Raw genomic sequence first — 57,671 nt, forward strand, 5'->3', positions numbered from 1 at the left:
GGCCTGTCGATCTTCGGTGATCACCAGGACGTGATGGCCTGTCGCCAGACCGGTTGGGCGATGCTGTGCTCCACCGGCGTGCAGCAGTGCCATGACAATGCCCTGATCTCCCAGGTCGCCACGCTGCGTTCGCGCGTGCCGTTCATGCACTTCTTCGACGGCTTCCGCACCAGCCATGAGCTCAACACCTGCATCCAGCTCACCGACGACCAGCTGCGTTCGATGGTGCCCGATGCGCTCGTGCGCGAGCACCGCGAGCGGGCCCTGTCGCCCGACAACCCGTTCATCCGTGGCACCGCCCAGAACGCCGACGTGTACTTCCAGGGCCGCGAGGCCGGCAACAAGTACTACGACTCGGTTCCGGGCATCGTGCAGGACGCGATGGACGAGTTCGCCGCCATGACCGGCCGCCAGTACCACCTGGCCGACTACTACGGCGCGCCCGACGCCGATCGCGTCATCGTGATCATGGGCTCGGGTGCCGAGACCGTGCAGCAGACCGTCAGCAAGCTCAATGAGCAGGGCGAGAAGGTCGGCCTGGTGGTCATCCGCCTGTACCGTCCGTTCCCGACGCAGGCCGTGCTGGACTGCATTCCCGCATCGGTCAAGAAGATCGCCGTGCTCGACCGCACCAAGGAGCCGGGCTCCAACGGTGAGCCCCTGTTCCTCGACGTGGTCTCGGCAGTCTCCGAGGCCTATTCGAACGGCGAGCGCGACAACCTGCCCGCCATCATCGGTGGCCGCTACGGCCTGTCGAGCAAGGAGTTCACGCCGGGCATGTGCGCCGCCGTGTACGACGAGCTCGCCAAGGACAAGCCGAAGCGTCGCTTCACCGTCGGCATCACCGACGATGTGACGCACCTGTCGATCCCGTGGGACGCCTCGCTCGACCTGGAGGACCCCGAGACCTCGCGCGCAGTGTTCTACGGCATCGGTGCTGACGGCACCGTCGGCGCCAACAAGAACACCATCAAGATCCTCGGCTCCGAGCCGGGCACCTACGCGCAGGGCTACTTCGTCTACGACTCGAAGAAGTCCGGCGGCCGCACCACCTCGCACCTTCGCTTCGGACCCGATCCGATCAAGGCCCCCTACCTGGTGAACCAGGCCGGCTTCATCGGCGTGCACCACTGGGCCGACCTTGAGCGCATCGACGTGCTGGCGTTCGCCCGCAAGGGCACCACGGTGCTGATCAACAGCCCGTACCCCGCCGAGGACGTCTGGGGCCATCTGCCGGCCCCGATGCAGAAGAAGATCATCGACCTCGACCTGCAGGTGTATGCGATCGACGCCGGTGAGGTGGCCCGTTCGGTGGGCCTGGGCAACCGCACCAACACGGTGCTGCAGACCTGCTACTTCAAGATCAGTGGCGTGCTTCCCGAGGACCACGCGATCGAGGCCATCAAGAACTCGATCACCAAGACCTACGCGAAGAAGTCGATGGAGATCGTGGAGAAGAACCACGCCGCCGTCGACGCCGCCCTGGAGCACCTGCACAAGATCGACGTGCCGGCCAAGGTCACCTCCACCGAGGACTACCTGCCGCCCGTGCCGTCGTTCGCGCCTGACTTCGTCAAGGACGTCACCGCGGCCATGATGACCGAGCAGGGCGAGTCGCTGCCGGTGAGCAAGCTGCCGGCCGATGGTTCGTTCCCCTCGGGCACCACGCAGTACGAGAAGCGCAATGTGTCCGAGATCATCGCGGTCTGGGACCAGGACAACTGCATCCAGTGCGGCAACTGCGCCTTCGTCTGCCCGCACGGCGTGCTGAGGGCCAAGTACTACAAGCCCGATGTGCTCGACGATGCGCCGAAGTCGTTCCAGGCGGTTCCGCTGAATGCGGCCGGCCTGCCCGACGAGATGTACACCCTGCAGGTGTTCGCCGAGGACTGCACCGGTTGTGGCCTGTGCGTCGAGGCCTGCCCCGTGCATCCCATCGGTGGCGACCCCGAATGCAAGGCGATCAACCTGGATTCCGTGCTCGACCGCACCAACGAGCGGGCGAACGTGGAGTTCTTCCAGAAGATCCCCGAGCCCCCGCGCACCCGCGTGAACTACGGTGCCGTGCGTGGCGCCCAGTTCCTGCAGCCGCTGTTCGAGTTCAGCGGTGCCTGCCCGGGTTGTGGCGAGACGCCGTACCTCAAGCTGCTCACCCAGCTGTTCGGCGACCGCGCCACCGTGGCGAATGCCACCGGCTGCTCGTCCATCTACGGCGGCAACCTGCCGACCACCCCGTGGGCGAAGAACAAGGAGGGACGCGGCCCGGCCTGGAGCAACTCATTGTTCGAGGACAACGCCGAGTTCGGCCTTGGCATGCGCCTGGCGGCCGACCTGCACAACGAACTGGCCCGTCAGCGCGTTGACGAGCTGTCCGATGCGATCAACGACCCCGAGCTGGTCGATCAGCTGCTGAACGCCCCGCAGGCGCAGGAGTCCGATCTGCACGCCCAGGCCGAGCGCGTCGACGCCCTGCAGGATCGCCTGACCGACCTGGTCAACGATCCGAACGTGGACGCCGACACCAAGGCCAAGGTCGAGGACCTGCGGTCGGTGGCCGACAACCTGCTGCGTCGTTCCGTGTGGATCGTCGGCGGCGACGGTTGGGCCTACGACATCGGTTCGGGCGGCCTTGACCATGTGCTGTCCACCGGACGCAATGTCAATGTGCTGGTGCTCGACACCGAGGTCTACTCCAATACCGGTGGCCAGGCCTCGAAGTCGTCGCCCATGGGTGCGATCGCGAAGTTCGCGACCGCCGGCAAGCGCACGAACAAGAAGGACATCGCCATGCAGGCCGTGTCCTACGGCGACGTCTATGTCGCCCGCGTGGCGTTCGGTGCCGACCCGGAGCAGACGCTGAAGGCATTCCGTGAGGCCGAGGCCTACCCCGGCCCCAGCCTGATCATCGCCTACAGCCACTGCATCAGCCATGGCTACAACCTGCGCAAGGGCCTGGACCAGCAGTACAAGGCAGTGGCCTCCGGTCACTGGCCGCTGATCCGGTACAACCCGGAGGTTCGCGACTCGGGTGGCAACCCGTTCCTGCTCGACTCGGCCCGTCCGCGCATCTCGCTGATGGACTACCGCAAGACCGAGCTGCGCTTCAAGATGCTGATGGTCAAGGATCCGGAAGAGGCCAAGCACCTCAATGACCTCAGCCAGGAGCAGGTGACCAGGCGTTTCGCCGACTACGAGGAAATGGCCTCACGTCCGGCCGAGATGTTCGCCACCGACGCACGGAGGGATGTCTGAGATGTCGATCAACTACGGAAGTGACGCACTGGCCGCTGCTGCGGCCTCGGCCGCGGCGAAGTCGGTGGCGGGCAATGCCACCACCGACCAGCTGATGGCCCCGCGCGAGGTGAACGCCCAGGTGACGGTGCCCAACACCACCGACCTGAGCTCGAACTACATGGGCTTGCCGCTGCGCAACCCGGTGGTGGCCTCGGCCGGTCCGCTCGCCCAGACCGTCGACTCGATCAAGACGCTCGAGGACGCCGGCGTGGGTGCGGTGGTGATGCACTCGTTGTTCGAGGAGCAGCTGCGCTACGAGAGCGAGCAGATCGTCCAGCAGACCGAGGAGCAGTCGGAGAGCTTCGCTGAAGCGCTCAGCTATTTCCCGGTCACCGCGATCGCCTCGGTGGGTGCGACGCTGTCGAGCCAGTACCTGCAGGTGCTGGAGGACGGCGCCAAGGCGCTCGAGATTCCGCTGATCGGCAGCCTCAACGGTGCCAGTGGCGGCACGTGGACCGCAGAGGCCCGTCGCATGCAGGACGCGGGTGCGTCAGCCATCGAGCTGAACATCTACCTGGTTCCCGGCGATACGTCGATCACCGGCCGTGAGGTCGAGGACCGCCACGTCGAGATCCTGCGTGCGGTGAAGGACGTCGTGAACATCCCGGTGGCCGTGAAGCTGTCGCCGTACTTCAGCAGCTTCGGTGAGGTGGCCACGTCCCTGTGCGACGCCGGCGCCGATGGCCTGGTGATGTTCAACCGCTTCCTGCAGCCCGACATCGACGTGAACAAGCGCGAGGTCGTGTCCGGCTTCGAGCTGTCGTCGCCCGAGATCGGACGCCTGCCGCGCACCTGGGCAGCCGTGCTGAGTGGCAAGGTCAAGTCGTCGTTGGCGGTGTCGGGTGGCGTGGAGACGCGCGACGACATCGTCAAGGGCCTGCTGGCCGGTGCCGACGTCGTGATGACCACCTCGGCGCTGGTGCGCCACGGTGCCGCCTATGCGGGTCGCCTCATCGACGGCCTGCGCGACTACCTGCGGCGCAGCGACCTGACGCTCGACCAGCTGCGTGGCATGCTGGCCGTTCCCTCCGACGCCTCGGCCTCGGAGTATGAGCGTTCGGGTTATGTGTCGGCCATTGAGAAGGCCAAGCGCCGGTACGGCGTGTAAGAACAACAGGGCGCCGGTACGGCGTGTGAGATGTTCTGGCCGTGTCCGGCGCCGGACAGCCGGTGACATGGCCGGATGAACGATGAAGGAGGCCGTCCCCATCAGGGGGCGGCCTCCTTCGTGTCGTGGCGGGCGTTGTGGGCACATGGTGGGTACCTGGCGGGCACCTGCCAAGGGTGCGTGGGTGGTGACGCAGCTCGGCCCCACCCCGCATGAGCAGGATGGGGCCGAGTGGTGCGTCCAGCGGTTACTCCATCGAGCTCATCACGTGCTTGACGCGGGTGTACTCCTCCACGGAGTACTTCGACAGGTCCTTGCCGTAGCCCGACGACTTGAAGCCGCCGTGGGGCATCTCGGCGACCAGCGGGATGTGGCAGTTGATCCACACGCACCCGAAGTCGAGCGCGGCCGACATCCGCAGCGCCCGCGCATGGTCGCGCGTCCAGACCGACGAGGCGAGTCCGTAGGGCACCCCATTACCCATGGCGACGGCCTGATCCTCGGTGTCGAAGGTCTGCACCGTGAGCACCGGGCCGAAGATCTCGTTCTGCACCAGGGCGTCGTCCTGGTTGAGGCCGTCGAGCACGGTCGGCTCGAAGTAGAAGCCCGGACGGTCGGCCTGCTTGCCGCCGGTGACCACCTCGGCATGGGCCGGCAGCGAATCGACGGCCTCCTGCACCCGGGCCAGCTGGTTGGCGTTGTTCAGCGGGCCGTAGAGCGCATCGGCGTCGTCGGGGCTGCCGAAGCGGGTGGAGCGGGCGTACTTGGCCAGCGCCGCGACGAACTCGTCGTGGACGCCGGCCTGCACCAGTAGGCGGGTGGATGAGGTGCAGTCCTGGCCGGCATTGAAGAAGCCGGCGGTGGTGAGCGCCTCGGCGGCCGCATCCACGTCGGCGTCGTCGAAGACGATGCACGGTGCCTTGCCGCCCAGCTCCAGGTGACAGCGGGTGAGGTTCTCGGCGGCGGCCTTCGCCACCTCGATGCCGGCGCGCACCGAGCCGGTGATCGATACCAGGCCCGGCACCTTCGAGCCCACCACCATTGCACCGGTGGCGGCACGGCCGAGCACCACGTTGAAGGTGCCCTCGGGCAGGAACTCAGCAGCCAACTGGGCCAGCAGCAGGGTGGACTCGGGGGTGGTGTCGGAGGGCTTCAGCACGATCGTGTTGCCGGCGGCCAGGGCCGGGCCGATCTTCCAGATGGCCATCATGAGCGGATAGTTCCAGGGGGTCACCTGGCCCACGACGCCGATCGGTTCGCGGCGGATCACCGAGTTCATGTTCTCCATGTACTCACCCGATGCCAGGCCCTCCATGATGCGGGCGGCGCCGGCGAAGAAGCGGATCTGGTCGGCGCCCACCGTGACCTCCTCGGAGGCGATCAGGTGCTTGGGCTGGCCGGTGTTGCGGCTCTGGGCGGCCACCAGCTCGTCGCTGTGCGCCTCGATGGCGTCGGCCAGTTTCAGCATGGCTCGTTGGCGTTCGCCGGGGATCATCTTTCCCCAGGTGCGCGTGGCGTCCTTCGCGGCGGCGTAGGCGGCGTCGACGTCGGCCTGGTTCGACGCGGGCGATTGCCCGGTGACTTCGGCGGTGGCCGGATCAACCAGGTTGAATGATTCGCTGCTGGTTGAGGCGACGAAGCGGTTGTTGATGAAGTTCTGCAAGAGCGCCACGGAGTTCTCCTCTGCTGATGGGCCCGGCGGACAGTGGTGGCCGGCGGGTTCGTATGGCCTTGTCAGCCGGCACACCTGTTGTGCGAAACGATAGGCGCGCACGGGGTGGGGTGGGTGCGATATCCACACGGTGACGCACGCGGATGGTGGGCATCGCCCCTGCCGGCGCGCCCGGAGTGCCCCGGGCGACGGTCGGGAGGATGGCCGGGACACACCGACGCCGCGCTCGTCGGGGCGGTCGGGCCCTGCCGGGGGGATTGCCGGTGAGGATTGTCGGGGTGAGATTGCCGGGGTGGATTGACCGGCGCGAACCATGGACATCGGGCGTCGGCTCGCCTAGCCTTCCAGAACACCCATGGCCCGTCGGAGCGGCCAATCGGTCAGGACGGCGCGTCGCAACGGCCCGGCCGCGTGGCCCGTCGGAGCGGCCGGCACGGTGACTGGCGGGCAGGGGTGGGCGAACGATTCCAGGAAGACCCCTCGACTTCTGGAGGAACCATGAAGGGCTCAACGAAGTTGCTCGTCATCGGCGTCGTGCTGTTGGTGCTGGGCTGCGGCGTCACATTCCTGCAATACCTGAACTTCACCAGCGCTGATCGTCAGGGACCTGACGGCCCGGAGCTGCTGCCGCTTGCCGTGCTGGACTTCGCGATGTCGATCTGCGGCTACCTGGGCGCGGCACTCACCGCGGTGGCGATCGGCCTCAAGGTGGCGGCCGGCGGAGATGCCCGGGCCGTGCTGCCCGACCTGGACGACGAGCTCGACGACGAGATCGCCCTGGGCCGGGGGCCCGCATGAGCGCGCGGCTGCCGGCGCCGGCCGGGAGCACGCCATGAGGGGCTCCACGAAGATGATCATCGTCGGAGCGGTGCTCGTGGTGGCCATCATGGTTGCCGGGGAGGTCTGGGGTGCCGGAAGCTCTTCCGGCGGCACGACGCTGTGGGCCGCGCTCAACCCGGTGACCCGATTCGGCCTGCTGCTGGGGACGATGCTCACGGCGGTGGGCGTCGGCATCCGCGTGTGGATGCGCCGCACCAAATAGGGTGGTGCCCGGTGGGTCCGGCAGGGGTCCGGGGCAATGGGCGTCGAGGCAACGAGGAGGTCTTCCCGCGCATGAAGAGCCGCACCGTGGCCCGTGTCGTCCGCGTGGCGCTCGTGGCGCTGTGCGCGATCATCGGGGTCGTGCTGCTGGTGATGGGGCGCCATGTGCTCGGCGCCGTCGTGCTGGTGGGTGGTGCCGGCCTGCTCGGCATGGGCACCCAGGTGATCGGTGACCCGCACGACATCCATGGCTTGCCCGCCGGGGTGAGCGCTGCCGACATCAAGGCCTATCGTCGGGCCCATCGCGGAGCCACCATCTCCGACGCGATCCGCGCGCTGGGCGGGGACGCTCCCGGCGGCCCCGACCGAGACGGCGGCCCCGACCGACACGACGAGGGCGGCGGCAACGGCGACGACGGCCGGCCGCCGGGTGCCGGGCAATGATCGCCTCGCCGAATCACCGGCCGACCGCTAACGTTCAGGATGACCACGCCGTTCGCACCCTGCCCGGCGTCGAGAAGGGGCCCCCATGAAGCTGAAGAACATCATCCAGGCCCTGATCGCCCTGATCCTGATCGTGGCCGCCGTCGGGCTCTACAAGGTGGGGCAGGTCTGGCCCGCGTGGATCTGCGTGGTCGTCGGCATCGTGGTGGCCGTCTGGGGCGGCACCGCCAGTGGACGCACCCGCAGCGGGCGTCCCCGCAACCCGGAACGCACCCGCTCGGCCTGAGCCATCGGGACCCGCAAAGTCGAAGATAGGGGCGGATGAGGCACCGAAGACGGTGCTTTATCCGCCCCTATCCTGCGCAATGGTCCACTCAGGGAGGACTTTTGCAGGGTGGACGACGTAAAGGTCCTCCCCATCCCGCGTTGCCGGAGCCACGCCCGTCGCCACCCAATGTGACGGCCCGCGTGCAGGACCCGTCAATCAGGCAACCTGGTTTGCGTCAGGCAGGTCGACCGCGGCTCCCTTCGAGGAAGAGTATGGCCATATGCGGCTATAATCGCGACATGAGTAGTGTCTCAGACCTCGTCACACTCGGGCGGATCGCCGCCAACCAGCAAGGCCTCGTCACCGCCACCCAGGCCCGCGCTGCCGGTGTCGACACCCGCCAGATCTGGCGCCTGAGCAGGGCCGGGGCACTCGAGCGGGTGATTCGCGGCGTCTACCGGGTTTGTGGTGCTCCGGCAACGGACTTCCAGGAGATCACCGCTACGTGGCTGGCCCTGTCCAATCCCGGACGGCGCCTCACAGCGGCCGGTACCACCGCTGCCACCCTGTACGGCATCGGGGATTTCCTGCGCACCGTCCCCGAATTCATCGTGGCCGGCGATCCGTCCACGACGGTGGAAAACGTGCGACTGCGCACCGGGCACGTCGACCAGCCGCGGGTGCGGACGCTCCACGGCGTGCCCACCCTGTCGCCGGAACAGACCATCGCAGACCTCCTGGCGCAACACAATGACGTGTCTCTGGTCGGCGACGCCACAGTTGACGCCCTCGACAAGCACCTGACCACGCCCCAACGCGTCGCCCGGGCCCTCGCCCCGATGGCTGCTGACCATGGGCTCCCCGACGGTGACGGGTCAGAGCTCCTCGCCAGCATCCTCCCGGCAGCCACGGCCGCATGAAGGGCCAAGGGCCCTACGTCGACTGGTTCGGCGTCGAGAGTGCCATCCAGCAAGCGGCCCGTCGGCAGGCCGCGGACCACCCCGGTGCCAGCGTCGGTCAGTATCTTGACCACATTCGCAGGGACCGCTTCCTCTCCCGCGTATTCGCCGATCCTGAATCAGGCTGGCTCCTCAAAGGCGGCACCGCGATGCTGGCCCGCGTACCCACGGGGCGCCATACCCGTGACGTTGACCTGTCAACCACACGAGCAACCCTCGATGAAGCCGTGGAAGACCTCGCGCACCGGGTCGCGGTCGACATGGGGGACCATCTGCGGTTCCAGTTGGAGTCGGAGCGTCCCGGTCTGGCCGTCACCCAGCCCGGCGTCCTCGTCGCCAGGTTGTCATTCGCCTGCATCACGGACACGGGGAAGCGATTCGACAATGTCGCGGTCGACCTTGCCGTGGGGCCGCCCCCGGTCGGACATATTGAACACACCCGGCCGGCGGACAGTCCGGACCGTCCCCGACTGATCTCCCCGCCCTACGCCATGTTTCCGCTGACCGACCAGCTTGCCGAGAAGGTCAGCACCATGATGACGCCCCGGCCCGACGGGCGGCCCAACAGCCGCGCCAAGGACCTCGTCGACGTCGATATCATCGCCGCCACCCAATACGTCGACCTGCGCGAGTTGCGTCTTGCCCTGGCCGTGCAGCAGCAACGCGCCAACACGGACCTGGGACGCCACCTCCGGGTGCCTCCCCATTGGGAGCCCCGCTACCAGTCATTGGCCACGGGAACCTCCGCTGCCGCGGTCGCGCCGACCTTTGCGGATGCCGTCGACCTTGCTGCAAGGTTCATCAACCCCGCCCTGGACGCCGTCCGCACTGTCAGGACGACGTGGGAACCAGAGGCCATGGAATGGACGGTCGGGACGGGAAGCCCCGCAGCAGGCCCGCATCGTGGGGTGTGAATTGAGGATAGGGGTGGATAAAGCACTGAAGACGGTGCTCCATCCGCCCCTATCCTGCGCAACGGTCCACTCAGGGATGACTTTTGCAGGGTGGACGACGTAAAGGTTCTCCCCATCCCGCGTGACCCGGGCCACGCCCGTCGCCACGCAATGTGGAACGGCCCGGGCAGGCCCCCGAGGGGAGCCATCCGGGCCGTCACATCTGCCGCATCAACCAGTCAGCGGCTGCTGACTCAACTGCTGGCGCGCTTGGCGCCCGACGTTGCGCTGCCGGCCAACTCCTCGGGCTGCTCGGCCGCAGAGAACTGCGACTCGTAGAGACGGTAGTAGGCGCCCTGGGCCGCGATGAGGCCCTCGTGGGTGCCCTGCTCGACGATCGCGCCGTGCTCCATCACCAGGATGAGGTCGGCGTCGCGGATCGTCGACAGGCGGTGGGCGATCACGAAGCTCGTGCGACCACTGCGCAGGCGGTTCATCGCCTTCTGCACCAGCACCTCGGTGCGGGTGTCCACCGAGCTGGTGGCCTCATCGAGGATCAGGATCGACGGATCGGAGATGAATGCCCGGGCAATGGTGAGCAACTGCTTCTCACCGGCCGACACATTCGAGCCCTCCTCGTCGATCTTCGTCTCATAGCCGTCGGGCAGGGTGCGCACGAAGCGATCCACATAGGCGGCCTTCGCAGCCTGGATCACCTCATCGTCGGTGGCGTCGATCTTGCCGTAGGCGATGTTGTCGTGGATGGTGCCGCCGAACAGCCAGGTGTCCTGCAACACCATGCCGAGCTGGTCGCGCAGCTGGTGACGGGGCACCGAGGCGATGTCCACGCCGTCGATCGCGATCTTGCCGCCCTGCACGTCGTAGAAGCGCTCGAGCAGGTTCACCAGCGTGGTCTTGCCGGCGCCGGTGGGCCCGACGATGGCGATCTGCTGACCCGGCTTGGCCTCGATCGACAGGTTGTTGATCAGCGGCTGGTCGGCCGAGTAGCTGAAGTCCACATGGTCGAACTGCACATGGCCCTTCACGGGGAGGTTCAGCGAACCGTGCTCGTCAGGCGTCTGCTCGCCGGCGTCCAGCACCTCGAACACGCGCTCGGCGCTGGCTACACCCGACTGCAGCAGGTTGGTCATCGAGGTGATCTGGGTGAGCGGCTGGGTGAACATCCGGGAGTACTGGATGAACGCCGTCACATCGCCCAGCTGCATGGTGCCGCTGGCAACGCGCAGGCCGCCGAGCACGGCGATCGCCACGAAGTTCAGGTTTCCGATGAAGAAGTTGGCCGGCATGATCAGGGCGCTGATGAACTGTGCCCCGAAGCTCGCCTTGTACATCTCCTCGTTGGTGTCGTGGAACGAGGCCTCCACCTCGCGACGACGCCCGAACACCTTCACCAGCGCATGGCCGGTGTAGGACTCCTCGACCTTCGCGTTGAGCTCGCCGGTGGACTTCCACATGCCGACGAAGCGCTTCTGCGCCGCCTTGCCGATCGGGATCGACACGGCCAACGACAACGGCACGATGCACAAGGTGACCAGCGTCAACTGCCAGCTGACGGTGAGCATCATGGCGATCACGCCGATCAGCGTCAGCAACGAGTTGATCACCTGCGACATGGTCTGCTGCAGCGATTGCTGCACATTGTCCATGTCATTGGTCACGCGGCTGAGCAGCTCACCGGCGGGCTGACCGTCGAAGTAGGCCAACGGCAGCCGGTCGATCTTGGCGCTGATCTGGTCGCGCATGCGGTACACGGCACGCTGCACCACGCGGTTCACGATGAACGCCTGGATGAAGGTGAGCACGGCCGCGGTGACATACAGCGCCAGGCACAACAGCAGGATGTGGCCCAGGTGGGTGAAGTCGATGCCCTGGCCCGGAATCACGTCGAGCTTGGCGATCATCGACGCCTGGTCGGTCTTACCCTGCTGGGTGAGCGCGGCCACGATCTGGTCCTTGGTCACCCCGGCGGGCAGGCCCTTGCCGATCACGCCGGCGAACACGGCATTCGCCGCCTTGCCCAGCAACTTGGGGCCATAGACGTTGGCGGCCACGCCGATGGCGCCGAGCACCATCACCACGACGATGAGCACCCGGTCGGGCTTCATCTCGCCGAACAGGCGCTTCAGCGACGGGCCGAAGTTCACCGCCTTCTCCACGGCGGCAGCGCGTCCACCACCGGGGCCGGGGCCCCGGCTCTGGGAGGCGCTCTGTGCATAGTCAGGCCTCTTGTTGGCGGCCGGCTTGTTGGTGTTCTTCTTGCCACTCACTGTCGAGTCCTCGTCCTTGGTGACGCTCATGCTGCCTCCAATGCGCTCATCTGGGATTCGACGATCTCGCGATAGGTGTCGCTGGATTCCAGAAGTTCGGCATGGGTGCCGCGTCCGACGATGTGGCCGGAGTCGAGCACGATGATCTGATCCGCATGGCGGATGGTTGACACGCGCTGCGCCACGATGAGCACGGCGGCGTCCTTGGTGGTGGGTGCCAGCGCTGCCCGCACGCGGGCATCGGTGGACACGTCGAGGGCGCTGAAGGCGTCGTCGAACACGTAGAAGTCGGGCTTCTTCACCAGCGCGCGGGCGATCGACAGGCGCTGGCGCTGACCGCCGGACACGTTGGTGCCGCCCTGGGCGATCGGTGCGTCGAGCTGGCCGTCCATCTGGCGGACGAAGTCGTCGGCCTGCGCCACGCGCAGCGCCTCCCACATCTCGTCGTCGGTGGCGTCCGGCTTGCCGTAGCGCAGGTTCGACGCGACGGTGCCGCGGAACAGATAGGCCTTCTGGGGGATCAGGCCGATCTTGGACCACAGCAGGTCCATGTCGAGGTCGCGGGTGTCCACGCCGTTGATCGTGATCTTGCCCTTGGTGGCGTCGTACAGGCGCGGGATGAGCTGCACCAGGGTGGTCTTGCCCGATCCGGTCGAGCCGATCACCGCGGTGGTGGTGCCCGGACGCAGTTCCAGGGAGATGTCGTGCAGCACGGGCGCCTCGGCGCCGGGATAGCTGAACTCGACGTGGTCGAAGTCCATCTCGGCCGGGCCGGTGAGCTCGGTGACGGGATGCTCGGCCTGCACCACGCTCGACTTGGTGAGGAAGACGTCCATGATGCGCTTGGCGCTGATCGAGGCGCGCGGCACGATCATGCTCATCACCGTGGCCATCATCACGCTCATCAGCACCTGCATCAGGTAGGTCATGAAGGCGGTCAGCTGGCCCACCTGCACCTGGCCGTTGTCGGCGCGCATGCCGCCGAACCACCACACGGCGGCCGACGACAGGTTCATCACCAGCCCCACGACGGGGAACAGGAAGGCGAACAGCGTGCCGATGCGGTAACCGAGCTGGCGGATGTCGGTGTTGGCGGCGTTGAAGCGCTTGCGCTCGGAGGGTTCGCGGATGAATGCGCGGATCACGCGGATGCCCGACAGCTGTTCGCGCAGCACGCGGTTGATGGCGTCCAGGCGCAGCTGGTTCTGGCCGAACAGCGGGCTCATGCGGCTCACGATGATGCCGACGCACACGCCGAGGGCAACGATGGCGGCCAGGATGATCCACGACAGGCCCATGTCCTCGCGCAGTGCCATGAACACCGCACCCACCATGGTGATCGGGGCGCCGATGAGCATGATGGCGGTCATCAACAGCAACTGCTGCACCTGCTGCACGTCATTGGTGTTGCGCGTGATCAGGCTGGGGGCGCCGAAGCGGTTCACCTCCTGCTGCGAGAAGGTCAGGGTGCGGTCGAAGAACGCGGCGCGGATGTCGCGTCCCACGCCCATGGCCAGGCGCGCACCGAAGAACGCTGCCACCATCTGGCCGCCGATCTGGCCCACCGAGATGGCCAGCATCAGCAGGCCGGTGCGCCAGATGTAGCCGGTGTCGCCGGTGGAGACGCCCTGGTCGATGATCTTGGCGTTCAGGTTCGGCAGCAGCAGCGACGAGACGGTCGCCACCAGCTGGGCCGCGATGACGATCGCGGCCGCCGCCTTGTAATGGCGCAGATAGCGCCAGATGAGTCTTACGAGCATCAGGATTCCTTCTTCAGACCGTGCAGGAGCAGGGCGCTCAGCTGGTCGGGGGTCATGGGTGGTGCGCCGTTCATGAGGAACGGATGGATGGTCGCGAAGGTCACCGAGCGCAGGAAGCCCGCGGCGGTGGCCAGGTCGACCGAGAGCTGGTCGGCGAAGGGGGACAGGGCGCGTTCGACGGCAGCCTGCGACGCGAGGTCGGTCTGTTGCTGCTTCGCGCGCATCTGCTCGTCGGGGGCGACCGGCGGATGGGCAGGTGATGCGCTGCCCGCGTCGTCGCACGCGTCGGGATGGTGGGGGTCGGGGTTCTTCGGGTTGGACAGCGTACTGCCCCGGAACAGCTTGCCATGGGCGGGGATGGCGTGGATGGCGGCGAAGAAGGCGCGCACATCGCTCATGCTGCGATGGAGCAGCTCGATGATGTGGTGCACCCGCTCGTCGAGGTCAGCATCGGGGGTCATCTCGTCGAGGGCCTTGATCAGGGGGGTGGGGTCGAGCACATCGGCCACCACCGCGTTGAGCAGGTCCTGCTTTGACGAGAAGACCCGGAAGATGGTGCCTTCGGCCACGCCGGCCGCCCGGGCCACTTGCTTGGTGGTGAAGGCATCACCGTGCGCCAGGAGGAGGGGCCTGGCCGCGGCGATGATGGATTCCCGCCGTTGTTCGGCGGGGAGTGGAGCGGCACGAGTCACGAGGAACCACGGTAATGAGTGAGGACTCACTCATTCAAGTCGTGGGGGTACGAATCCGAGATTTTTTCTGGCAGCGATCAGACGCCGCGCTCGGCCCGGGCGGGCGGACGGTCCCCACGGATCGACGCCACCATGTCGACCACCCGCCGGGTGGCCTGCACATCGTGGGCGCGGAACAGGATAGCCCCTTGCCAGGCGGCCACGGCGGTGGCGGCGAGGCTTCCCTCCAGGCGCTGGTCCACCGGCAGGTCGAGCGTCTCGCCGACGAAGTCCTTGCGGCTGATCGCCATCATCAGCGGATGGCCCAGGCCGGCGAGCTCGTCGGTATGGCGCACCAGTGCCAGCGAGTGGGCGGTGGTCTTGCCGAAGTCGAGGGTGGCGTCCAGCACGATCTGGTCGGGCGACAGTCCGGCCGCCAGCGCGCGGGCGGCCCCATCGAGCAGCCCGGTGCGCACTGCCTGCACCACGGCCGCGTCGGAGTCGTCGCCGTAGTGCACGCCCACGGGGTCGGTGCGCGGGGCGAGTCCACCGGTGTGTGAGACCACATAGCCGACGTGCTGCTCGGCGGCCACGCGCAGCAGTTGCGGATCGGCGCCCGCCCAGGTGTCGTTCACCAGGTCGATCAGGCCGGCGCAGGCGCGGGCAACGCCGGCGCGCCAGGTGTCGAGGCTGAACAGGGTGCCGGGATGGCGTTGCCGGGCTGCCGCCAGGAAGGGGCGCACCCGGGTGATCTCCTCGGCCTCGCCCACCCAGGGGCCGTCCTGGCCGGCGCGCACGCCACCGACGTCGACGATGTCGGCACCCTGGTCGATGCACCGGTCGAGCGCCGCCAGGGCGTCGTCGAGCTCGGTGAAGCGTCCCGGGGCGTAGAAGCTGTCGGGGGTGCGATTGATGATGGCCATCACCGCGGGGGCCGCTGTGCTGAACACGCGCGTGCCCAGTCGCAGGGGCGAGGGCCGTTGTTGCATGCGATCACGCTCCTGGGCGAAATACTGCCATGGCACCCAAGCCCCGCCGTGCGAGGTGGGGCTTTCGGATGCCGGTGGCGTCCGAAAGTGGTTACATGTCAGGGTTGGTCGCTTCGGCGCCGGTGCCGGCGACGAGCAGACGCCACGGCGGGCACAGGGGCCACGACAGACACAGATGCCGACGCGGACACAGGTGCCACCACGGACAATCGTCCGCGAGGGGCGACGACGAGGCGTGGGGGAGGAATTGCGGTGAGCAACCAGCCTGATCGGCCGCGCGGAGCACGCCCGACCACCGGCGGCGGGGCGACGGGGCAGCGGGTGCCGTCCGGCGCGCCGAGCGGGTTGGACGACGATCCCACCACCCAGCCCGGGCTGCGCCGCGGGCTGAAGAACCGCCACATCCAGCTGATCGCGCTGGGTGGGGCCATCGGCACCGGGCTGTTCTACGGCTCGGGGCAGTCGATCGGCCAGGCCGGCCCGGCGATCCTGCTGTGCTACCTGGTGGGTGGTGCGGCGATCTTCATGGTGATGCGCGCGCTGGGCGAGATGAGCGTCGATACGCCGGTGACCGGCGCCTTCAGCTACTACGCCTGGCGCAACTGGGGTGAGCGCGCCGGCTTCGTCTCGGGCTGGAACTACTGGTTCAACTTCGTGGCGGTCTCCATGGCCGAGCTCACCGTGGTGGGCAAGTACGTGCAGTTCTGGGCGCCGGGAGTGCCTGCCTGGGTGTCGGCGGCGGCCTTCCTGGTGGTGGTGACGCTGGTGAACCTGGTGAGCGTCAAGGCCTTCGGTGAGTTCGAGTTCTGGTTCGCCATCATCAAGGTGGTCGCCATCATCGCGATGATCGTGCTGGGCGCCCTGATCATCACCACCGGGCTGGGCAATGGTGGCCATCCGATCGGCGTGGAGAACCTGTGGGTGAACGACGGCTTCTTCCCCAAGGGCCTGTGGGGAGTGCTGTTGGGGCTGGTGATCGTGATGTTCAGCTTCGGTGGCGTCGAGCTGATCGGCATCACCGCCGGGGAGGCCGAGAATCCCCGCACGACGATCCCGCGGGCCATCAACCAGGTGGTATGGCGCATCCTGGTGTTCTACGTGGGTGCCGTGTTCGTGATGCTGTGCCTGTTCCCGTGGAACCAGCTGGGCACCTCCGAGAGTCCCTTCGTGACGATCTTCGACAAGATCGGCATCACCGGTGCGGCCAATATCCTCAACCTGGTGGTGCTCACCGCCGCCGCGTCGGCCTACAACTCCGGGCTGTATTCCAATGGCCGCATGCTCTACAGCCTGGCGCGCCAGCACAATGCGCCCCGCGCGCTCATGAAGGTGAACCGCTTCGGCTCGCCGTGGGTGGGCGTGCTGGTGTCATCGGCGGTCACTGCCGTGGCCGTGGTGCTGACCTTCCTGTTCCCTGACACCGTCTTCCTCTATGTGATGTCGATCGCCCTGATGGCCGCCATGACCAACTGGGTGATGGTGGTCTACACCGACGTGAAGTTCCGCCAGCGCATCGGTCCCGAGGGTGCCGCCAAGCTGGCCTACCGGATGCCGGGCAACCCCTGGACCAACTACGCCACCCTGGCCTTCCTCGGTTTCGTGATGGTGCTGATGGCGTTCACGCCCGATTACCGCATCGCCCTGCCGATCGGCGCGGTGTGGATCGCCGGGCTGCTCTGCGCCTATTCGCTGGTGAAGCGGTGGCGCGACAAGCACGGCATCGAGGCCGTGTCGGAGGACCGCTGGCGCATGTGAGCGGGCCGGCGGGATGGGCCCGTCGCGTCGCCGCGCGGACGACTACGTGGCAGCGCGTGGTCACATAGCGGGACGGTGGGGGCGTAGCACTGCCCCGACGTTGTGAGTTAGGTTAGGCTTACCTTGGTAACGCACCATGAGGCGTCGCCAGGAAGGCTCAATCATGGCTCAGCAGACCCCCGTGACGCAGGCAGGCGTCTTCACGAACCTCGCCAGCGAATTGCCGGTGGTGCCGAAGAGCACCACCTCGCGCGTGGTGCTCGACAACGACCTGATCCGGGTGGTCGAGTTCACCTTCGACGCCGGCGAGCTGCTCACCGAGCACGCATCCCCCAGGGCCGTGGTGGTGCAGCTGCTCGAGGGCACCATGTCGTTCACCGTGGACGGTGCGGAGAGCACCCTGCACGTCGGCGATGTGGTCTACCTGGCGCCCGGCACCCCGCACGCGCTGGTGGCCACCACCGCCTGCCGCATGAGCCTGGTGATGGTTGAGGCCGGCGCCCACCTGGCGGGTGAGAACTGATGGCCAGCACCGGAATCGCGACCAACGGGCCCGCGGCCGGGCGGCGGGGTCGCCGACGCGGCTGGCTGCGTCAGGCCCCCGAGGCCTTGACCGCTGGGGCCTTGGCCCCTGAGACTTTGACTTCTGCGCCGCCCGCCGACGAGGTGCCCGATGCGCGCCTGCAGGGCCACTGGCTGCTGGCGTCGATGGGCAAGCGCGTGCTGCGTCCCGGTGGGTTGCACCTGACCCACGAGATGCTCGAGGCCGCCGCCCCCCATGCGGGCGACCGCATCGTGGAGTTCGGGCCCGGCGTGGGACTCACCGCCGCCGAGTTGCTGGCAGCGCGTCCCGCGTTCTATGTGGGCATCGAGCCCAACACCGAGGGTCGCGCGAAGCTTGACGCCGTGCTTTCCGGGCGTCCGGCACGCGTGGTCACCGCGGAGGCCTCCGCGAGCGGCCTGGACGCGGGCTCGGCCGACCTGGTGGTGGGCGAGGCGATGCTCACCATGTCGTCGCCGCAGCAGCGCCGCGCAATCGTCGCCGAGGCTGCCCGCGTGCTGGCTGCTGGGGGACGCTATGCCATCCACGAACTCGCACTGGCCGATACGGCCCCCGACCCCGACCGGCGCACCGGCCGCGGCGAGGTGTCGCGCGAGATCTCGGCCACGATCAAGGTGGGGGCCACGCCGGTGAAGTTGGCCGTGTGGCGGGCACTGCTCACCGACGCCGGCTTCGACGTCGTCTGGCAGGGCACCGCCCCGATGCGCCTACTGGAGCCGAGCCGCCTGATCGCCGACGAGGGGCCGATCGGCTTCGCCCGGTTTGCCACGAACATGATCCGGCGCCCCGAGGCGCGCCGGCGCGTGCTGGCCATGCGCAACAGCTTCCGGGCGCACAAGGCCGACCTGAGCGCGGTCGCCATGGTGGCGGTGAAGAGGCCAACCCAGCACTGAGCCCCATGGCCGACCAGGGGATTCCTCGCGGTCCGGTGCGTGTACACACATCCACGCGATCGGCTGTCAGTGCGGGTTGCCCTGCAGTAGTGATGCCCTGCAGGGCCTGATCACCCCCGGGTTCCTCCTTCCCGGGGGTGATCGTCACCCCGTCGCCATTTGGCCGCGGGCGTCCGTGCGCTTACAGTGGACGGCACCCCAACACAGGAGTTTTCTTGAAGCTGTGAGATCCGGCACCCGGGAGTTTCCGGTGCCATCCGGCCCACCGACGTCGACCCCAGGATCTCGCATGTCCCATACTTCTGTTTCCCCTTCTGCTTTCACGCGCGCTGCTCCCACGGTGGTGGTTGATCACGCCAGCTTCGAGCTGCCCGACGGCCAACCCGTGCTCAGCGATGTCTCCGCCGCGTTCCCTGCCGGCCGCACCGGCCTGATCGGCGACAACGGCACCGGCAAGACCACCCTGATGCGCCTCATTGCCGGAGAACTGACGCCCACCGAGGGCTCGGTGCACGTCGCCGGCAGCTGCTCCTATCTGCCCCAGGACGTCACGAGCGCAGCGGACATCAGCGTGGCCGACCAGCTCGGCATCACCGCCATCCGGCAGGCCCTGACCCGCATCGAGGCCGGCTCGGTGGACGTGCACGACTACGACCTCGTCGGCGACGACTGGGACGTGGACGCCCGCGCGGTCGCCGAGCTCGCCGGACTCGGCCTGAGGGCTGACGTCGGCTGGCTCGACCGGCCCATGTCCGAGCTGTCGGGCGGCGAGGCGATGGGCGTCGCCCTGGCGGCCACCCGGCTGGTCCGGGCCGATGTCACCCTGCTCGACGAGCCCACCAACAACCTTGATGCGCACGCCCGTGCGGCGCTGATCGGGCAGCTGGCGCACTGGCCCGGTGCCGTGATCGTGGTGTCCCACGACCGGGGGCTGTTGGAGGCCGTTGACGCCATCTGTGAGCTGTCGTGGGTGGGTGCGGGTGCGTCGCGTACTCAGCAGGTGACCATGTTCGGCGGCAACTTCAGCCAGTTCGAGGCCCAGCGCGAGGTGCAGCGGGCTGCGGCGGAACGCGAGCTGCGTTCGGCCGACGCCGAGGTGCACCGCGCCCGGGCGCAGATGCGTGCCGAGCAGCAACGCCAGCAGCAACGTGACCGCTCGGCCCGTCGCGAGAACGCTCGCGGCAATGTGTCGAAGGGCGAGCGCGACTTCCTCGCCAACCGTGCCGAGAAGAACACCGGAGGAAAGAAACTCATGCACAATGCCCGACTCCATGACGCCGAAGCGGCCCGCGCGGCGGCCGATGCGGCCGCCCGCCAGCCCGATGTGATCCGCATTCCGCTGCCCGACACCGCCGTCGCGCCCGGCAAGCAGATCGTGCAGGTGAAGGTGGGCGCCGGCCAGCAGTTGCGCATCGACGGACCCGAGCGCATCCGGGTGTCCGGCGACAACGGCACCGGCAAGTCGATGCTGCTCAAGCTGATCACCGGCCAGGTCGACGCGGTTCCCGCAGGCCTGTTCGCGGCGCCGGTGGGCCTGCAGCTGGCGCCGACCGTGTCCACCGGCGTGCTCAGCCAGCGCACCGACGAACTCGACCGCTTCGACACCTGCATCGACGCCCTGCTCGACGTTGCCGCGCAGCGCACGTCCGGGGAGGCCCGGGAACTGTTGGCACGGTTCCTCATCACCGGTGACAAGGCCTTTCAGCTGCCCGCCACATTGTCGGGTGGCGAGCGCTTCCGGGTGGCGATGGCCCGGGTGCTGTTCACCGACCCGGCACCGCAGCTGCTGGTGCTCGACGAGCCCACCAACAACCTCGACATGGCCTCGGTCGACCACCTGCTGGAGGCCCTCGACGGCTACCAGGGAGCGTTGCTCGTGGTGACCCACGATGCCCACCTGGCCGGCGGCCTGCACTTCAACCGCAGCTGGCAGTTGCGACGCACCGACGAGGGCACGGTGATCGAGGAGCAGCTCGGCGGCTGAGCCCGTGGGCAGGTTGTCGCGGGCCGCTTGTGTGGGGCAGCTGTTCCCGGGGCGGCTGTCGCGGGTCGCTTGTTACGGGCCGCTTGTTACGGGCCGCTTGTTATGGGCAGAGCACCATGGGCGGCTCACGCTAGGCTGAAATGGTGAGTGAGCAGCGTCCCGAAAAGGCCCCCCAGTCCCGCGGAAACCAGTCAGCTGGAAAGCAATCTGGCGGAAACCAGTCCCGCAAGAACGAGCCCCGCAAGAACGGGGCTGCCGACGTCGAGCAGGACCTTCCCGAGCAGATGCGCATCCGCGCCGAGAAGCGCCAGCGCTTCCTCGACGAGGGCAAGCAGGCCTACCCGGTTGACCTGCGTCGCGACCACACGCTGGCCGAGGTGCGCGCCACCTGGGGCCACCTGGCCGCCGGCGAGGAGACCCAGGACGAGGTGACCATCGGCGGGCGGGTGATCTTCATCCGCAATTCCGGCAAGCTGTGCTTCGCCACGCTCCAGGACGGCTTCACTCCCGACCAGGACGCCGAGCGCTTGCAGATCATGCTGTCGAAGGCCGAGGTCGGCGACGAATCGCTGGCCGCCTGGAAGGCCGACGTCGACCTGGGCGATTTCGTGTGGGTGCGCGGACGCGTCATTGCGTCCAAGCGCGGCGAACTGTCGGTGATGGCCAGCGAATGGAAGCTCGCCAGCAAGGCGCTGCGCCCGCTGCCCACCCTGCACAACGACCTGTCGGAGGAGGCGCGCGTCCGGCAGCGCTACAACGACCTGATCGTGCGTCCGGCGGCGCGCACGATGGTGCGCCAGCGGGCGTTGATCACCCGCAAGATCCGCGAGACGCTCGAGGAGCAGGGCTATCTCGAGGTGGAGACGCCGGTGCTGCAGTCGGTGCACGGCGGCGCGGCGGCGCGTCCGTTTACCACGCACCTGAACGCCTTCGACATCGACATGTACCTGCGCATCGCCCTCGAGCTGCACCTCAAGCGCGTCATGGTGGGCGGGGCCGACCGCGTCTATGAGATGGGTCGCGTGTTCCGCAACGAGGGCGTCGACTCGTCGCACAGCCCCGAGTTCACGATGCTGGAGGCCTACCAGAGCTGGGGCGACCAGTTCACGATCGCCGAGACGCTCAAGTCGATCATCATGAAGGTGGCCGAGGCACTCGACATCTTCGAGATCCCCACCGATCAGGGCGTCATCGACCTGAAGGGCGAATGGATCTGGCTGCCGGTCTATGAGGGGCTGTCGGGCGAGGTTGGTGAGGAGATCACCACCAAGACCCCGGTGGAACACCTGCGACACATCGCCGACGCCCACAAGGTGGACTATGACGCGTCATGGATTGACCAGAAGATGGTGCTGCACCTGTTCGAGGAGCTGGTAGAGAAGGGCCTGACCCAGCCGACCTTCGTGTGTGACTTCCCCGAGATCGCCCAGCCGCTGGCGCGTCGCCATCGCTCCAAGCCGGGCTGCATCGAAGCCTGGGACCTGATCATCGGCGGCATGGAACGCGGCACCGGTTTCTCGGAGCTGATCGATCCGGTGATCCAGCGCGAGATCCTCACCCGGCAGTCGCTGGCGGCGGCTGCCGGTGATCCCGAGGCCATGCAGCTCGACGAGGACTTCCTCAACGCGCTGGAGCAGGGCTGCCCGCCCATGGGTGGGCTCGGCCTGGGCGTCGACCGGCTGGTGATGCTGTTCACCGGCGCCGGCATCCGCGAGACCATCCTGTTCCCGTTGCTGCGCCCGTTGAACTGACGCCTGGTCCCTGTCGCGGTGGCGCGCTTGGAGTGGCTGCTATCGCTGAGTGGGCAGTTGTGCGGCAATGACGCCGCACAGGTATCCACCTAACGGCCCGGGCCGATGGCGGCAGCGGAATAGGTGCGGATGAAGCACCGTGGACGGTGCTTTTGTCGACCTTGTCTTCGGAGCAGAGCCTCGTCCTAGCGAATCCGCTGGATCAGGATCACCGCATCATTCATCGTGGCCGGCTTCCCGGTGGGATCGGTGGCGGGACGACGCCGCGTCTCGGCAAGCTTCACCTCGAAGAAGCGCGGATCGGGATCCAGCGCCTTGAGGTCCTCCTCGGGCTTGGGGAAGTCACCCTGGCTGGCCATCTCCGGGGGAGCCCACGACGGGGGAGCCGCATGGGTGACCATCAGCAGGTGTCCACCGCGCACCAGCAGGCGGGCGGCGCGCTGCAGGATGCGAATGCGGTCGAGGGCCACCGGTGACTGCAGGAAGCTGGCAGTGATCAGGTTGTACTGGCCGCGGCCCTGGTCATCAGGCAGGGGCGCCTGCGACCATTCGTCGAGGTTGACGGCCTCGAAGTGCGTCGTGTCGGCCACGTTCTTCTCGGCGGCGGCCTGCTGTGCCCGTCCGATCGCGGTCTGTGAGATGTCATAGCCGGTGGCCTGCCAGCCCTGGGTGGCCAGCCAGATGGCGTCGGCGCCCTCGCCGCAGCCCAGGTCGAGGGAGCGTCCTGGCGTCAGGCTCGCCACAACCTGCACGAAGGTGTGGTTCGGCAGCGCTGACCAGACGTGCTCGGGCCCCGCGTAGCGCTCTTCCCAGAACTCCGTGACGGATTCCGGAGAACTGGTTGTGGGCTCGTCGGGGCCTCCGGGAAACTGGTCTGACGGATGTTCCTGGTGGGGGAACTCGCTCATCGTGGCTCGCTTTCATCGACTCGCGGATAACGGCAGTCACCCGCTGTGCACATCCATTCTGCCTTGTCGGCCGATTGCAGCCCCAACCTACGGTGCAGTAACCTACTGTCGCGTAGGTTCCTGTTGTCTCCTCGAAGGACGGTCATGGATTCCGATGACCCGACGCAGCCCCTGCAGCTGCTGACACCTGACGGCACGCTCGTCGACAATCCACGGTTCCCCTGGGAGGGCAGCGACGAGGATCTCGTCGACATGCTGCGCCAGATGACCACCGCCCGCCGTTTCGACGTCGAGGGCGCGGCCCTGCAGCGTCACGGCGAACTCGGCCTGTGGGCGCCCCTGTCGGGCCAGGAGGCCTACCAGGCCGCCGTCACCCAGGTGATGAAGCCCCAGGACATGGTGTTCGGCACCTACCGCGAGCAGTCGATCGCCCTGCAGAAGGGCGTGCCGCTGGGTGACATCCTGGCCGTGTGGCGCGGGTCGAGCCTGTCTCGCTGGATCGCCAGCGACGCCCAGGTGGCGCCCTATTACATGATCATCGGCGCCCAGCCGCTGCATGCGGTGGGCTATGCGATGGGAGTGGCCCGCGACAAGGCCAAGCACCCCACCGACCCGGCGAACGATGCCGTGACGCTGACCATCTACGGCGATGGCGCGTCCAGCCAGGGCGATGTGAACGAGGCGCTGGTCTATGCCGCCTCGCAGCAGGCGCCGGTCGTCTTCCTCAACGTGAACAACCAGTGGGCCATCAGCGAGCCGTCCAGCGTGCAGACGCGCATCCCGCTCTACCAGCGGGCGATGGGCTTCGGCATCCCCGGCATCCGGGTGGACGGAAACGACCCGCTGGCCTGCCACGCGGTGCTCAACTGGGCCTTCGACGAGGTGCGCTCGGGTTCCGGGCCGGTGCTCGTGGAAGCCGTCACCTATCGCATGGGCCCCCACACCACCAGCGACGATCCCACCAAGTACCGCTCGTCGCAGGTCACCGAGGAGTGGAAGGCCAAGGACCCGATCGAGCGCCTGCGCAGTTATCTGCTGGAGCGCGGCCTGATCGACTATGCGTGGACCGAGAAGCTCAACGCCGACCTCGACACCTTCGGTGCGCTGGTGCGCGACACCTGTCGGGCGCTGCCGAACACCCCGATGTCGGAGGTCTTCGACGCCGTCACCGCGGATCCGGGTCTCTATCTGAGCGAGCAGCGGGCCGACTGCCTCGACTGGCTCGCCACCCCGCCCAGCGAAGGAGCAGCAGAATGACCACACTCACGCTGGCGAAGGGTCTCAACCAGGGCCTGCACGATGCCATGGACGAAGATCCCCAGGTGCTCATGATGGGCGAGGACATCGGCAAGCTTGGTGGTGTCTTCCGCATCACCGAGGGCCTGCTCGACGACTTCGGTGCCGACCGGGTGATTGACACCCCGTTGGCCGAGGCGGGCATCATCGGCACCGCGATCGGCTTGGCGTTGCGCGGCTATCGTCCGGTCTGCGAGATCCAGTTCGACGGCTTCGTCTACCCGGGCATCGACCAGATCATCAACCAGCTGGCCCGCTACCGCTCGCGCACCCACGGACGCCAGAGCCTGCCGGTGGTCGTGCGCATTCCCTTCGGCGGCGGCATCGGCTCACCCGAGCACCACTCCGAATCGCCCGAATCGCATTTCGTACACACTCCGGGCCTGCACGTGGTGGCCTGTTCCAACCCGCATGACGCCTATTGGATGATCCGCCAGTCGATCGCCTGCCCCGATCCGGTGATCTTCTTCGAGCCGAAGCGCCGCTATTACGCCAAGGGCGAGGTGGATACGTCGGCCCCTGACCTGCCGCTGTTCTCGGCGCGCATCGTGCGTCCCGGTGCCGACCTCACGCTGCTCACCTACGGCCCGATGGTGCAGACCTGCCTCGACGCGGCCCGCGTGGCCTCCGCCGAGGGACGCGATGTGCAGGTGATCGACCTGCGCAGCCTGTCGCCGTTCGACATGGCCACTATCCGTGACGCCCTGAAGCGCACCCGGCGCGCGATCGTCGTGCACGAGGCCCACCGCACGCTCGGGCCCGGCGCCGAGTTGGCCGCCCGGCTCGACGAGGAGTTGTGGGGGGAATTGGACGCCCCCGTGCTGCGCGTCACCGGTTATGACACCGTGTATCCCCCCTCGCGCAGCGAGAAGGGCTACCTGCCCGATGCCGAGCGGGTGCTCGACGCCGTCGACAAGTCATTCGACTACTGAGGAGCCACTGATGCCCGAATACAACATGCCCGACCCGGGCGAGGGCCTCACCGAGGCCGACATCGTCGAATGGCACGTGAAGGTCGGCGACCAGGTGAAGGTCAACGACAACCTGCTCGACATCGAGACCGCCAAGTCGCTGGTCGAGCTGCCGTCGCCGTTCGCCGGCAAGGTGACCAAGATCTATGCCGAGGCGGGCACCACCGTGGCGGTGGGTGCGCCGATCGTCTTCATCGACGACGGCACCGGCCCCGCCCCCGAGCATGACGGCGGTGCGCCCGCGCAGGGTGCCGAGCCGGGCGCCCAGTCCAGTCCAGCCCAGGCCAGTTCAGCCCAGTCCAGCTCGAACCAGTCCGGCCCGGCCCAGTCCAGCGCCCCTGCGCCGGCCGCCCAGGGTCCGGCCAAGGCGGCACCTGCCGCGGCGCGTCCCGATGCCGACGAGGCGTCGGCCCAGCGCGACTTGGACGGCGGCATGACCGGTGAGCGGCTGTTGTCGCTCGATGAGCTTCCGGCGTCGAAGCCGACCCAGCAGACCGTGCGCCAGATGTTGGTCGGCTACGGTCCCGCCGACGAGTCCACGCCCAGCTCCACCGAGCGTCGTCGGCGTGCCCACCAGGTGAGCCGCCGTGGTGCCAACGAGCGTGCCCTGCGCGACGAGGAGATCCCCGTCGACACGGTGCGACGCCTCACCGCGCGCAATGTGGTGCATTCGCGCACGTCCAAGGTGCACACCACCGCATGGGTGAGCACGGATGTGAGCGGCACGATGGAGCTGGTGGCCAACCTGCGCAAGCGCCGCGAGTTTAAGGACCTGCATGTCACCGCCCTGCTGGTGTGGTGCAAGGCGGTCTGCCTGGCCATGCGCAACAATCCCATGCTCAATGCCAGCTGGGAGGACGGCTCGGAGCGCATCATCCTGCACCACGACGTGAACATCGGCATCGCCGCTGACACGCCGCGTGGCCTCATGGTGCCGGTGATCAAGCAGGCGCAGAACCGCGACCTGCTGTCGATGGCCGACGAGCTGACCCGCCTGGTCAACCTGGCCAAGGCCGGCACGCTGCAACCCAGCGACTACCGCGACGGCACCTTCACCATCACCAACGTGGGAGGCCTTGGGCTGGACGCGGGCACCCCGATCATCAATGGCTCCGAGAGCGCGATCCTGGCGATGGGTGCGATCACCCGGCAGCCCTGGGTCGTGGGTCAGGGCGACGACGAGAAGATCGTGCCGCGCTGGGTCACCACATTGTCGATCTCGTTCGACCATCGCCTGATCGACGGGGCGATCGCCTCGCGGTTCCTGCGCGACCTTGCCGCGCTGGTGCGCGACCCCGCGATGGCCATGGCGTATTAGTCCCGGATTGGTGCTGGCCCCTGCGGGGGCCTGGTCCCACGCCAATCCGGCTTCCGACGGCCCAACCTCTACCGGCCGGCACGGTGATGATTACCGCGGGCTCCGCACTCCATTGTGCGGGGCCTGCGGCATCTGACTTCGCGCCCGTCAGCCTGCGGGAAGTTGGGTGGCGTGAAGTCGTCCCCGTGCCCCGGGCTTGACCGGTTGGCCGCACCCGGGAACAGCTCAGAAGGCCACGGACAGGTGTCCGCGGGGCATCACCGACAACAGTCCGCGCACATAGCGCAGGCGTTCCTGGCTGGGCGTCCACTGCGGCATGATCGCGAAGGTGACGCCGTCGAACAGCAGGTGGTCACCGGCGCGTTCCATCGCCTCGACGGCCCGTTGCGGGGTGAGCAGCGACGAGGCCTCGCCGCTGCCGTCGGGTGCTGCGGCGGGCAGTTGCGCATCCGTCCACGGGGCGCCGTACGACGAGGCCCTGTCGGAGGCGCCCGACAGGATCACGCCGGCGAGCAGGCCGTGGCGGCGCAGCCGGTCGATCTGGGTGAGCGGGCCGCCGGCGTTGCGGGTGTCGATCGCGGAGCGTCCCCAGTTGATCGACATCATCACCGGGGTGCGTGGCGACAGGGCCCGCACTGTCTCGACGGCGTCGATCTCCTCGTCGAGGGTCAGGAAGCCCTTCGACGCGCCGCCCGAGCTGCGTGCGGCATCGCAGTGCTCCACCACCAATGCGGTCTCGCCCCAGTCCCAGTCGGCGGCCTGGGCCAACGATGCCGCGAACTCCTGGCTGGTTCCGTCGACATTGTCGCGGTGGGTGGGACTGGAGTGCACTTCGAGCGCCAGCACGTGCTGGCCCCGCTCGGTCATCCGGGCGATGCTGTGGCGCGCCTGCTGCAGCAGGTCGAGCGCGCGGTTGCGTCCGGCCGGGTCGGTGGAGGCCAGGCCGAAGGCGGGGTCGTCGGCGGCCGCCTCGTCGCAGGCACCCATCAGGGTGGCGATATTGCGCGCGCCGGGTGGGAGCACGTCCATGAGCCACTTCGCGTCGTCGCGGGCCATGGTGGTGCACAGGGGAATCTCCAGGCCGGTGACACCCGGCAGCTGCAGCACCGCGTGCGCATAGGCGGGGCGTTTCACCTGTTCCAGGGGCTGGCTGAGATAGGCCCCCACCACGCGCGCCTTGGCAGGCGCAGCCGATGGACGCCGGTCGCCGGTGCCGGCACCGGTCAGGATTCTTGGAATGATCTGCTCGTAATCGGGCATCGCCAGTACCTCCCTCGGGTCTGGGCCTCATCGTGGTCCCAGCTACGTCGCCGGAGTGGGGTGGGATGGGGGTATTCCCGAACCAACTTGCTTTATCACATGTTACACGCAAATTTGCATAAAGCTGTTGCGAGGTATGAGAATAATTCCACGATCGGGGCCGGGGAAGGCGGGGCGGAACAGAAGACGGGCATCAAAGAAATTGATCGATCAATTGTTTGTCACGTCATGACGGGTGAGCGTCTGCCGGCAGGAGGGGCGATCTACTTCCCCGGGTCGGCGGCGTGACCTATTTCCCCACGCCGGAGGCGTGACCTACTTCCACAGCGTGGCGACGAAGAAGCTGCCTGCGATCAGGCCGAGCCCGATGACGAAGTTCCAGTTGCTCAGGGCGTACATCAGCGGGATCTGCTGACCGCCGATGTAGTAGACCACCAGCCAGATCACTCCGAGCAGGCCCATCGGCACGAAGACCCACGGCACCCAGGCGCGGCTGGAGACGTTGACGGCCTCGCGGTTCTTGGCGCTCTTGGTGGCGGCTGCCTGCTTGTTCTTGGCGGCCTTCTTCTGCTGGGCCTTCTTGCGGGACTGTGACTCCGGCACTGTGTTGCTGCTCCTTGGGGTTCCCAGCGAGGCCTCGCGGCCCGCCTGGCGTTGCCGATGGCATCGATGTGCTCGTGTGCTGAGCGTGCGCGCCCAGATGGGCGGATACCGTCACCCGGTAGCCTAGTGGACGCCGGGCTTTCCGGCTTACTGGCGACGTCTGGTGCACAGGGGATTCATGGCTGACAAGAAGCCGGGGCGTGGACGGAAAATCACCCGCAGGATGGCCACCGTGCTGGTCGGCGCCCTGGCCGGGCTGCTGTTCGTGGCCGCGGCCACCACCTCGCACGGATCTGACCTGCGGCCCACCCGCCAGCAGGACATGGCCGATCTGGTGGCCGCCCAGGCCGCCCACAATTCACGGGCGAGGTCAACCGCCTCGGCCCTGCAGTCCCAGGTCAACGAGCTGTCCAACCATGACGCCGAGGCGGCGGGGGTGGCGTCGGCCTCGATGGCCTCGGCGGAGGCTGCGGCCGGACTGACGGCGGTGCGTGGGCCGGTGGTGCAGGTGACGCTCACCGATGCCCCGCTCGACGAGAACCCGGCCGGGGTCGATCCCGACATGTTGGTGGTGCACCAACAGGACATCCAGCAGGTGGTGGATGCCTTGTGGGCCGGCGGTGCCGAGGCCATGACCATCCAGGGCATCCGGGTGATCTCGACCACCGGCGTGAAATGCGTCGGCAATACCGTGATCCTCAATGGCGTGCCCTATTCGCCGCCCTATGTGGTGGCTGCGATCGGTGACCAGCAGGCGCTTGAGCAGTCGCTGGCGGCGTCGCGCAATGTGCAGATCTACAAGCAGTACGTGCTCGCCTACCGGTTGGGATACGACCAGAAGCGCATCGCCGACGTGACCATGCCCGGCTATGCCGGTTCGGTGCAGCTGAACCAGGCCACCCCGGTGCGCTAGGGCTCCCGGCGGGTTGCGCAGGGGGAGGAGCCACGCGCCGGACCACCGCATGGAGGCCGCCGAGCGGGCGTCGCGGCGCGGGTAGCCTGTTCGCCATGGCGCGGATTCTTGTCATCGACAACTACGACTCGTTCGTCTACAACCTGGTGCAGTACCTTGCCCAGCTGGGCGCCCGCGTCGAGGTCTGGCGCAACGACGATGCGCGCTTCGCCACCCCGGGGTGGGCGAACGGCTTCGATGGCATCCTGCTGTCTCCCGGCCCCGGCACTCCCGAGGACGCCGGCGTCTGCGTCGAGGTGGCACGCACGTTGGGCGAGCAGATGCCCGTGTTCGGGGTGTGCCTTGGCCTGCAGGCGATGGCGGTGGCCTTTGGCGGACGCGTGGTGCGCGCTCCCGAGCCGCGCCACGGCAAGATGAGCATGATCTCCCACGACGGGCAGGGCGTGTTCGACGGGCTGCCTGATCCGTTGGAGGTCACCCGCTACCACTCGCTGGCCGTCGAGCCCGGATCAGTGCCCGATGTGCTCGACGTGACCGCCACTTCGCTCGACGACCAGGTGATCATGGCGCTGCGGCATCGCGAGTTGCCCGTGGAGTCGGTGCAGTTCCATCCGGAATCGGTGATGACCAGCAATGGCTACCAGCTGCTGGCGAATTGGCTGGCGGCATGCGGCGACCTGGGGGCTCCTGAGCGTGCCCAGGGCCTGAGCCCGTTGATGACGGCGGTTGCCGGACAGTAGGCGGACGCCGGCACCGATGTCGCGCGCCGGCTCGGCCCGGGATCACAGGATGTCGAGCGGCATCTTGTGGCGGGGCGGCGGGAACGCCTGATCGAGCAGCGTCAGGTCGTCGTCGGTCAGCGTGAGGTTGGCGGCGGCGATGTTGTCGCGCATGTGATCCTCGTTCGAGGTCTGCGGGATCGCCAGGGTGTGGCCGTTGCGGATCACCCAGGCCAGTAGCACCTGCGACGGCGTCACCCCATGGGTCTCGGCTACCTTGTTCACGGCCGGGCTCGCGCGCATCTCCTGCGCGCCGCGTTCGCCGCCGGAGGCTCCCAGCGGGCTGTAGGCGATCAGTGGGATGTCCAGCGAGCGCTGCCAGCCGATCAGCTCGAACTCGATGCCCCGGCTCGACAGGTTGTACAGGTCTTCGTTGGCAGCCACATGGTTGCCATGGGGCAGGGCGGCCAGCTCCTCCATGTCGGCAAGGTCGAAGTTGGACACGCCCCACGACTTGATCTTGCCGCTGTGCCACAGCCGCTGCATTTCCTCGACGGTCTGTTCCAGCGGCACCTCGCCGCGCCAGTGCAACAGGTACAGGTCGGCGTAGTCGGTGCCCAGGCGGGCCAGGCTCGCGTCCAGGCTGTGTTCCATCTGCTTGCGGGACGCGTTGTTCGGCAGCACCTTGGTGATGATGAACAGCTCGGAGCGGTCAAGGCCCTTGATGGCCGTGCCCACCATTGATTCAGAGGCTCCCGAGCCGTACATCTCGGCGGTGTCGATCACCCGCGCGCCAGCGTCGATGCCGGCGCGCAGGGCGTCGCATTCGGCGTCGAAGCGCGCCGGGCTGCCACCCATGTGCCAGGTGCCGATGCCGATGGCCGGCACGGATACGCCAGAAATCTGCAGATGCCTCATCGTGTGCTCCATCTCGTTGGCTGACTCCATTGTGCACATGGGGCGTGCGAAGCCGGCACTGAGTGGATGGTTTCGATGCGTCTATTCACCACGACCATCCACTCAGCGGTGGAGGGGCAAGCGGCCGATCAGACGAACCTGGGCTGACGTCCCAGCGTGCCCACCAGCGACTGGCGGTATTCCGGCGAGCGTTCGTAGGTCAACTGCGCCTCCAGCTCACGCAGGCGATCGGCCAGGTGCAGGCGTCCGGTCACCGAACCCGAATCGGAGCGCCCGATGTACTCCTTGAGGCGCTCGACGCCCTCCTCGGCCTGCTTCACGTCCTCGGCCTGCTTGGCGTCGAGGCGCTGCGCATACCAATCCGACGCCAGCACCGACTCGCGCTCGAACAGCTTGCGGAACTCCGGGCTGTCCAGCGTCCAACCCTCGGCCGACGCGCCGTGCGCCATGATCTCCAGCAGCGCCCGGATCGGCGGGCAGGCCAGCGACACGGTGCCGTCGTCGAAGTACATTTGTGCCACCCGCTGGTGCGTCTTGACGATCACATCGATCGAATCGGCGAAGATCTTCTCGTCCTGGAGCTCAGGGCGCAACATTTCCTCGCTGAACACCACATCGGGGTGCAGGAAGATGCGTCCGAAGTAGTGGGTGACGAAGCGATCATTGATGCGGTAGCCGAGCCGACTCGCCAGCACGCGGTGCCCGTCGAAGTCGAAGTCCTGCATCTTCTCCAGGTAGCCCTCGGAGATCAACCGCTTCGTATTGCGATCGTTGGGCCCCATGTGCGAGAACAGTTCGGGAATCAGCATCGAGATGTCGTGGTCAACCCGGGCATTCGGTCCGATATAGCCCGCCGAGCTGAGCCAGCCGTCATAGTCGGTGAGCGCATAGCTCAGCAGAGCCGCATTCAGGTCGTAGACGGCAGGTAGTGCGTTGAATGGGCCCTTGGTGAGCGCGCCCTCCGAGCCGGCACCCGTGGTGGACGGCGACTTGCCGGTCATCGAGCTGATGTACTCCATGAACAGCTCGGGCAGCTCCATGTAGTGCAGCGGGTTGTAGGCGCACAGCGCCGGAACCTTGTCCTCCGGCGGATTGTTGCGCCGGCCCGCGGCGACCACGTCGATCGGCTGCGGCGCATGGCCTGCCAGTGGGAGCTTGCGTGCCAGCTTGCCGGCCACATCGGCCACCGTGGTCAGCTCCGGGTTGGAGTCGGTGGGACGCACCTGCAGGTAGCGCGGGTTCTTCGACCGGCCGCCGTCGGGCAGGTGGCGCGGATCATCGGAGCACACCCAGAACTCGGGCGACTGGTCGTCGGGCATCGCGGCAACCCGCTCGATGAGCTTGCGCACCGGCTTGGTGAACTCGCTGTAGGCCTGCACATCGGTCAGCAGGTCGCGTGCCTGCTCATGGGTGAGCGGCTCGAAGTTCGAGATGAAGGTGTCGGTGCCGCTGGCCAGGTCGAACTCGGCCTGCTTGTCGTAGCCGCGGTGGATCGCATCGTCAGGACGCTGGAACAGCAGGTGCTCGCAGTTGGTCACGTACTTGCGCGGCAGGCCCTCGGCGTCCTCCCACGGCGGGGTCACCGTGCTGGCGGTGATGTCGTCCTCGGTCTGCACCTTCACGGCCGGGCTGTAATCGGGGCGCAGCGTGAACAGGCGCCACGAGCCGTCCTCACGGAAACCCACCCGCAACATATTGGTGATGATCTTCTTGCCGTCCAGGCGCACCATGTTCCCGTGCCGGCCATTCATGATGCCCACGGTGAAATGGCTGCGCCAGTCCTCACCCCATTCGGGCAGGTAATAGCGCTTGACGGTGAACGCCAATTCCTTCACATCGGGCTCAATGCCCTCGAGGAAGGCGTTGTATTCGTCGTTGTACTGGATTGACGGGGTGAGCAGCTTGATCACCGAACCCAGCGAGCGGTCAATCGACAGCACCGGACGATGATCGGTGCCGTTGCGGGACGCGTCGGCAAAGCGATTGGTGAAATCGGTGTCGAAGAGTGCCTGCACCTGGTCCATGGCGCTGTCGATATCGTGCGAGAAGGCATTGCCGAACACGAAGGCGTCACTGATCGACTTGCTGATCTCGCTCTTGCCGCCACCCGACACCGTGGCCGGCTTGTGGCAGGTGACCGCCCGCGACGAGGTGCCGATCAGGTGCCACTGGGTGGCATCCATCTCACGGTGCTTGGCATGGATGCGATAGCCGTCAGGCGACAGATAGTGCTTGCCGGCCAGCAACTTGATGGTCTGCTCGGCGCCATGGGCGGTCCAGCTGATCGTCTGGGTGCGCATCGAATAATGCGAATGCTCCGGAATGAACACGATATTGGGTTCGGGCTTGTAGACGGCATATCCCTCGGGGCGCACGTCCAGCAGCTCGCGATTGGTGGAGATCACATCGGCCAGCGTGAAGTCGTCGGGCGTGCGGTCAGTGAAGTCCTGGTTCAGGTTCCATGCCGGATACACCTCGGCGCCGCCGGAGTGCTCCTCCTCGGCACCGCCCAACAGGTTGGCCGAATAGCTGATCTGGGTCTTCACCTCCTTCTTGCAATAGCCGAAGTAGTTGTCGGCGATCACGGTGACGATCACGCCGCGCTCATCGCGGGCACACACCTTGAAGGCCTTGCCGTCGTTGTAGAGGTCGTCCTCGTGGCGCCAGCACTGGCCATCGCGACGCTGGCGCTCGGTGGCGTCGTCGTAGTGCGGCATGCCCAGGCTCTTCTTGGTCATCGTGGTGAGATGCGGGGCCAGGATCACGCAGCCGGTGTGGCCGGTCCAGCTGTCCGGGTCGAGCGAGGCGTCGTTCTCGGGCAGGTAGGGGTCGCCGGCATTGCCGAAGATGCCCTCCACGAAGTCCAGGTTGCACATCAGGCCACCGGGCACGATGAAGTGCACCTCGTAGCTCTTCTCGGTGGTGCGCCCGGGCACGGCCGGCAACACCGTGGGGCGCATGAGCAGCGACGCCCAACAGTGCGCCTGCTCGGGCAGGTTGGCGGTGTAGGGCAGCGCCAGCTCCTCGTCGGGGGCTTGGAAGGCGCGCGCCAGGATGCGGGCGTAGACGTTCTTGTCCACCTCCACCTTGTCCTGGGGGATGGGCAGGCCGCCGGTGGAGATGTGGAACACCCCGGCGGTGGTGCGCCGGTCATGCTTGGGGTTGTGCAATACGCCGTTGACAAGGCGATATGACGCCACGATGTCGGAATGGAATTCGTCGCCGTCCACCGGCAGCGACAGGCCGCGGGCCAGGCCCGGCTCGTCGAGCACCAAGGTGGTGCGTGGCAGCTGGGGGTGCTCATCGCAGTCGGCCAGGTAGTCGTCGAGGAAGCGCTGGATGCGCAGGTCGGGGGCACTGAGCCGATCCTTCAACCGCCGACTCAACTCGCGCTGGCGGGCCAGCAGCGGCTCCACAAGGATCGCATCGGGGCTCTCAGCATTGCTGTCGGGATGGGGCAGGCCCAGCAACGAAAGCCTCAGGTTGATGGCTGCGTTGATCTGGCGGCGTTCGACTACGGACATGGCACCATTGTGGTCTGTTTCGCGCCGGTTGTGGAGGGACCCCGGCAATTCGGAGCACGTGCGCGAGCAGCGTTACCACCTGATATTCCGTGCGCGGGGGGCCCTAGCATGGTGGCCGTCACCTCCACCCGTCCTCAACAGGTCAAGAAGGCCCGCCATGACACTTCGTCGACTCATTGCCCCGGCGTTGGTTGCCCCGGCACTGGCCGCCGCCATCATTGTGGGCGGTTGCGCCGCCCAGAACCCCCGCGGCGACGCCTCCTCGTCGGGGGCGAGCGCGTCGGTGCTCACCCGCTTGGACCTGCCCGCTCCCGGCGGCACGGTGGACAAGGCCTCGTTCGTCGCCCGGTGCGCGGGCGCCCAGCAGACGATCAAGAGCTACCAGACGGTGATGACCACCAGGACGGTGACCCCGCAGGCCGGCACCCAGGAGTCGACCACCACTTTCCAGTACGATTTCACCGACGCGGCGCGCCCGAAGGTGCGTTCCATCACGAGTACCGGCACCGAGACGATCTACATCGGCTCGGACATGTGGACGCGCGCTGCCGGTGCCGGCTGGGCCCACACCACCAACAGCGCCTCGGCGGTGGTCTCGGGCAAGGGCATGGACAACTATGTGGGCCAGGTGGCCGGCGAGATCGCCTCGGTGGTCTATGCCGGCGATGAGGACGTCAATCAGGTGAGGGCCCACCACTTCGTCTTCAAGCCCGTGGTGGCCCCCGGGTCCGCCTCGCCCAGCGTGCTGGCCCACGACGAGACCGGCTACTGGGTCGACCAGGACTTCCGCCCGGTGCGCGTGCAGACCTCGGTGACCACCGGCGGTATCACCTCGACCACCATCATGGATTCCACCCAGTACGGGGCCAGCTTCAACATCCAGGCCCCTGCGGCCTGACGCTCAGTTGATCGGGCTGGTGCCCAGGGTGAGGGACGCCGTCTGCGTGCCGCCGCCGTATCCCGACGACACGGTGACCGAGACCTTGTCGCCCGGCTTGTGCTGCGCCAACACGCTGCTCAGCGTGGCCTGCGAATCAATCCGGGTGCCGTCCACCGCGGTGATCACCTGGCCGACGCTCAACCCGGCCGCTGCGGCCGGCCCGTCGGAGACCACCTGCGAGATGGTCACGCTGCCCGACTGCGAGGACTGCACGGTCACGCCCAGGTAGGCCTTGGGTCCCACCTGCACCGTGCCCGAGGACTGGCCCGACTCGATCTGCTTGACGATGGACATCGCCCGCGCGATCGGGATCGCATAGCTCGACACCGTGCTCGACTGGCCGGTGCGGGAGTTCGTCTGGGTTTCGCCGGCGGTGGTGATGCCCATCACCTCATTCTCGGCGTCGAACATCGGGCCGCCCGAGTCACCGGGCACCGCCTGGGTGCTCGTCTCGTACACATTGGTCAGCGTCTCGGTCTGGGAAGCGCTGGTCTCGTTCTGCACCGTGATGCTCGACGAGGTGGACACCACCTGCCCGGTGGCGGCCGACAGATAGCCCTGGCCCGACGAATTGCCCACGGCGGTCACCTGGTCGCCGGTGTTGACGGTGTCGCTGTCGATGGTCACGGTGTCGAGGCCCGAGGCGCCGTCGAGCTTGAGCAGCGCCACGTCATTGGTGGCGTCACGGCCCACCACGGTCGCGTTGTACTGCTTGTTCGTCGACGCCACGGTCGCGGTGATCTGGGTGCTGGTCTCCACCACGTGGTAGTTCGTCAACACATAGCCGTCGGAGCTGAGCACCATGCCGGAGCCGGCGGCCGCACCCGAGGTGGTCTGCGTGGTGATGAGCACCACGCCCTTGCTCTGCGCCTCGCTGGCCGTGGTCTGCGACTGCGCCACCGCCCGCTGGGAACTGGTGGAGGGGCTCGCCTGCGCGGGCTGGGTGGCCGAGGGGGTGCTCACCGGCAGTTGGCCGATGCCCGAGCCCGACCAATTGGGGGCCACCAGCGCGACCGCCATGGCGAGCACGACCACCAGCGCGGTGAGCAGGGCGGCCAACCTGGTGTTGGGGCCCTTGTGATTGTTCGAGGGGGGATAGACGCCCCAGTTCGCGCCATTCGGTGCGGGCGGGTATCCGCCGTAGCCACCCCCGTTGCCCGCAGCATTGCTGAATGCCGCAGCCGCCGACGGGTCGGCGTTGAAGGTGGAGCTGCCGTCATCGAGCGATGCCGGCGACCAGGTCGCGTCCCAGGTCTCCCGGGGGGCCTGCCAGCCCTGCTGGGCAGCCGAGGATTGCTGCGTCGCCGGGGGCTGCATGGCAGGACCCGAGCCGGCGGGCGTGGTTGAACCGGTGCCCGCACCCTCAGCCGAGTGTGCGTTGTACTGGTCGTTTCGTTCGCTCATCGTCGTCTCTCTTCCCGCCCTGCGCCTGCCCGGTCAGGAGCTAGCTGCCCGGGCCTTCCACGGTGTTTCGGTCAGTCACCGTTGACAACCATTAGAGGTGGCCGCCTTGTTCCGAGCCTGAGTGGTCTCTGTGCCATTCCTGTGAGCGGTGGCGGGTGTTTTCCGGCCCTCGTGAAGGTGCCGGAACACCAGAGGGGCTCCCCACATGTGGGGAGCCCCTCTGGCTCTGTTCGTATGAAGAAGCGGTGGTGCAATCTCGGTGCGGCATTGCACGGGGTGATGTCCGACCAGGAAAACCCTCATCGGCATGGGAGTTTCAATGCCCGCGAGCCTATGGTGCTCGACAGCCAGCAACGAGCAAACCAGCTGCCGTGCGGCCCAGTCTCTCGCGGGCCCATCGTTCCTCGTCCTGCCTCCCGACCAGCGAGCTAACCAGCCGGGGTCGTACACGGTGTTTCGGTCAGTCACCGCACCAACAATTGGAAACGGCGAGGTTGTCGCCCAGCTGGGCGAAACCTGTGATTGACCTGTGGACGGCGACGTTTACGCCTGTCACGGCCCCATTTGCACGGTGCCCGAAGGTTCATTCCTTGAGATCTTGTTGGCGATGTCGAGCGCCCGCGCGATGGGCACCACATAGGCCGTGGCGAACTGGCTGCCGTCGTCGGCGCTCCCGGCGGTGGTCAGGCCGATCACCTCGGTCTGGGAGTCGTAGGTGGGTCCGCCCGAATCGCCGTGCATGGCGCGCGAACTCGTCTCGTAGACACCCGACAGTTGGTTCGTCGCGGTGCTGCCCTCGTCGCGGGTGAGGATCGACTCATTGGTCGACAGCACCTCGCCGGGGGCGGCCATGATCTTGCGTCGTCCGTCGGTGTTGCCCACCGAGGTCACCTGGTCGCCGGCGCGCACGCCATCGGCGTCGATCTTCACGGTCGGCAGCCCGCTGGCCCCATTGAGGCTGAGCAGGGCCACGTCATTGGCCTTGTCGTGCCCCAGCACCTTGGCGCTGTAGGTCGACCCGGTGGACGCGATCGTCACATTGATCGTGCCATTGGTGCCCTGCACCACGTGGTAGTTCGTCAGCACGATGCCCGAATCGCCGATCACCATGCCGGTGCCGGCCGATCCCTCGGTGACCGACAACATGGCCTCCACGATGGCCACGCCACGGATCTGGTCGCCGCTCGCGTCGGTCTGCTCGGCCGACGGGGCAGTGGGGCGCACCGTGGCACCCGGATCGTTCGGCGAGGCGTTCGGCATGAAGGGCGTGTAGTTGCCCCAGCTGGCGGCACCGCTTGCCGGCGGGGCCAGGCCCGGCATGGTCGGACGCAGCAGCACACCGATCGAGCCGAACAGGGCGCCGGTGAACACCACCAGGGCCAGGCCGATTACCAACAACAGTGGCCCGCGACGCCGTCGGGGCGGCTGCGGGGCCGGCCCCCAACCACCACCCCAGCTGCTCTGGCCGGGGCCCGGCGGCGGTGGCGTCCACCCGCCCCCGAAGCTGGCCTGCCCCTGCTGTACCGGGTAGCCGCCCCAGGGCTGCTGGCCCGGCGCGGGCGGTGGATAGTCGCCGGGAATGAAGAAGGGTGCCGTCGGTACCTGCGTGTTCGGTGCTGGGTTGTCGGGTGCTGGGCCGTTCGGTGTGGGACTGTCCGGTGTTGGGTCGTTCAGCGCTTGCCCGTCCGACACCTGGGCATGCGGCACGGGGCGGTAAGAGCGCGCCCAGGGGCTGGGTGCATCGGGGCCGGGCATGGCAGCCCACGGATCCGGGTCGCCATGGGTAGGGTCCGTCGCGCTGCGGATGGGTCCAGCGTGGTTTCGGGCGGCGTCGTCCCGGCGGGGCTGGTGCGGGTGGGGTCCGTACTGGTCGCTCATCTGGGATGCTCTCCTCGCCGTTGACGGGAACTTGGGGGATTGCACCGGTCGGCCTCGCCAATTATGCCCCAGCCTCCTGACAGTTCCCGGAGCCCCGCTGTGGCGCATATGGGACAGCGTGCGAGTGATCACGGCGTGATCCCACGGGGTAACGGTGGCACCGGTGCAACAAGGGAACCCCGGTGTCGCGAGCGGTGCGGACATCCCGTAGCGTGTGGTTCCACCACCCCGCGATGTACGACGAGACACACACTGTTATCGTCTGTATGTGCGCTTGTCAGGACTAATCTGACGGCACGAGGGAAACGGCGATCGTCACGATCGGCGGGAGGTGCGAAAAACAGACTCAGCGTCGAGCCGAGGCGACAGCCGTTCGCACCTCAGCAACACAGTCGGTCAAGCAGCACAGACACCACAGCAGCACACAAACGGGGCCCCCCACGAAGCGCAGCATTCACCCGGTGGATGGCGCGTCGACCCATCACCATCAGTCAGCCATTGAGCAGACGCGTCTATTGGGCGGCGGTCTACCGGAGTGAAAGAAGAACAGTGTTTGCGTCACTGAAAGAGGAGAAGCGTGCGGCCGACCTGAGCCGTGCGCGCCGGTCTTCCTGCTGGTCATCATCTCGATGGGCAGCTCGATCATCTACACGCCGGCCTACCTGAAGTTCGTCTTCTACAACGAGCTGATGGCGGCCCTGCACATCACCAACGAACAGGTTGGCACGCTGCTCTCGGCCTACGCCATCACGGCGACCATCTGTTACCTGCCCTCGGGCATCGTGGCCGACAAGGTGCGCGCCCGCACGCTGTCGTGGGTGGGCTTCGCGCTCACCGCCTTGCTCACCTTCGTCTATGCGACGCTGCCGTCGTACAACACGCTGATGTTCGTGTTCGTGGGCATGGGCCTCACCACGATCCTCATCTGGTGGGGCATCCGCTTCAAGGTGATCCGCCTGATCTCCGGTGAGGGCGAGTACTCGCGCAATATCGGCCTGTCCTACGGCCTGTACGGCGCAGCCGGCCTGGTGGTCGGCCTGGTGAACACCTTCATCGTGACCAAGCTCGCCGCCAGCCCCGAGGTGGGCATGCGCGTGCTGATCATCTTCCTGGGCATCCTCATCGCCGTGCTCGCCGTGCTGTCGTTCCTCTTCATCCCGCGCTTCGCGGGTGAGATCGGCGGCGACGGAACCGGCTTCAGCTTCAAGGGCGTCGGCAAGGCCCTCACCATGCCGGTGGTCTGGCTGAGCTCGGCCTGCATGTTCTTCGTGTACTTCTACTACACCGGCGTCACCTACACCACGCCCTACCTGAAAGGCGCGCTCGGCGCCTCGGCCAAGCTGGTGCTGCTCATCGGCACCATCCGCACCTACGGCATCACCCTGTTCTCCGGCCCGGTATTCGGTGCCATCGCCTCCAAGGTGGGCTCGCCCTCCCGCGTGATCACCGTCGGCTCGGTGCTCGCAGCCGTCGTGCTCCTCGGCTTCGTCTTCCTGCCGCAGAAGCCGGCCATCGCCGTGCTCGCCGCAGTGCTGGTGATCTTCCTGGGCTTCGTCGCCAACGGCGTCTTCGGCATCGTCTCGGGTCAGCTCACCGAGGGCAAGGTGCCCCTGGAGGTCTTCGGTACCGCCTCGGGCCTGCTGTCAGTGGTCGGGTTCCTGCCTGATACCTTCTCGAGCACTTGGTTCGGAAAGCTGATGGACCAGAAGGGCAATGCCGCCTACGACGACATCTTCATCATCCTGGCCATCTCGGCGCTCATTGCTGGCGCCATCGCCGTGGTGCTGCTCTGGTACGTCAAGAAGCACAAGGCCGACGAGCCCCTTGACGAGGCAGTCGCCGACGCCGGCATCGTGGAGGCATGAGGCCAACATGGCGGAAAAGCTGAACGTCCCCGGCCTGTGGAGTGCCGAGATGGGGTAGGTGATCGCCAAGCAGAACGAGCTTGCGGGCGACGCCTTCGCCACCGACGTCACGCCGGCCCAGATGCGTGAGAACTACGACACCGAACGCGCCTTCTGGAACGAGGGCGGCCCGCAGATGGCCCGGACCACCGATCGTGAGGTGGCCACGGCCTATGGCGCGGTGTCGGTGCGTCAGTACCGTCCCGCCGGGCCGGCACCGCAAGACACCCTGCCGGTGATCGTCTTCATCCACGGCGGCGGCTGGGTGGTGGGCAATCCGACCACCCACGACCGCATCACGCGCATCCTGGCCGACTCGACCAAGGCCTGCGTGGTGAGCGTGGACTACACGCTGTCGCCGGAGGCGAAGTATCCCCGGGCACTCAACGAGTGCGTCGTCGGGTGCGTGCCCTGGTGGACGCACCCGACGAATGGGGCATCGACGCCGACGACATCTCGCTGGCCGGCGACTCGGGTGGGGTCAGCCTGGCCTTCGGCGTGGCGCTGCACCTGCGCGACGAGGAGAAGCTGGCCGACCGGTTGCGCTGCATGCTGCTGTACTACGGCATCTACGGACTCACCGATTCCGCATCACGCCGCCTGCTTGGTGGCCCCTGGGACGGACTGGGCGACGACGACCTGCAGTACTACTACGACGCCTACTTCGGCTCGCCCGAGGACGTGTCCTCGCCCTGGTTCAACGTCGTGGGCGCCGACCTGGGCCATGGCGTCCCGCCCTGCTACGTGGCCGCGGCGGCGCTCGACCCGCTGCGCGATGATTCCCGCACCCTGGCGGCCCAACTCGCACTGGCGGGCGTGACCAACCAGTACGAGGAATTCGCCGGGGTGATCCACGGGTTCGCCCACCACACCCGCATGCTGTCAGCCGCCCGCCGGCTGCTGGCGCATTCGGCGCAGTTCTTCACCGAGCAGGGACCGGATCGCTCCCGTGACCCCGAACCCGCCCGACCCTGAGCCGAACCGTCCGACGTCGCCGGCACGCCGACCCGACCCCCCCGCGGGACGCAGTCGGCAACGGTGCGGTCGACGTCAGCCCAACCCACACAGCCAAGCCAACGAAACAACCACAGAAAAGGGAAAGACAATGGATTTCTCATTGACCGAAGACCAGCAGCTCATGGTGGACGGCTTCACCGAGCTGATGAACAGTGAGGCATGGGAGAAGTACTTCCACGAGTGTGACGAGAACTCGGAGTATCCCGAGCGCTGGGTCAAGGCGATCTGCGACCTCGGCTTCGACCGCATCCTGCTGCCCGAGGAATACGACGGCCTGGGCCTGGGCTGGCAGACGTTGGCCGCCGCCTATGAGGCACTCGGCCGCGCCGGTGGCCCCACCTACGTGCTCTACCAGCTGCCCGGCTGGGACAGGGTGATCCGCGAGGGCACCGAGGAGCAGAAGAAGGACATCCTCAAGTTCGTCGGCAGTGGCAAGCAGATGCTCAACTACGCCATGACCGAGCCCAGCGCCGGGTCGAGCTGGGACGACATGTCCACCACCTACAGCCGCAAGGGCGGCAAGGTGTACCTCAACGGACACAAGACCTTCATCACCTCATCCATGAAGGTGCCCTACCTCGTGGTGATGGCCCGCGACGCCGACAACATGGGCACCTACACCGAGTGGTTCGTCGACATGAGCCTGCCGGGCATCACCAAGGAGCCCCTGCACAAGCTCGGCCTGCGCATGGATTCGTGCGCCGACATCTACTTCGACAACGTCGAACTGCGCGAGGAGGACCTGTTCGGCACCGAGGGCAATGGCTTCAAGCGCGGCGTGAAGGACTTCGACCTGGAGCGCTTCGAGGTGGCCCTGACCAACTACGGCACCGCCTACTGCGCCTTCGAGGACGCCGCCAAGTACGCCAACCAGCGCGTGCAGGGCGGCGAGGCGATTGCCCGCAAGCAGCTCATCCAGCTGAAGTTCGCCGACATGAAGGTGGACCTCACCAATATGCGCAACATGCTCTACGAGATCGCCTGGAAGGCCGACAACGACCAGCTCGGCCGCGGCGACTGCTCCATGGCCAAGTACTACTGCTCGCATGCCTCGGCCCGCGTGGTCGACAACGCGCTGCAGACCCTGGCCGGCGTGGGCGTCACCGGCGAACACCGCGTGCAGCGCTTCTACCGCGACCTTCGCGTGGACCGCGTCTCCGGTGGCACCGACGAGATGATGATCCTCGCCGCCGGCCGTGGTGCATTGCGCGATTACCGCAGCTGAGCCGGAACCCCCGGCCCCAGCTTGACCAGAGCGTGAATTGACCAAAGCGTCACATGGAAGGAATGAACGAAATGTCATTGCCAACGCAAAAGCCGTCATTCGGAGTGCTCGACGGTCTCAAGGTCATCTATTCCGCCGTGGAGATCGCAGTGCCGACGGCCTGCGAGATCATGTCGGAGTGGGGTGCTGACGTCACCTGGATCGAGAACACCCACACCGGTGACTCGGTGCGCGACACCACCTATGTCAAGGAGATGGAGCGCCGCAACCAGCGTTCCCTGTCGATGAACCCCTTCTCCGACGAGGGCAAGGAGATCCTGTTCAAGATCATCGAGGACGCCGACGTCTTCGTGGAATCGTCGAAGGGCCCGGCCTGGGCACGCAAGGGCATCACCGACGAGATGCTGTGGGAACGCAATCCCAAGCTCGTCATCGTGCATGTCTCCGGCTTCGGCCACACGGGCGATCCCGTGCGGGTGAACTCGGCTGCCTATGACCTCACCGTGCAGGACTACGCGGGCTACGTCTACCAGAACGGCACGCCCGACTAGCCGATGACGGCAGCGCCCTACACCGGCGACTACTTCAACTCGTTGATGGTCGTCAGCTCCGCGCTGGCAGCCGTCTTCCGGGCGCAGAAGACCGGCAAGGGCGAGTCCATCGACCTGGCCATGTACGAGACCATGCTGCGGATGGGCGCGTACTACATGATCGATTACCTCAATGCCGGCATCGAGTACCCGCGCGCCGGCGGCAGGAACCAGAACCTGTGCGCCATCGGGCAGTACAAGTGCCGCAACGGCGTGATCGGCCTGTGCGTCTACGGCGTTCCCCAGAACAAGTACCTGCTCGAGGCAATCGGGCTGGGCGAGCTGTGGGGCACCGAGGACTATCCGGAGGACACCTCGGCCCTGTGGCTGTCGTCGCCCAAGGCGGAACTCATCGAGTCGAAGCTCGAGGAGTACCTGCTGGCCCGCGACGTGGAGGACGTGGAGGCCGACTTCACCGCCCACAAGCTGGCGGCGCAGAAGTGCCTCAGCTTCGAGGACATCCTGGCCGAGAAGCACGTGCAGGAGCGCGGCAACTTCATCGAATGGCAGAACGCAGAGGGCCAGGACGTGAAGGGCCTCAACACGGTGCCGGTGTTCAAGAACCGTCCCGGCCAGTTCTGGCGTCCGCTGCCCCCGCTGGGCTACGACACCGCCGACCTGCTCGCCAAGGCCGGCTTCAGCCCGGCCGACATCGAGCGCTTCAAGGCGTCGGGCAAGGTGCGCTTCGGCGACCAGGACGAGAGCTGAACCAGGCCCTTGCGGGCAGGAGAGATGACGATGTGGGATGCCGCGGAAGCCGGCGAGGAGCTGTCGCTGGGAGCCATCTGGGACCACCAGGTGCGCTCCCGGCGCACGGCCGAGTTCCTCGTGTTCGGTGACCCTGACACCGGGCAGGTGCGCACATACAGCTACGGCGAATTCGACGCCTGGGTGAACCAGGTGGCCCATGTGCTGACCGACGCCGGCGTCGGCCAGCGCACCCGGGTTGCCGTGCACCTGTACAACTCCCCGGAGTTCATCGCCTGCCTGCTGGCTCTGGCCAAGATCGGCGGCGTGCTGGTGCCGATCAGCCCGGCCTATTCGCGGGTGGAGTGCGCCGACATCGTGGCGCGTACCACCCCGCTGGTGCTGGTCACCGAACCGGAGCTGCTGGCGATCCATGGCGACGAGCAACTCGCCGCCATCGGCACCGTGCTGTCGCTGGGGGGCAACCCGGAACACAAGCCCGGCCGGGTGCTCGACTTCACCACCACGGTGGGGGAGGCGTCACCCGAGCCCGGCGTGCATCCGGCGCTGGACGGGTCGGACCTGCTGGAGGTGATGTTCACCTCGGGCACCACCGCCAGGCCCAAGGGCGTGATGCTCACCCACGCGAACTTCGTGTTCTCGGGGCTGTTCGTCAACTGGCAGCTCGCCATGGGCCAGGACGACCGGTTCTACTCGTCGATGGTGGGCACGCACGTGAACCTGCAGCTGTCGGCGCTGGCCCCGGTGATCACCGCCGGCGCCACGATGATCTTCGAGAAGCGCTATTCGGCCACCCGGGCCTGGGCCCAGGTGCGGCGCCATCGGGCGACGCTGATCCAGTCGATGGCGATGATGGTGCGCACGATGATGGCCCAGCCGGTGGCGCCCGACGAGCGTGACCACCAGGTGCGCCTGGTGCACTACTTCCTGCCGATCACCGACGACGAGAAGGCCGCCTTCGAACACCGCTTCGGGGTGCGCCTGCTCAACAACTACGGGTCGTCGGAGAGCCTGGTGGGGGTGCTCACCGAGCGTCCCTTCGGGCCGACGCGGTGGCCCTCGGTGGGTCGGGTCGGCCTGGGCTACCGGGTGCGGGTGGCCAGCGACGCCGGACATCCGATGCCGGTGGGCGAGGTCGGCGAGATCCAGGTGCGCGGCATACCGGGCGTCAGCCTGATGGCCGGCTACTGGCGCGATCCGGCACGCACCGACGCCTGCTTCACCGACGACGGCTGGATGCACACCAGCGACTGCGGACGCATGGACGCCGACGGCTGGTTCTACTTCGTCGACCGCAACGTGGACGTGATCAAGAGGGCCGGTGAGACCATCTCGTCGGCCGAGGTGGAGGACGCGTTGCTGCACCAGCCCGGCGTGGTGGACGCCGCAGTGGTCGGCGTGCCCGACCCCATCAAGGACGAGGCCATCGAGGCCTTTGTGGTGCCGGCGCTCGGCGTGAAGCTCGATGTTGAGCAGATTCGCAAGCGCTGCGCCGAACGATTGGCGTACTTCAAGGTGCCCGAAGCCATTCACGTGAGCTCCGAGCTGCCTCGGGGGAATTACGGAAAGATCCGCAAGGACCTCTTGCGGAAGGAATTAATGACGGCAAAGGGAAGGTCATTATGAACAGGATCAAGACAGAAATGGTGGGCCAGACGTTCGGCCCATTCGTCCGCGAATACAACTTCCGCGACCTCGAGCTGTTCGCACTGGGTTGCGGCGCCGGTATCGACGGCAAGGACGGCCTGGAATACATCAATGAGCACGACCCGCTGAACCGCAGCCTCAAGGTGCTGCCGATGTTCGGTGCGATGCTCATCGTCGACTCCGAAGTCACCCGCACCATCGACTACGGCTACAACTACGCCGGCTCGCTGCACTGGGGCTTCGACATCAAGTACCACCAGCCGATCACCAAGATGGCCGACACCATCAGCACCAAGGTGAAGTTGGCCGGCCTCTACGACCGCGGCGAGGGCAAGGGCCTGCTGGCCCAGCACATCGGCGACAGCTACGACGCCGAGGGCAACCTGCTGTTCACCAACGAGTCGTGGGACGCGTTGATCTACGACGGTGGCTGGGGCGGCCCCAAGCCCCCCAAGGACCTGGTGGACATGCCCGACCGGGCACCTGACGCCGAGGTCACCGAGCGCATCCCCGAGAACCAGGCGCTCATCTACCGCCTGTCGGGCGACTACCACCCGCAGCACATCGACTGGGAGTACGCCGCCAAGAACGGCGAGCCCCGCCCGATCCTGCACGCCATCAGCTATGCGGGCGTCGTGATGCGCCATGCCATCAACACCTTCGTGCCCGGCGAGCCCGAGCGCATCACCCGCTTCAAGACGCGCATCACCTCCCCGGTGCTGCCCGGCTCCACCCTGCGCACGCAGATGTGGAAGGTCGGCGAGGGCGAGCTGCGCTTCCGCCTGGTGGACGACGACGTCGACACGACCGGCGCCAAGCCGCACCTCAACTGGGGAATCATCGAATACAAGTGAGGCACGAGCCCGGCTGGGCCCACCACCACGGTGGGTCCACCACCCGGAACCAGCATTCCGGGTGAGCCCTGTGGCTTCGGTGGTTGCCGGCCTGTCCCGGGCCGGCAACTCGCCGTGTACGCAGGGACCGCACACCATCAGCGCAGCCAACCGACGGGAACCGATCATCGAAGAACAGGGCACCACGACAGCACGAAGGAGGGCGGAACAATGCCACAGCAACCAGTGTCGCAACAGCTGACGTCGCAACAACCAGTGAGCCTGGAGGACGTCGGCATGAGCCGTGCCCTGCGCAAGGTGGTGGTGTTCTCCAGCGGAGGGCCCTTCCTGGAGGGCTATGTGCTGGGCATCATCGGCGTCGCGCTGGTGCACATGGGTCCCGACCTGGGCATCAACGAGCACTGGAGCGGACTGCTCGGTGCCGCCGCGCTGGTGGGCGTCTTCGTCGGCGCCATCGCCGGCAGCTGGGTGACCGACCTCATCGGACGTCGCAAGATGTTCGTGATCGACCTGATCCTCATCGGCGTGCTGTCGCTGCTGTGCATGGTCGTGTCGACGCCGGGGCAGCTGTTCGTGCTGCGGCTGGCGATCGGCGTGGTGATCGGGGCCGACTATCCCATCGCCACCTCGATGATCGCCGAGTTCACCCCGCGCAAATACCGGGCCATGGCCATGGGTGCGATCGCGGCCGTGTGGTACCTGGGCGCCAACGTCGCCTATGTGGTCGGCTACCTGTTCGACAACGTCACCCGCGGCTGGACCTGGATGCTCGGCAGCTCGGTGATCCCGTGCGTCATCATCCTCATCGGACGCTGGTCGGTGCCCGAATCGCCGCGCTGGCTCTACAGCAAGGGACGCACCGAGGAGGCCGCCGAGGTGGTGCGCGGCCTCTACGGGCAGGACGTGGAACTGGGCCTGCAACCCGAACCCACCCGCACCAAGTTCTCCAAGGTGTTCAGCCGCCCCTACCTGTGGCGGGTGCTGTTCGTCGGCGTCATCTGGCTGTGCCAGGCCATCCCGATGTTCGCCATGTACACCTACGGACCCCAGATCTCCAACGCCTTCCGCCTGGGCGAGGGACGCAACGCCCTGCTCGGCGAGATGGTGGTGGGCACCTTTTTCCTCATCGGCACCATCCCGGCGATGTTCCTGGCCGAATCGCTGGGGCGACGCAAGCTGGTGATCGGATCGTCCCGTGATGACGGTGGCACTGGCCGTGCTGGGTGCGATCCCGGCACCCAGCACCCTGGTGATCCTGATCTGCTTCGCGCTGTACGCCCTGTTCTCCGGCGGGCCGGGCAACCTGCAGTGGCTGTACCCCAATGAGCTGTTCCCCACCGACATCCGGGGCTCGGCGATGGGCGTGGCCATGGCCGTCAGCCGCATCGGCACCGTCGTCTCGATCTATATCCTGCCGGGATTCATCGCCCGCCAGGGCATGGGCGCCACCATGATCGCCGGCGCCATCATCTCGGCCGTCGGCTTCGTCGTCTCACTGGTGTGGGCGCCCGAGACGCGCGGCCACGACCTGTCAGAAACCAGCGCACCGCAATTCAAGGGGAGGTAGGGCCTTGTTCACCATCGAGTCAGTCCCGTTCGGCAGCTATCAGGCAAACTGCTATGTGCTCACCAGCGCCGGGCGTGCGCTGGTCGTCGACCCGGGCGCCGAGGCGCCGCTGCTGCTGGCATGGCTTGCCGGCCGCGACGTGGTCGGCGTCGTGCTTACGCACAGCCACTCCGACCACATCGGCGCCGCCAATGAGGTGGCCCGGGCCTTCGGGGTGCCCATCATGTGCGGACGCGCCGACGCCGCCGCGATGGCCGACCCGCACCTCACCGGCTTCGACGGGGAGGGCAGCGACTACGCCGTCACCCGCATAGACCGGGCACTGGACGAGGGCGACCTCATCGAGTTCGGCGACGACACCGTGCAGGTGCTCGAGACACCCGGCCACACGCCGGGCAGCATCTGCCTGTGGTCGTCGGCACAGGGCGTGCTGCTCACCGGCGACACGCTGTTCGCCCAGGGGGTCGGCAGCACCGAGTACCTGCGGGCCGACCCGCGCGCGCTGGTGGCCACGGCCGCCCGCCTCGGCGCACTGGCCGATGACGCCGAGCTGTGGCCCGGCCACGGCGGGCGCACCTACCTGTCGGTGGAACGGGCCCGCAATCCCATGCTGCGCGCAGGGCTGGGCGGGGTCGGGCAGCCGGCATGACACCACAAGATCCTCCGCGGTGGCACCTCTGGTGACCGCGGGACAATTGGACGAGATCAACGCAGGGGTGTGGATTTCGTCCGCCAACTATTGTGAAAGAACCCCTTTATCGTCGTGGCTGTTCAACGTCGGGGCGAATGCAACACAGACATGCAAGTGACACATAACGGAAAGGTTACTGCGATGACGATTGTCGTGGCATACAAATATGCACCGAACCCCCAGGACGCCGAAGTGCGCGGTGACGGCACGGTCGACTGGAGCCGGGCCAAGTCGGCAGTCAGCGAGTACGACCCGGTTGCGGTGCAGCTGGGCCGCGAGCTCGCCGGCGACGCCGAAGTGGTCGGCATCTCGGTGGGTGGCGCCGACGTGGCCAGCTCGATGGCCAAGAAGAACGCCATGTCGCGCGGGCTCGACCGTGGACTCGTGGTGGCCGACGACGCCGCCGCCGACTGGAACGCGACCAGGACCGCCTCGGCCCTCGCCGCGCTGGTGAAGAAGGTCGATGGCGCTGACCTGCTGCTGACCGGCGACTCGTCGGTGGACGAGGGCGCCAAGATGATGTCGGCGCTGGTCGCCGGCTACTTGGGCTGGCCCTGCTTCCAGGAAGTCTCGGCGCTGGAGAAGACCGACAACGGATATCGCGTGACCCAGGACCAGCCCGGCGGACGCCGCGTGGTCGAGGTCACCGGACCGCTCGTGGTCGCCGTGGCCGCCGACGCCGTGAAGCCGAAGGTGCCCGGCATGAAGGACATCCTGGCCGCCGGCAAGAAGACCGTTGAGGTGGTGCCCGTGGCCGACCTGGAGGTCAGCGACGCCGCCATCGCCATCACGGCCAGCGAGAAGCCGGCCGCGCCGGCCCGTAAGCAGCAGATTCTTTCCGGTGACGATGCCGCCGCCCAGCTGGTCGCCGCCCTGCGCGCCGACTCGGTGCTGTGAGCCAAACCGGTCTTGTGAGAAAAGGAGCTTGAGACAATGACGAACACATGGATTGTGACGACCAACGCCCAGATCGGGAACCTCGTCGAGGCGGGTCGTGCCCTCGGTGGCACCATCACCGTGGTGGCCGTGGGCGACGCCCAGATCGCCGGCGTTGACAAGGTGATCTCGATCACCGCCGACGCCGACGTGCCCGCCGAGGCTTATGCCGGAGCCGTGGCCGATGCCGTGGCAGCCGGCGACCAGGACGTCGTGCTGGCGCCGAACCGTCCCGCCGAGCGCGTGCTCGCCGGTGCGGTGGCCGCCCGGCTGAACGCCCCGGTGCTGTCGAGCGTCAAGAAGGTGGACGCCGAGGGTGCCCACGTGGCGCGCTTCGGCGGCATCACCCTGCAGACCGACGCGCTCACCGCGCGTGCGGTGCTCATCATGGACGGCGGCCCGGCCCCCGAGGGTGACCCGGTTGCGGCGGAGTCCGTCGCGGCGCAGGCCTACCCGGCCACGGTGTCCTCCACCGAGAGCGCCCAGGGCGAGCGCGTCGACCTCACCACCGCCCAGCGCATCATCGCCTGCGGCCGTGGCTTCAAGGAGCAGTCGGAGCTCAGCCTTGCCCAGGACGCCGCCAACGCCATGGACGCCCAGCTTGCCTGCTCGCGTCCGCTGGCCGAAGGCGTCAACTGGTTCGACAAGGACCGCTACATCGGCGTCTCGGGGCTCACCGTGGCACCCGACGTCTATGTGGCCGTCGGCATCTCGGGCCAGATCCAGCACTTGGCCGGCATGCTCGACTCCAAGGTGGTGGTGGCGATCAACAACGACAAGAACGCCCCCATCTTCAAGGCCGCTGACTACGGCATCGTGGGTGAGCTGGAGCAGGTGCTGCCCCAGCTGACCGAAGCCCTGAAAGCGTAACGATGGCTGACGAAGACGAAGACATCTTTGATGTCGTGGTGATCGGTGGCGGTGTGGCAGGTTGCACCGCCGCCTACAAGCTGGCCCAGCAGGGCCATTCGGTGGTGCTCATCGAGCGGGCCGCCCAGCCGGGTTCCAAGAACCTGTCGGGTGGCGTGTTCTACTGCCGCGTGATGGAGCAGGTGTTTCCCGGGTTCGTCGACAACGCCCCGGTGGAACGGCGCATCACGCGCAATGTGGTGAGCTTCGCCAACCCCACCTCCACGGTGAACATCGACTACTGGGACCAGCGCCTGGCCGAGCCGGTCAACGCGGTGAGCGTGCTGCGTGCCAAGCTCGACGCATGGCTGTCCGAGCAGTGCGAGGAGGCCGGCGTCATGGTGATGCCCGGCGTCAAGGTCGATGAGCTGGTGATCGAGGGCGGCCAGGTGGTCGGCGTGCGTGCGGGCGAGGACGAATTGCGCGCCCGCATCGTGATTGCTGCTGACGGCGTGAACTCGTTTATCGCCCAGCAGGCCGGTATCCGTCCCAAGGAACCCAAGAAGTCGTTGGCCGTGGGCGTGAAGTCGGTGATCGCGCTTGACCCCGCGACGATCGAGCAGCGTTTCCACTGCTCGGGCGACGAGGGCACGGCCTATGCCGTGGTCGGCGACTGCACCCAGGGCGTGGCCGGTGGCGGCTTCCTGTACACCAACAAGGAGTCGATCTCGATCGGCGTCGTGCTGCGGCTCGACGACCTGGTGGCCAAGGGGCTGGCGTCGAGTGATGTGCACGACCATTTCCTGGCACATCCGGCGATCGCACCGCTACTCGAGGGGGGTCAGCTGCGCGAATACGGCTGTCACCTCACCATCGAGGACGGTCCGGCGATGGTGGCCCACGAGCTGCATCGCGCCGGCCTGATGATCGTGGGCGATGCGGCGGGGTTCACCCTGAACACCGGCCTGACCATCCGCGGCATGGACCTGGCGGCGGGCAGTGCGCTGGCGGCGGCCTCGGCCGCCCATCGTGCGCTGACCGACAAGGACTACTCCGACGAGTCGATGGCCCGCTACGAGCGCAATCTCGAGCGTGACTTCGTGGGGCAGGACATGCGCACCTATGCGCACATGCCCGAGCTGCTCGACAGCCCCCGCATGTACGGGGCGTACGGCGAGATGATCGCCGATGTGATGCACGGCATGTTCAACATGGACACCAGGCCGCGCACGCATGCCATCAAGGTGGCGACCCGCGCGTTCAAGAAATCGAGCGTGCGGCTCGGCGAGCTCGTCCGCGACGGAATCACTGCACTGAAGGCGCTGTGAGAGGGGAGAAGTGATGATCGACTATTTGGCAAGCATCCCTGAGCGTCTGGCGCACGACGCGTACGAGACCGACGAGGAGGAGTCGCATATCGAGGTGCACCAGGAGGAGGCCAGGCGCACCGGTGCCGGCAAGCTGTTCGTGCAGGTGTGCCCGGCCCATGTGTATTCCGAGGAGCCCGATGGCACCATCTCGGTGGAATACGCGGCATGCCTCGAATGTGGCACCTGCCTGGCCGTGGCGCCCCCCGGGACGCTCACCTGGCACTACCCGCGTGGTGGCATGGGAGTGGTGTTCCGCGAAGGCTGATGTGGCGCTGCCCGCAGGGGTGGCGGCATCAAGCAGTGGCGGCTGTCGAGGCACGTGGCAGTCGCACGGAGTGGGAACAGCCGCGTAGTAGGAAGAACGCAGAGTAGGAACAAGCGCGGAACAGGTACAACGCAGAACAGGTACAACGCAGTGGGCCCCGTCGGATCGGCGGGGCCCACTGCGTTTGTCGGTGTTGGGGTGTGCGGGGGGCTGGGCGTTGCGCGCTGGTGGGGATTGGGCGTTGCGCGCTTGTGGATGCGGGGCTCGTGGGGTCGGTGCTGTGGGTCGGCGGTGCTGGTGAGCGGTGCGGCGCGTGCTGCGGCCGGGCGGGGCATGAGGGGCCCCTCGCGGGGAGGGGCCCCCGGAAGCCGAAGAACAGTGGTGACGATTCCGGCTTGCCCACACAGCGGCGACCCCATCGGGCGTCACCCTCACCGATGGTGGCAGCGCAAAGCCCTGGGGGACGGTGCCGGCCTGCCGAGTGGTCGCATGTGCCTTTTCGCCGCGCCGGCCACCACAGACCATGGCCGACGCTCCTTCTGTTCTACGGGACCTGCGGCGCCGACACACCCCTATCGCTGGAATTACAGATCTGTGATTTCTGGCTCCACGCCGGTGTGCACAGGCCCGGCGGGCGTCTGCACAGGGAAAGCGGGTTGTCCACCGCCTTGTCCACAGGATCTGTGGACAACTTTGGGGTGGGGAGGGGTCGTCCTGTTCACGGGCCGCCGTGCGCTGCGAAGTGGGTCGTCCTCCGGTTAAGGAGCCGCCGTGCCCTGCGAATCGGGTCGTCCTCGTCGAAACCCTCTGTCTCGTCGAAACCCGCGGCCCCTCTGGAGCCCTCCGTCCCGCCGGAACCCCCTGTCCCTCCGGGTCCCTCCGTCCCGTCGAAACCCGCTGTCCCTCCGGAATCCCCCCCGGAATCCCCTGTCCCTCCGGAATCCCCCCGGGCCCCTCCGTCCCGTCGAAACCCGCGGCCCCGCTGGAGCCCTCCGTCCCCGGAACCCCCTGTCTCGCCGAAACCTTCACTGAGTGGGCAGTTGTGCGGCAATGACGCCGCACAGGTGTCCACATAACGGCACTGGTGACGGGGGCCAGCAGGATAGGTGCGGATAAAGCACCGTAGACGGTGCTTTTAGCGATCCCATCATCCAGATCGTGGGCACGACGCCCGACGCCCCAAGTCCTGGCGTCCTCGGGGTCGGCCGGTTTCCGGTGCAGGAGCACGCCGGGCGGTGCGACGGGCGGCCCGAGCCTGCGTCGCAGACTCGTTGTCCCGCCAGTAGGAACCCTCACTGAGTGGGCAGTTGTGCGGGAATGACGCCGCATAGGTGTCCAGTTAGTGGGGTTCCTTGCCGGACGCGGCCTGGTGCCGGACGGCGAGTTCGTGGTGTCTGGTCCTGCCGGGTTCGTCACTAAGTGAATGGTTGTGGTGAGTAGACGCATCGAAACCCTCCACCTAGCGGCCTTCGCCTGGGGTGGTGGCGTGATAGGTGCGGATAAAGCACCGTAGACGGTGCTTTTGTCGACCTTGTCTTCGTGGTGGTGGGCTCGCGGGCGGACGGTCCGTGTCCTGGTGGTGTGACGGCGTCGGGTGGTTGCCGGTGGTGGATTCGTCCTTGGGTGGTCATCTGTGCGGCAATGACGCCGCACAGATGTCCATCTTGTGGAGGTTGGAGGTGCTGGCGGTGATGGGCGGCCCTAGTCCCCGGGGACGGGCCCGATTTCTGTTGGACGGGCCGCTGAGTGGTCACTTGTGCGGCAATGACGCCGCACAACTGCCCACCTAGAGGGAGTTCTGGTTCAAGTGGTCTCGGTCCAGGTGGGTCCGGTCCAGGCGGACGCCGGGCGCGGTTCAGGTGGCCCCGGTGCAGGCGGACGTCGCACCGATGGGCCCGACGCGCTCCACCGCCGTCGCCATGCGGCCTGACAGGTTGGGCTTGACCCGATGGACTAGAGTCCTTTCACCTATGCGAGTGCTTGATCCGACGCGGTTCTTCGGGCGCACTGTACGCACCAACCCCTGCCATGGCGGCCGGCCCGAAGGGGCCCGGATCTGGCGTGCGCGGGGCACGATCGGCCGGATGTGGAGGGGCATGGCGTGAGCACCTCAGCCTTCGACCACTTCTCACCGGCCTATCCCGGCCGGGCGCCCTGGGGCACGTCGAACCGGCTGCGTGCCTGGCAGGCCGCCGCCCTGGAGCAGTACCGCGACCAGGCGCCCCGCGACTTCCTGGCCGTGGCAACGCCCGGCGCCGGTAAGACGGCCTTCGCACTGCGGGTGGCGGCCGAGCTGTTGAGCGCCCGCATCATCCAGCGCATCACCGTCGTGTGCCCCACCGAGCACCTGAAGACCCAGTGGGCCGAGGCCGCCGCCAAGGTGGGCATCCAGCTGGATCCGGGGCTGGGCGGCTCGTCGCGTCGCGGCCGCAGCCGCCAGTTCCACGGCACCGCGGTCACCTACGCGGGCGTCGCGGCCCGGGTGTTCCACTACCGGGCACGCACCGAGAACTTCAAGACCCTGGTGATCTTCGACGAGATCCACCACGCCGGCGACGCCCTGAGCTGGGGCGACGCGATCGCCGAGGCCTTCGAGCCCGCCACCCGCCGCCTCGCCCTCACCGGCACCCCCTTCCGCAGCGACGACACCCCGATCCCATTCATCCGCTACGAACGCCACAATGACGGCTCGTTGCATTCGGCGCCCGACTTCACCTACGGCTACGCGCAGGCGCTGCGCGACCAGGTGGTGCGTCCGGTGTTGTTCATGGCCTACGGCGGCCAGATGCACTGGCGTACCAAGATGGGCGACGAGGTGGAGGCCGACCTCGCCGCGCCGCTCACCAAGGACCTGTCGGCGTCGGCCTGGCGCACTGCGCTGGACCCCAAGGGCGAGTGGATGTCGGCCGTGCTGGGGGCCGCCGACGCGCGGCTCACCCAGGTGCGCTCCCACATGCCCGACGCCGGTGGCCTGGTGATCGCCTCCGACCAGCAGCTGGCAAGGGCATATGCCAAGATCCTGCACCAGATCACCGGCGAGCCAGCCACGCTCGTGCTGTCCGACGACGCCGGCTCCAATGAGCGCATCACCGAGTTCTCGGAGTCGCAGAGTCGCTGGATGGTGGCCGTGCGGATGGTGTCCGAGGGCGTCGACGTGCCGCGCCTGGCGGTGGGCGTCTATGCCACCTCGGTGTCGACGCCGCTGTTCTTCGCCCAGGCAGTGGGACGCTTCGTGCGCACCCGGCGTCGCGGCGAGACGGCCACCGTCTTCCTGCCCACGGTGCCGATCATCCTGGCCCACGCCACGCTGTTGGAACGTGAGCGCGACCATGTGATCGGCAAGCCCAAGAACGACGAGGGCGACCTGTGGGCACCCGAGGAGGCGCTGATCGCGCAGGCGAACGCCGCCGAGGGCGCCAGCGACGACCTGCTGGGCAGCTTCGAGGCGCTCGGCTCGCACGCCAACTTCGACCATGTGCTCTACGACTCGCAGGCCTATGGGCTGCCGGCCGAGGCCACGAGCCAGGACGAGGCCGACTACCTGGGCCTGCCCGGCCTGCTGGAGCCCGATCAGGTGAGCGCGCTGCTCAAGGAACGCCAACGCAAGCAGCTGCGTCGCCATGATCGCGCCGACCGACGCGAGCGCGTGCCCGAGGCCCAACGTCTGCACAAGGCGCTGGAGAGCTCGCGCAAGCAGCTCAACTCATTGGTGTCGCAGTACGCGCGCTCCAGCGGCGTGCCCCATTCCCATGTGCATGCGGCGCTGCGGCGTGCGTGCGGTGGCCCCGAGCTCGCGCGGTGCACCACCGAGCAGGTGGACGAACGCACCGCCATGCTGCGTCGCTGGTTCATGCACCCCGAGGCACGCCCCTGAGCGCCGGGCAATCGGCCGGCAGGACGGGCCCCGAGCCCGGAACACTGACCGCACGCCGCACCCGACCAGACGCCATTCACCCGACAGGACGGAGCACGCTGAGCTGATGACCAGGAGCCTGACCTTCCCCCGGGGCGCCGCTGCCGGCGGCATCGTTTCCCATCACCGCGTGTCCGGGATGGCCGTGCGACACCCGGGCGCGTGTTCCCGGCACTGTCAGTGCGTCGCTATAGCCTTTTCAGGGTGAGTGCCGTGCGTCGTCGTGTCAGCCATCCCCTCCGGGTGATCCTGGTGGGCATGGTGGTGCTCGCCTGCTTGGTGCTGACCGGTTCCTGGGCGCTCGTGCACGGTGCCGCCCGCGACCGCGTGTTCACCGCCCACAGTGCCCCGAACCGCGACGTGGCCCTGGTGTTGGGGGCCGGGTTGAATGCCGACGGGTCGCCCTCGCTCTACCTGGCCGGCCGGCTGCGGGCCGCCTACGACCTGTACGTGTCACAGAAGGTGAAGGTGATCCTGGTCAGCGGCGACAACCGCACCGTCACCTATTCCGAACCGGGGGCGATGCGCAGCTACCTGCGCCTGCTGGGCGTGCCCGACCGCGATGTGGTGGCCGACTATGCCGGGCTCGACACCTACGACTCGTGTTATCGGGCGCGCAATATCTTCGGGGTGAACTCCGTCACCGTGGTGGGGCAGAGCTATCACCTCGACCGCGCGGTCGCCACCTGCCGCAGCATCGGCATCGACGACACCATCGGGGTGAGCGACGAGCAGTCGCACGACACGTCCACCTGGCGCACCGGCGAGATGCGTGAGATCCCCGCCAACGTGAAGTTCGTCTGGGACCGGGTGACCCATCGCAAGCCGATCCTGGGCCAGCGCGAGACCTCGGTGACCGACGCCCTGGCGGAGCACGACCGCTGAGCGTCCCGACGCGGACTTGCCCACCGATAACCTCCTGGTGGGATTAGGGGTATTGAAAAGATCGGGATATCGATAATCGCCTGAACCTCAGCGCCGACCCATTCCTGCATAGCGCCACCCGGCCCGTTTCCATTCGTCGGGATCAAGTGCATTGCGGCCGTCCAACAGGGCCTTGTGGGCCACGACCTCACCGAGCTCGGCGGGGTCGAGGCGCAGGTAGTGCGGCCACGGGGTGAGCAGCGCCACCACGTCGGCGTCGGTGGCGG

At 67.3% G+C, this 57,671-nt stretch carries 46 protein-coding genes and 2 pseudogenes (2 of these 48 running past the window's edge); 35 read left to right on the forward strand and 13 right to left on the reverse strand.

Translation table 11 applies throughout. The features are described from left to right. Together nifJ and RM25_RS00925 are read left to right on the forward strand one after the other, a co-directional pair. Positions 1-3,252 carry the 3' portion of a pyruvate:ferredoxin (flavodoxin) oxidoreductase gene (nifJ, locus tag RM25_RS00920; protein ID WP_044636569.1) on the forward strand. It extends 342 nt beyond the left edge of the window, so only the last 3,252 of its 3,594 coding nucleotides appear in the window; the start codon falls outside the window, past its left edge; its stop codon occupies positions 3,250-3,252. Positions 3,253-3,346: 94 nt separating this feature from the next. Beyond that, complete coding sequence (locus tag RM25_RS00925) at positions 3,347-4,402, forward strand: dihydroorotate dehydrogenase-like protein (protein WP_112317817.1); 1,056 nt, start codon at positions 3,347-3,349, stop codon at positions 4,400-4,402. Between the two features lie 247 nt (positions 4,403-4,649). Here the strand turns inward: RM25_RS00925 and RM25_RS00930 are convergent, their stop codons facing one another. Next, complete coding sequence (locus RM25_RS00930) at positions 4,650-6,074, reverse strand: gamma-aminobutyraldehyde dehydrogenase (protein ID WP_044635892.1); 1,425 nt, start codon at positions 6,072-6,074, stop codon at positions 4,650-4,652. Between the two features lie 498 nt (positions 6,075-6,572). Here RM25_RS00930 and RM25_RS00935 point away from each other — a divergent pair, with 498 nt between their 5' ends. The 6 genes from RM25_RS00935 to RM25_RS00960 all read left to right on the forward strand — a co-directional run bounded on the left by RM25_RS00935 (position 6,573) and on the right by RM25_RS00960 (position 9,700). Beyond that, positions 6,573-6,872, forward strand: a complete 300-nt coding sequence (locus RM25_RS00935) for a hypothetical protein (protein WP_013160112.1) — start codon at positions 6,573-6,575, stop codon at positions 6,870-6,872. Between the two features lie 34 nt (positions 6,873-6,906). Beyond that, the gene (locus RM25_RS00940) at positions 6,907-7,116 is read left to right on the forward strand and encodes a hypothetical protein (protein ID WP_013160114.1); all 210 of its coding nucleotides are present in this window, start codon (positions 6,907-6,909) and stop codon (positions 7,114-7,116) included. 71 nt (positions 7,117-7,187) lie between these two features. After that, positions 7,188-7,559 (forward strand): hypothetical protein, encoded by a 372-nt coding sequence (locus RM25_RS12685; protein ID WP_044635893.1) that lies wholly within the window; start codon positions 7,188-7,190, stop codon positions 7,557-7,559. Positions 7,560-7,644: 85 nt separating this feature from the next. Then, positions 7,645-7,845: a hypothetical protein gene (locus RM25_RS00950; protein ID WP_013160116.1), complete on the forward strand. Its 201-nt coding sequence runs from the start codon at positions 7,645-7,647 to the stop codon at positions 7,843-7,845. A 281-nt stretch (positions 7,846-8,126) separates the two neighbouring features. Beyond that, positions 8,127-8,747 (forward strand): type IV toxin-antitoxin system AbiEi family antitoxin domain-containing protein, encoded by a 621-nt coding sequence (locus RM25_RS00955; protein WP_013160117.1) that lies wholly within the window; start codon positions 8,127-8,129, stop codon positions 8,745-8,747. Beyond that, complete coding sequence (locus RM25_RS00960; RefSeq protein WP_044635894.1) at positions 8,744-9,700, forward strand: nucleotidyl transferase AbiEii/AbiGii toxin family protein; 957 nt, start codon at positions 8,744-8,746, stop codon at positions 9,698-9,700. Before RM25_RS00955 ends, RM25_RS00960 begins: the two co-directional genes overlap by 4 nt. 233 nt (positions 9,701-9,933) lie before the next feature. Here the strand turns inward: RM25_RS00960 and RM25_RS00965 are convergent, their stop codons facing one another. The 4 genes from RM25_RS00965 to folP all read right to left on the reverse strand — a co-directional run bounded on the left by RM25_RS00965 (position 9,934) and on the right by folP (position 15,387). Then, entirely contained in the window at positions 9,934-11,997 is a 2,064-nt protein-coding gene (locus RM25_RS00965; RefSeq protein WP_013160132.1) for an ABC transporter ATP-binding protein, read from the reverse strand. Further along, positions 11,994-13,727, reverse strand: a complete 1,734-nt coding sequence (locus tag RM25_RS00970) for an ABC transporter ATP-binding protein (protein ID WP_044635895.1) — start codon at positions 13,725-13,727, stop codon at positions 11,994-11,996. Before RM25_RS00970 ends, RM25_RS00965 begins: the two co-directional genes overlap by 4 nt. Next, positions 13,727-14,419 carry a TetR/AcrR family transcriptional regulator gene (locus tag RM25_RS11685; RefSeq protein WP_013160134.1) on the reverse strand — a complete coding sequence of 231 codons (693 nt, stop codon included), beginning with the start codon at positions 14,417-14,419 and terminating at the stop codon, positions 13,727-13,729. The genes RM25_RS00970 and RM25_RS11685 overlap by 1 nt, the downstream gene beginning before the upstream one ends. Positions 14,420-14,496: 77 nt before the next feature. Beyond that, entirely contained in the window at positions 14,497-15,387 is an 891-nt protein-coding gene (gene folP / locus RM25_RS00980) for a dihydropteroate synthase (protein WP_044635896.1), read from the reverse strand. A 321-nt stretch (positions 15,388-15,708) separates the two neighbouring features. Between folP and RM25_RS00985 the strand changes: the two genes are divergently transcribed. The 5 genes from RM25_RS00985 to lysS all read left to right on the forward strand — a co-directional run bounded on the left by RM25_RS00985 (position 15,709) and on the right by lysS (position 22,332). Then, the gene (locus RM25_RS00985; RefSeq protein WP_230846421.1) at positions 15,709-17,142 is read left to right on the forward strand and encodes an amino acid permease; all 1,434 of its coding nucleotides are present in this window, start codon (positions 15,709-15,711) and stop codon (positions 17,140-17,142) included. A gap of 163 nt (positions 17,143-17,305) precedes the next feature. Beyond that, a complete protein-coding gene (locus RM25_RS00990; RefSeq protein ID WP_171035521.1) occupies positions 17,306-17,665 on the forward strand; it encodes a cupin domain-containing protein in 360 nt (119 codons plus the stop codon). Positions 17,666-17,781: 116 nt separating this feature from the next. Continuing rightward, a complete protein-coding gene (locus RM25_RS00995) occupies positions 17,782-18,597 on the forward strand; it encodes a class I SAM-dependent methyltransferase (protein WP_044636571.1) in 816 nt (271 codons plus the stop codon). Positions 18,598-18,937: 340 nt separating this feature from the next. Continuing rightward, positions 18,938-20,581, forward strand: a complete 1,644-nt coding sequence (locus RM25_RS01000; protein WP_052809058.1) for an ABC-F family ATP-binding cassette domain-containing protein — start codon at positions 18,938-18,940, stop codon at positions 20,579-20,581. Between the two features lie 284 nt (positions 20,582-20,865). Further along, the gene (gene lysS, locus RM25_RS01005; RefSeq protein ID WP_044636573.1) at positions 20,866-22,332 is read left to right on the forward strand and encodes a lysine--tRNA ligase; all 1,467 of its coding nucleotides are present in this window, start codon (positions 20,866-20,868) and stop codon (positions 22,330-22,332) included. 185 nt (positions 22,333-22,517) lie between these two features. On the opposite strand, the gene RM25_RS01010 is transcribed toward lysS, so the two are convergent. Beyond that, complete coding sequence (locus RM25_RS01010; RefSeq protein WP_080774433.1) at positions 22,518-23,240, reverse strand: class I SAM-dependent methyltransferase; 723 nt, start codon at positions 23,238-23,240, stop codon at positions 22,518-22,520. A gap of 144 nt (positions 23,241-23,384) precedes the next feature. Between RM25_RS01010 and RM25_RS01015 the strand changes: the two genes are divergently transcribed. From RM25_RS01015 to RM25_RS01025, 3 genes are read left to right on the forward strand one after another with little or no spacing between them, the layout of a single operon-like run. Continuing rightward, positions 23,385-24,497 (forward strand): thiamine pyrophosphate-dependent enzyme, encoded by a 1,113-nt coding sequence (locus RM25_RS01015; protein ID WP_044635898.1) that lies wholly within the window; start codon positions 23,385-23,387, stop codon positions 24,495-24,497. After that, positions 24,494-25,468: an alpha-ketoacid dehydrogenase subunit beta gene (locus tag RM25_RS01020; RefSeq protein WP_013160143.1), complete on the forward strand. Its 975-nt coding sequence runs from the start codon at positions 24,494-24,496 to the stop codon at positions 25,466-25,468. The genes RM25_RS01015 and RM25_RS01020 overlap by 4 nt, the downstream gene beginning before the upstream one ends. A gap of 25 nt (positions 25,469-25,493) precedes the next feature. Further along, entirely contained in the window at positions 25,494-26,825 is a 1,332-nt protein-coding gene (locus tag RM25_RS01025) for a dihydrolipoamide acetyltransferase family protein (RefSeq protein ID WP_232004480.1), read from the forward strand. Between the two features lie 225 nt (positions 26,826-27,050). Here RM25_RS01025 and RM25_RS11690 read toward each other — a convergent pair whose 3' ends face one another. Beyond that, on the reverse strand, positions 27,051-28,085 hold the full coding sequence (locus RM25_RS11690) for a DUF4862 family protein (protein WP_013160145.1): 1,035 nt from the start codon (positions 28,083-28,085) through the stop codon (positions 27,051-27,053). Positions 28,086-28,400: 315 nt separating this feature from the next. Continuing rightward, entirely contained in the window at positions 28,401-28,688 is a 288-nt protein-coding gene (locus RM25_RS01035) for a cell division protein CrgA (protein WP_013160146.1), read from the reverse strand. Between the two features lie 178 nt (positions 28,689-28,866). Here RM25_RS01035 and RM25_RS01040 point away from each other — a divergent pair, with 178 nt between their 5' ends. Both RM25_RS01040 and RM25_RS01045 read left to right on the forward strand, forming a co-directional pair. After that, positions 28,867-29,601, forward strand: a complete 735-nt coding sequence (locus RM25_RS01040) for a DUF881 domain-containing protein (protein WP_036940051.1) — start codon at positions 28,867-28,869, stop codon at positions 29,599-29,601. 95 nt (positions 29,602-29,696) lie between these two features. Next, positions 29,697-30,341, forward strand: coding sequence for an anthranilate synthase component II (locus tag RM25_RS01045; protein ID WP_013160148.1), 645 nt, complete (start codon positions 29,697-29,699; stop codon positions 30,339-30,341). A gap of 42 nt (positions 30,342-30,383) precedes the next feature. Here RM25_RS01045 and RM25_RS01050 read toward each other — a convergent pair whose 3' ends face one another. Both RM25_RS01050 and RM25_RS01055 read right to left on the reverse strand, forming a co-directional pair. After that, positions 30,384-31,268: an aldo/keto reductase gene (locus RM25_RS01050; protein ID WP_240310126.1), complete on the reverse strand. Its 885-nt coding sequence runs from the start codon at positions 31,266-31,268 to the stop codon at positions 30,384-30,386. Positions 31,269-31,366: 98 nt separating this feature from the next. Then, positions 31,367-34,762: a PPi-type phosphoenolpyruvate carboxykinase gene (locus tag RM25_RS01055; RefSeq protein WP_044635901.1), complete on the reverse strand. Its 3,396-nt coding sequence runs from the start codon at positions 34,760-34,762 to the stop codon at positions 31,367-31,369. Between the two features lie 157 nt (positions 34,763-34,919). On the opposite strand from RM25_RS01055, the gene RM25_RS01060 reads away from it, so the two are divergent. Next, entirely contained in the window at positions 34,920-35,660 is a 741-nt protein-coding gene (locus tag RM25_RS01060) for a hypothetical protein (protein ID WP_044635902.1), read from the forward strand. Between the two features lie 3 nt (positions 35,661-35,663). Here the strand turns inward: RM25_RS01060 and RM25_RS01065 are convergent, their stop codons facing one another. Further along, positions 35,664-37,106, reverse strand: coding sequence for a S1C family serine protease (locus RM25_RS01065; RefSeq protein WP_052809059.1), 1,443 nt, complete (start codon positions 37,104-37,106; stop codon positions 35,664-35,666). A gap of 552 nt (positions 37,107-37,658) precedes the next feature. Then, the gene (locus tag RM25_RS12190) at positions 37,659-38,798 is read right to left on the reverse strand and encodes a S1C family serine protease (protein ID WP_158487035.1); all 1,140 of its coding nucleotides are present in this window, start codon (positions 38,796-38,798) and stop codon (positions 37,659-37,661) included. An 809-nt stretch (positions 38,799-39,607) separates the two neighbouring features. On the opposite strand from RM25_RS12190, the gene RM25_RS01075 reads away from it, so the two are divergent. The 16 genes and pseudogenes from RM25_RS01075 (at position 39,608) to RM25_RS01145 (ending at position 57,405) form a co-directional block, all read left to right on the forward strand. Further along, positions 39,608-40,849 carry an MFS transporter gene (locus RM25_RS01075; RefSeq protein WP_330124170.1) on the forward strand — a complete coding sequence of 414 codons (1,242 nt, stop codon included), beginning with the start codon at positions 39,608-39,610 and terminating at the stop codon, positions 40,847-40,849. Between the two features lie 175 nt (positions 40,850-41,024). Then, a pseudogene (locus RM25_RS13465) lies at positions 41,025-41,228 on the forward strand (alpha/beta hydrolase fold domain-containing protein); the annotation flags it as partial. Positions 41,229-41,278: 50 nt separating this feature from the next. Further along, positions 41,279-41,863 (forward strand): alpha/beta hydrolase fold domain-containing protein, encoded by a 585-nt coding sequence (locus tag RM25_RS12920; protein WP_196482672.1) that lies wholly within the window; start codon positions 41,279-41,281, stop codon positions 41,861-41,863. 130 nt (positions 41,864-41,993) lie between these two features. After that, positions 41,994-43,130: a crotonobetainyl-CoA dehydrogenase gene (gene caiA, locus RM25_RS01085; RefSeq protein ID WP_044635903.1), complete on the forward strand. Its 1,137-nt coding sequence runs from the start codon at positions 41,994-41,996 to the stop codon at positions 43,128-43,130. 71 nt (positions 43,131-43,201) lie between these two features. Further along, a pseudogene (caiB, locus tag RM25_RS13095) lies at positions 43,202-44,428 on the forward strand (L-carnitine CoA-transferase). Between the two features lie 24 nt (positions 44,429-44,452). After that, positions 44,453-46,054, forward strand: a complete 1,602-nt coding sequence (locus RM25_RS01095) for an AMP-binding protein (protein ID WP_052809060.1) — start codon at positions 44,453-44,455, stop codon at positions 46,052-46,054. Continuing rightward, positions 46,051-46,929, forward strand: a complete 879-nt coding sequence (locus RM25_RS01100) for a MaoC/PaaZ C-terminal domain-containing protein (protein ID WP_044635905.1) — start codon at positions 46,051-46,053, stop codon at positions 46,927-46,929. The genes RM25_RS01095 and RM25_RS01100 overlap by 4 nt, the downstream gene beginning before the upstream one ends. Before the next feature lie 210 nt (positions 46,930-47,139). Beyond that, positions 47,140-48,255, forward strand: a complete 1,116-nt coding sequence (locus RM25_RS01105; protein ID WP_196488133.1) for an MFS transporter — start codon at positions 47,140-47,142, stop codon at positions 48,253-48,255. After that, a complete protein-coding gene (locus RM25_RS12935; protein ID WP_196482677.1) occupies positions 48,179-48,496 on the forward strand; it encodes an MFS transporter in 318 nt (105 codons plus the stop codon). The genes RM25_RS01105 and RM25_RS12935 overlap by 77 nt, the downstream gene beginning before the upstream one ends. A 4-nt stretch (positions 48,497-48,500) precedes the next feature. After that, a complete protein-coding gene (locus tag RM25_RS01110) occupies positions 48,501-49,145 on the forward strand; it encodes an MBL fold metallo-hydrolase (protein WP_044635906.1) in 645 nt (214 codons plus the stop codon). A gap of 183 nt (positions 49,146-49,328) precedes the next feature. Further along, positions 49,329-50,084 carry an electron transfer flavoprotein subunit beta/FixA family protein gene (locus RM25_RS01115; RefSeq protein WP_044635907.1) on the forward strand — a complete coding sequence of 252 codons (756 nt, stop codon included), beginning with the start codon at positions 49,329-49,331 and terminating at the stop codon, positions 50,082-50,084. A gap of 36 nt (positions 50,085-50,120) precedes the next feature. Further along, positions 50,121-50,993 carry an electron transfer flavoprotein subunit alpha/FixB family protein gene (locus RM25_RS01120; RefSeq protein WP_036942895.1) on the forward strand — a complete coding sequence of 291 codons (873 nt, stop codon included), beginning with the start codon at positions 50,121-50,123 and terminating at the stop codon, positions 50,991-50,993. Positions 50,994-50,995: 2 nt separating this feature from the next. Continuing rightward, the gene (locus RM25_RS01125) at positions 50,996-52,300 is read left to right on the forward strand and encodes an FAD-dependent oxidoreductase (protein ID WP_013160177.1); all 1,305 of its coding nucleotides are present in this window, start codon (positions 50,996-50,998) and stop codon (positions 52,298-52,300) included. A gap of 13 nt (positions 52,301-52,313) precedes the next feature. Next, complete coding sequence (locus tag RM25_RS01130; protein ID WP_013160178.1) at positions 52,314-52,607, forward strand: ferredoxin family protein; 294 nt, start codon at positions 52,314-52,316, stop codon at positions 52,605-52,607. A 2,101-nt stretch (positions 52,608-54,708) separates the two neighbouring features. Beyond that, positions 54,709-56,481 carry a DEAD/DEAH box helicase gene (locus RM25_RS01140; protein WP_044636577.1) on the forward strand — a complete coding sequence of 591 codons (1,773 nt, stop codon included), beginning with the start codon at positions 54,709-54,711 and terminating at the stop codon, positions 56,479-56,481. Positions 56,482-56,724: 243 nt separating this feature from the next. Beyond that, a complete protein-coding gene (locus RM25_RS01145) occupies positions 56,725-57,405 on the forward strand; it encodes a SanA/YdcF family protein (protein WP_044635909.1) in 681 nt (226 codons plus the stop codon). Positions 57,406-57,492: 87 nt separating this feature from the next. On the opposite strand, the gene RM25_RS01150 is transcribed toward RM25_RS01145, so the two are convergent. Next, positions 57,493-57,671 carry the final stretch of a UDP-glucose dehydrogenase family protein gene (locus RM25_RS01150; protein ID WP_044636578.1) on the reverse strand. It continues 1,255 nt past the right edge of the window, so only the last 179 of its 1,434 coding nucleotides appear in the window; the start codon falls outside the window, past its right edge; its stop codon occupies positions 57,493-57,495.

The sequence above is a fragment of the Propionibacterium freudenreichii subsp. freudenreichii genome (assembly GCF_000940845.1).
In the GTDB taxonomy this organism is placed as follows: Bacteria; Actinomycetota; Actinomycetes; order Propionibacteriales; family Propionibacteriaceae; genus Propionibacterium; species Propionibacterium freudenreichii.

Excerpts from the sequence above, each read along its gene's own strand:
- RM25_RS00925 (WP_112317817.1), top strand. The coding sequence starts at position 3,347 with ATGGCCCCGCGCGAGGTGAACGCCCAGGTGACGGTGCCCAACACCACC.
- RM25_RS00935 (WP_013160112.1), top strand. The coding sequence starts at position 6,573 with ATGAAGGGCTCAACGAAGTTGCTCGTCATCGGCGTCGTGCTGTTGGTG.
- RM25_RS00940 (WP_013160114.1), top strand. The coding sequence starts at position 6,907 with ATGAGGGGCTCCACGAAGATGATCATCGTCGGAGCGGTGCTCGTGGTG.
- RM25_RS12685 (WP_044635893.1), top strand. The coding sequence starts at position 7,188 with ATGAAGAGCCGCACCGTGGCCCGTGTCGTCCGCGTGGCGCTCGTGGCG.
- RM25_RS00950 (WP_013160116.1), top strand. The coding sequence starts at position 7,645 with ATGAAGCTGAAGAACATCATCCAGGCCCTGATCGCCCTGATCCTGATC.
- RM25_RS00955 (WP_013160117.1), top strand. The coding sequence starts at position 8,127 with ATGAGTAGTGTCTCAGACCTCGTCACACTCGGGCGGATCGCCGCCAAC.
- RM25_RS00960 (WP_044635894.1), top strand. The coding sequence starts at position 8,744 with ATGAAGGGCCAAGGGCCCTACGTCGACTGGTTCGGCGTCGAGAGTGCC.
- RM25_RS00965 (WP_013160132.1), bottom strand. The coding sequence starts at position 11,997 with ATGAGCGTCACCAAGGACGAGGACTCGACAGTGAGTGGCAAGAAGAAC.
- RM25_RS00970 (WP_044635895.1), bottom strand. The coding sequence starts at position 13,727 with ATGCTCGTAAGACTCATCTGGCGCTATCTGCGCCATTACAAGGCGGCG.
- folP (WP_044635896.1), bottom strand. The coding sequence starts at position 15,387 with ATGCAACAACGGCCCTCGCCCCTGCGACTGGGCACGCGCGTGTTCAGC.
- RM25_RS00990 (WP_171035521.1), top strand. The coding sequence starts at position 17,306 with ATGGCTCAGCAGACCCCCGTGACGCAGGCAGGCGTCTTCACGAACCTC.
- lysS (WP_044636573.1), top strand. The coding sequence starts at position 20,866 with ATGCGCATCCGCGCCGAGAAGCGCCAGCGCTTCCTCGACGAGGGCAAG.
- RM25_RS01010 (WP_080774433.1), bottom strand. The coding sequence starts at position 23,240 with ATGAGCGAGTTCCCCCACCAGGAACATCCGTCAGACCAGTTTCCCGGA.
- RM25_RS01015 (WP_044635898.1), top strand. The coding sequence starts at position 23,385 with ATGGATTCCGATGACCCGACGCAGCCCCTGCAGCTGCTGACACCTGAC.
- RM25_RS01020 (WP_013160143.1), top strand. The coding sequence starts at position 24,494 with ATGACCACACTCACGCTGGCGAAGGGTCTCAACCAGGGCCTGCACGAT.
- RM25_RS01025 (WP_232004480.1), top strand. The coding sequence starts at position 25,494 with ATGCCCGACCCGGGCGAGGGCCTCACCGAGGCCGACATCGTCGAATGG.
- RM25_RS11690 (WP_013160145.1), bottom strand. The coding sequence starts at position 28,085 with ATGCCCGATTACGAGCAGATCATTCCAAGAATCCTGACCGGTGCCGGC.
- RM25_RS01040 (WP_036940051.1), top strand. The coding sequence starts at position 28,867 with ATGGCTGACAAGAAGCCGGGGCGTGGACGGAAAATCACCCGCAGGATG.
- RM25_RS01045 (WP_013160148.1), top strand. The coding sequence starts at position 29,697 with ATGGCGCGGATTCTTGTCATCGACAACTACGACTCGTTCGTCTACAAC.
- RM25_RS01050 (WP_240310126.1), bottom strand. The coding sequence starts at position 31,268 with ATGGAGTCAGCCAACGAGATGGAGCACACGATGAGGCATCTGCAGATT.
- RM25_RS01055 (WP_044635901.1), bottom strand. The coding sequence starts at position 34,762 with ATGTCCGTAGTCGAACGCCGCCAGATCAACGCAGCCATCAACCTGAGG.
- RM25_RS01060 (WP_044635902.1), top strand. The coding sequence starts at position 34,920 with ATGACACTTCGTCGACTCATTGCCCCGGCGTTGGTTGCCCCGGCACTG.
- RM25_RS01065 (WP_052809059.1), bottom strand. The coding sequence starts at position 37,106 with ATGAGCGAACGAAACGACCAGTACAACGCACACTCGGCTGAGGGTGCG.
- caiA (WP_044635903.1), top strand. The coding sequence starts at position 41,994 with ATGGATTTCTCATTGACCGAAGACCAGCAGCTCATGGTGGACGGCTTC.
- RM25_RS01095 (WP_052809060.1), top strand. The coding sequence starts at position 44,453 with ATGACGATGTGGGATGCCGCGGAAGCCGGCGAGGAGCTGTCGCTGGGA.
- RM25_RS01100 (WP_044635905.1), top strand. The coding sequence starts at position 46,051 with ATGAACAGGATCAAGACAGAAATGGTGGGCCAGACGTTCGGCCCATTC.
- RM25_RS01105 (WP_196488133.1), top strand. The coding sequence starts at position 47,140 with ATGCCACAGCAACCAGTGTCGCAACAGCTGACGTCGCAACAACCAGTG.
- RM25_RS01115 (WP_044635907.1), top strand. The coding sequence starts at position 49,329 with ATGACGATTGTCGTGGCATACAAATATGCACCGAACCCCCAGGACGCC.
- RM25_RS01120 (WP_036942895.1), top strand. The coding sequence starts at position 50,121 with ATGACGAACACATGGATTGTGACGACCAACGCCCAGATCGGGAACCTC.
- RM25_RS01125 (WP_013160177.1), top strand. The coding sequence starts at position 50,996 with ATGGCTGACGAAGACGAAGACATCTTTGATGTCGTGGTGATCGGTGGC.
- RM25_RS01130 (WP_013160178.1), top strand. The coding sequence starts at position 52,314 with ATGATCGACTATTTGGCAAGCATCCCTGAGCGTCTGGCGCACGACGCG.